This is a genomic window from Streptomyces sp. NPDC056738 (assembly GCF_042790435.1).
Classification (GTDB): Bacteria; Actinomycetota; Actinomycetes; order Streptomycetales; family Streptomycetaceae; genus Streptomyces.
In genome coordinates, this window is record NZ_JBHTZF010000020.1 from 86,583 (window position 1) to 130,251 (window position 43,669).

Genomic DNA, 43,669 nt, shown 5'->3' on the forward strand with positions numbered 1-43,669 from the left:
GGATCTCGCCGTACACCCCCCCCCCCCCCGCGCCGCGGGGCGAGGATCAGTCCTCGGGCAGCTCCACCGGCGCGATCTCGTCGTAGACGTCGCCGGGCCCGGGGTTGGTCGGGTCGGTCGTCCCGCCGAGCTGGTGCATGACGCCCCAGACCGCGTTCAGCGCGGTCTGGACGGCGCCCTCGGCCCAGCCGGCCGTCCAGGAGATGTCGTCGCCCGCGAGGAAGATGCCCCGCTTGTCCTCGGGCAGCGTGTCCTGCATGAAGTGCGTGAACAGGCGGCGCTGGTAGCGGTAGTGACCCGGCAGGTTGGCCTTGAACGCGCCCATGAAGTAGGGCTCGTTCTCCCAGGACACGGTCACCGGGTTGCCGATGATGTGCTTCCTGATGTCGACCTTCGGGTAGATCTCGCCGAGCGACTTCAGCATGACCTCCATGCGCTCGCTCGCGGACAGCGGCAGCCACTTGAGGCTGTCGTCGCACCACGTGTACGAGAGGCAGATGACGGCGGGCTTGTCCGGGCCGTCGTCGAGGAGGTAGGTGCCGCGCGTCATCCGGTCGGTGAGCGTCATCGACATGACGTCACGGCCGGTCTCCTCGTCCTTGTCCAGCCAGAACGGCCGGTCGACGGGCACGAAGAGCTTGCTCGACTCCATGTAGTGCGTGCGCTCGATCGCCGTCCAGTGGTCGATCGGGAAGAGCGAGTCGTCGCAGGCGACCTTGGAGAGCAGCATCCAGGACTGGGCGGTGAAGATGGCCGCCTTGTAGGTGCGGATGTCGCCGTTCGCGTCCGTCACGGTGATGCCGTTGCCCGCGGTGCGGTTCAGCCGGGTGACGGCCGGACGCGGGGCGCCGTCGTGCAGGGTCGACAGCGAGGTGCCGTACGCCCAGTGGACGATCTTCTCCGGCTCGCGCTCCCACAGACGCAGCGGGAGCTGCTGGGAGCCGCCGACGATGCCGCGGTGGTGGTCGTCGGCCTCGGTGTAGACGACCCGCAGGATCTCCAGGATGGAGTTCGGGAAGTCGGTGTCCCAGCCGCCGGTGCCGAAGCCGACCTGGCCGAAGATCTCGCGGTGCCGGAAGGACTTGAAGGACTCCGAGTCGCACAGGAAGCCGTAGAAGGTCTGGTTGTCGAGCTTCTCGACGAGCTTCGACCAGATCTCGCGGATGCGCGGGACGTCGCGCTCGCGCATGGCCTGGTTCATGTCGGAGAAGTCGGCGCCGTCCTCCAGGCACGCGTTCCAGGCGTTCATGACGTCGCGGTAGACCTGCGGGAGGTCGTCGACGGACGTCGCGTAGTGCGACTCGCCCTTGAGGTCGACGACCGTCGAGGGCGTCGACTCGGCGAGCGGGTTGGGGAACGGGGTGGTCCGGAGGCCGACCAGGTCGATGTAGTGCTGGAGGGCGGTGGAGGAGGGCGGGAAGCGCATCGCGCCCATCTCGGCGGTCAGCGAGGGGTCGCAGCCCTCGAAGCCGACCGTGCGCAGCCGGCCGCCGATCTCGTCGGCCTCGTACACGACGGGCTTGAGACCCATCTTCATCAGTTCGTACGCGGCCACGATGCCGGACAGTCCGCCGCCGATCACCGCGATCTCGGTGCCGTGCTCGGTCGCGGGTATCTGCCCGAGGCCCGCGGGGTGCGCGAGGAAGTCGTCGTAGGCGTAGGGGAAGTCCGGGCCGAACATGGTGATCGGCGGCTGCTGCACGTCGGCGTGCTGGACGGCGTTGGGCACGGTGGACGTCATGGGGTACGGACTCCTTGCGCGAAGGCTGGTGAGGGGAGGGCTTGTCGGACCGGCCGGGGGCGGGCCGGGGCGGAGGATCAGACGAGGGACCCGTAGAGGCCGGGGCGGCGGTCCTTCAGATACGGGTTCGTCTCGCGCGAGGCGGCCAGGAGGACCGGGTCGGCGTCGGCCACGACCAGTTCCTCGCCCCGGCCCGCGCGCACCCGGGCGATGCCGTCGGGGCCGGCCAGGGTGGACAGTCCGACGAACTCGAACTCCCCTTCCGGACCGGTGCGGTTGACGTAGGCGACGTACATCTGGTTCTCGAAGGCGCGCACCGGGACGACGGACTCGGCGACGAACTGGAACGGGTGCATCTGCGCCGTCGGCACGAGCAGCAGGTCGGTGCCGGCGAGGGCGTGCGCGCGGACGTTCTCCGGGAACTCGACGTCGTAGCAGATCATGAGGCCGACCCGCAGGCCGTCCAGGTCCGCCTGGACGACGGACTGCTCGCCGGGCGTGAAGTGCTCGTGCTCGAAGCAGCCGAAGAGGTGGGTCTTGCGGTAGTTGGCGAGCCGGGTGCCCTCCGCGGAGATGAGCTGCACGGAGTTGAAGACCGGCCCCCCGGCGTCGGTCCCGGGGGCCTCGCGCTCGGGGTAGCCGTAGGCCACGGCGACACCGTGCCGGGTGGCGATCTCGGCCACCGCGTCGGCGGAGTCGCCGTCGGCGGGCTCGGCGAGGCGCGCTATGTCGTCGCCGATGGCGTAGCCGGTCAGGAACATCTCCGACGTCACGATCAGCCCGGCGCCCGCGGCGGCGGCACGGCCCGCGGCCTCGTCGAGGACCTTGAGGTTCTCGACGACCGAGCCGGGGCGGCCGGAGCTCTGGAGCAGGGCTGTGCGCATGCGGGTTCTCCACCGGTACGAGGGGGTTCGGGGGGTCAGATAGACGGTACGGTCGGCCGGCTCGGGGGGACAAGAAGGACCTGTTGCGCGCCACCGAACGATTCGTTGCGTGCCCCCCGCCTCCGGCGGCGATTCGTTGCGCACCTCGACGCGCCCCCGAGGTCAAGGCCCCGAAGGTCCCGAGCGCCTGGAGACGCAGGTCACAGGCGGGATCGGTCCCGGCGCGCGCCGACGCGGCCCCCGCCGGGCCCGGCCTGGCCGCGGACTGCCCCGCTCCGGCCCGGGTCGGCGGCCCGGGGTCTCCCGTGGCCGGGGTCCCCGGCGGCGGACCGCGCGTCACAGGTCGCGCAGTCGCTCCACGATCTCGCGCAGCAGTTCCGGGTCGGCCGCGGGCGCTCCGTCCGGCGGACGGTAGGGCTCGTCGATGCTCAGCAGACCGGCCTCGGCCAGGTCGCCGAGCAGGACCCGTACGACGGTCAGCGGCAGGTCGGCGTCCGCGGCGAGCTCGACGACCGGCCGGGGGCCGCGGCGGGCCAGGTCGAGCAGCGCCGCCGCCGCGTGGTCGACCCCGGGCTGCCCGGCGCCCGTCTCCAGGACCGTGACCCGCGACATCAGATCGATGACGTGCCGGTCCGAGGGCCGGGTGCGGCCCCCGGTGACGGTGTAGGGCCGCACCATCGGCCCGGTCTCGTCCTCGTACCAGTGCTCGTCGGTCACGGCCGGGTCAGCGGCCCGCGGGGTCGGCCGCCGAACGAACGGCGGCGGCCATGTGGCGGCCGACGCGGCGGACGAGCAGTTCCATCTCGTGGGCGAGCTGACCGACGTCCGTCTGCACCTCGCTGAGCACGGCGAGCCGGCTCCCGTCACCCGCCGGGGTGATGAAGAGGTAGGCGTCGTCCAGCATCACCATGGTCTGGCGGACCCCGCCCGCGGCGAAGCGGTCGCCGACCGAGAGGGCGAGGCTGTGGAAGCCCGAGCAGACCGCGGCGAGGTGCTCGATGTCCCGTCTGCGCATGCCGTCCGAGCAGCTCAGCGGGAGGCCGTCGGCGGTGAGCAGCACGGCCTGGCGGACGTGGTCGGTCCGGGCCACGAGATCGTCGAGCAGCCATCCGAGATCGGTGCCGGGCCGTTCGTCGGCGTCCTCGGACCCGAGGTGGCCGACCGCCGGATCCTGGTGCCGGGCCGGAGCGGTCCGGGCGGGCTGCTCTGGGAGCTGGTCAGGGCGCATCGTCGGCGTCCGTCCCTTCCTCGGTGTCGGTTCTCTGGGCGGGGCCGGACGGCGCGGAGCCGGGCTCGCCGGTCCCCGGCCGGGTGGGCAGGCCCTTGCGGCCTCGGTCGAGGCCGCGCTGGAAGGCTCCGAAGACCGCGCGCATCTCCTCCGGCGTGATCTCGCGTTCCGGTGTCCCGTCGGCCGCCGGTGCCGCGGTGCGCAGCTCCGGGGCGAGGGCCCGCTGACGGACCCGGGTGGGCAGCCCGGGGGGTTCCGGAGCCGGTTCACCGGGCGGTACGGAGCCGTCCTCCCGCTCCTCGGACGCCGTGCGCTGCGCCGGGAGGACCGCGGTGGCGGTGCGCGTGGGAAGCGCCGCCGGCGCCGGGCCCGGCGCCGGACGATCGGTGTCCACGGGTGCGAGCACGCTCTCCGGGAGCAGCACCACGGCCGTCGTGCCGCCGTACGGGGAGCGGCACAGCGTGACCTTGATGCCGTGCCGTGCGGCGAGCCGGCCCACCACGTACAGCCCGAGCCTGTCGTGCCGGGTCGGGTCGAAGTCCTCCGGTGTGGTCAGGGTGCGGTGGGCCTCGTCGATCTGGTCGGGCGCGAGACCGAGACCCCGGTCGTCGATCTCCAGGACGAACCCGCTCTCGGCCCGCCCGGTGCGCAGGGTGACCTGGGTGCGGGGCGGTGAGAACACCGTGGCGTTCTCGACGAGTTCGGCGATCAGGTGCACGACGTCGGCGACGGCGTCCGCCGCGACACCCACCTCGGGCATCGGGGGGACCACGACGCGGGTGTAGTGCTCGATCTCGCTCACCGCGGAGGACACCACCTCGGCGACGGGCACCGGCCGTCGCCAACGGCGGCCCGGGGCGGAGCCGGAGAGGATGATGAGGCTTTCGGCGTGGCGCCGCATGCGGGTGGTGAGGTGGTCGATCCGGAACAGGTCGTCCAGGACGTCGGGGTCGTCCGTACGGCGTTCCAGCGTGTCGACGAGCTTGAGCTGGCGGTGGACGAGCGCCTGGTTGCGGCGGGCGATGTTCAGGAGGACCGCGAACAGCCCGCGGCGCAGGGTGGCCTGCTTGACGGCGGCCTCGACGGCGGCGAGCCGGGCGGTGTTGAAGGACCGGCCGACCTGGCCGATCTCGTCGGCCACCGCCTCGACGTCCGCGAGCGGGGGCGCCTCGGCCGCCGCGTCGACCTCCTCACCCGCGCTCAACCGTGCCATGACCTGCGGCAGTTGGCGATTGGTCAGCAGGTCGGCGGCGTCGCGCAGCGACTCCAGACGGCGTGAGATGCGCCGGGCTCCGCGCACCGCGAGCCAGAGGGACAGGGCGACGGCGGCCAGTCCCAGCACGCCGACGATCGCGGCCTTGGCGAACTCCCGGTAGGCGAAGGCCTTTCCGCGGGCCGCGGAGTTGATCGCGGACTGGGTGCACAGCCGCATGTACCGCTTGACGGCACGGTCGGTGGTGGTGCGCCAGGAGCCGGCCGCGACGGCCTCGCCGGCCCGGTGGGCGCCCGCGCGCAGCAGGGCGTCCTCGTCCCGGGTCAGCTCCTGGTGGAGGCCGTCGCGCTGGAAGGTCTCGAAGAGGGCACGCGAGTCGGCCGGCAGGTCGGGGACGTAGGTCTGCTCGAAGACCCGGCGGTCCTCGATGGTCGCGGTGAGGGTGTCGTACTGGCGGTCGGTGAGCGTTCCGGCGGCCCGTGCCCCGGCGACGAGCGCGTCCTCGCGCGAGACGAACTCCCGTACCCGCACCAGTTCGACGACGACCTGCGCCTCACGGGCGAGCTGTCCCGCCTGGAGCGCGGTGAGCGCGGACTCGACGTCGAAGCCCGGTTCGACCAGGGCGCTGTATTCGGCCACGGCCCGGTCCCAGGTGACGTGGTGCGCCAGTACCCGGCCGCGCAGTCCCTCCAGCCGGTCGACGGAGTCGAGCATGGTGTCGAGCGCGTGCCGCTGGCCGCCGGAGAGCAGGCCGCGGTCCCCGTCGCGGACCGCCGCGCGCAGGGCGGTCACGGCGCGGTCGGTGCGGCGTTCCTGGGCCAGCAGGTCGACGCCCGGCTGCGTCCCGTGCCGCGAGCCGAGGTACGCGGCGGCGAGGCGCCGTTCGATCTGGATCTGGCCGACCGCCGTGTCGACGGGGGTGCCGAAGCCTTCGTAGACGTCCTGGAGGCGGACGAGGGCGCGCAGTTCGCCGGTGACCGACACCATGGCGAAGCTCCACAGGGTCATCAGGGCGATCACGGGAGCGATCGAGAGCGCCACGATCCGCGAACGGACCGTGGGCGTACGGCCGATGGGCCAGCGCATGGTCTCCCCAGGGCGACAGGACGGTCGGATGGCCGGGTGACGTTTGGTAACCCATCGGCTGTTACTCGCTGGTAGCGATCGCGGCTCAAAGTAATGGATGGCCCGCCCGGACCGCAATGGCCCGGACTGACTCAACGTTCAACTAGTGACCCGCTCCGTCCCCGGTCCCGCGACCGTCCTCGCCGGGCAGGGCGAACACGGTGACGACCGCCGCGTGGTCGGAGGGCCAGTCGTTGCCCGCCACATCCGGCCAGGCCCGGGGGGTTCCGGCGACCAGCGTGCGGGAGTCGAGGACCGTCAGACCCCGGTGCAGGACGAAGTCGATCCGGTCCTGCGGCTCCGGGCGCCCGCTGCCGTCCTCGTGCTCGGTGTGGACGGGCGACCAGGTGTGTCCCGGGTCCCGGACCGGGTCGGGGTGCGCCTCCCGGTAGGAGTCGCGCAGGCCCGCCTCCTCGGTGGCCCGTGTCACCGGCCAGGCGACGTCCGGCCAGTCCAGGTGCGAGGGCACGTTGAAGTCGCCGGTCAGGACGACCGGCACGGACGCGTCGCCGGTGTCGGCGACGCGCCGCAGGATCTCCCGCATCCGGGCGAGCCGGCCGCTCTCGTGCGCGATCAGTGCGGCCGCGGGAAGGCCGTCGAAACGGGCCTCGTAGGGACCGTAGGGGTCGCAGTCGAGGTGGACGCTCCAGACGTCCACCCGCCGGCCGCCGGGCAGTTCGATCCGGACCCCGGCTCCCCCGTAGAAGCCGACGTCGGGGTCGCCGAGCGCGGCGGTGATCGGGTGGCGGCTGATGACGCCGAGGTTGTCGCCGGCCCGGTGGTGGTACCAGCCGAGGGCCTCGGCGAGTTCGCGCGCCGCGTCCCCGCACGTCTCCTGGAGGCCGACCACGTCCGCCCCGGTCTCCGTGATGACCTTGAGCTGCTTCTCGCGGTACCCGTCGACCCGGGTGCCGCCGAACCAGAGGTTCCAGCTCATCACCCGCAGCTCGCCCGGGGCGACCATGGCCCGCAGCCGGGCCGGGGAGACCTCCTCCAGGCTGCCGAGCACGGTGCGGCCGGCGGCGGGCGCGATCGGCGCGAGGGAGGGCACCGCGAGGACGGCGCAGCCCGCCGCCTCGGCCGAGGTGACGCCGGTCTGGGTGTCCTCGACGGCGACACAGGCGGCGGGGTCGACCCCCAGGGCGCGGCAGGCGGCGAGGTAGGGGTCGGGGGCGGGCTTGGTGCGCCCGGTGTCGTCGGCGGTGACGGAGACGGCGAAGCGTCCGGCGCCGAGCGCCTCCAGCACGGTGTCGGCGACCGCCCGCGGGGAGGCGGTCACCAGAGCCGTGGGCACACCCTCACGGGCGAGCGCGTCGAGCAGTTCCCTCGCTCCGGGGCGCGGCACGATGCCCGTACGGACCCGGTCGGCGAACTGCCGGTGCAGTTCGCTTGCGGTCTCCTCCCCCGCTGCGCCGGTGACCCCGGCCAGCCAGGCGGCGGTGTGCTCGACGGGCCGGCCGAGGACATGCGGCTGATCGGCCCCCGTCAGGACGTGCCCGAGCCCGCCGGCCACCTCCTCCACCGCCTCCCACCAGAGCCGCTCGGTGTCCACGAGCGTGCCGTCCATGTCGAACAGAACGGCTTGGAGGGAGGACCGGGCGGTGGTGCGATGGGTCACGGTGATCTCTTTCTCGGGTGGGGGGATCGAGCTTCCAGCCCCTCCGGCCACTTTCGCGGACGCAGGGCAGAGTTCAGCCCCTCGGGCTGCTTCCCCGGTGCGGGGCAGGATCCAGCCCCTCGGGCTGCTTCTCCGGTGCGGGGCAAGATCCAGCCCCTCCGGCGTTCGAGGAGCGGGGTCTGGGGCGGAGCCCCAGGAAGGGACGGGCAGGGGCGGAGGGGGCGATCGTCGCTTGTGGGGCCCGAGCGGGCACCCGCGGTTCGGGCGGCGCCGGACGCCTCGGTCCGGACGCGTCTCAGTCGCGACGCGCGGCGACCAGAACGGGCCGGTCCGGGAGGGTGACCGTCACGGCGGCGCCGGACGCGAGCGCCGCGGCCTCGTGCGTGGCCAGGTCGGCCTTGACCTCGGTGCCGTCGGCGAGCCGCACGGTCACCCGCGTGGCCGCCCCGAGGAACGCGGTGGCGACGACCCGGGCGTCCCCCGAGGCGTCGGCGCTCACCCGGACCGCCTCCGGCCGCACCAGCACGTCCACCGCCCCCGGGGCGGGCGCGTCCCCGTCCACCGGCAGCCGCCGGCCGAGGACGTCGACCCCGTCGCCGCGAAGAGTCCCGGGGATCCGGCTCATCGTGCCCACGAACTCGGCGACGAAGGCGGTGGCGGGACGCCCGTACAGCTCGGCGGGCGACGCGCACTGCTCCAGCCGCCCGGCCCGCATCACCGCGACCCGGTCCGCCATGGACAAGGCCTCTTCCTGGTCGTGGGTCACGAACAGGGTGGTGATGCCGAGTTCGAGCTGGAGCCGGCGGATCTCCTCGCGCAGCGACAGCCGCACCTTGGCGTCCAGCGCCGACAGCGGCTCGTCGAGCAGCAGGACGCGCGGCCGCAGCGCGAGCGCGCGGGCCAGCGCGACCCGCTGCTGCTGGCCGCCGGAGAGCTGGTGCGGGAACCGCTCTCCCTTGTCCCCGAGGCCCACGAGGTCGAGCAACTCGGCCGCACGGGAGCGGCGTTCGGCCGTGCGCACCTTGCGCATCCGCAGTCCGAAGGCCACGTTGTCCAGCGCGCTGAGATGCGGGAAGAGGCTGTACGACTGGAAGACCATCCCGGCGTCGCGGCGGTGCGCCGGGACCCGGGTGATGTCCTGGCCGTCGACCAGCACCTCGCCGGAGTCGGGGTGTTCGAAGCCGGCGAGCATCCGCAGCGCGGTGGTCTTGCCGCAGCCGGAGGGCCCGAGCAGGGCGAGCAGTTCACCGGGCCGGACGGTGAGGTCGAGGCCGTCGAGAGCGACGGTCGGACCGAACTCCCGCCTGAGTCCGCGGAATTCGACGGTGGCGGCCTTGTCGAGCGTGGCGACGGTCATGTTCATCCCCGGGAGGCGGAAGCGGTACGGGAGCGGCCGCCGAGGACGGCGAGCGCGAGAAGGAGTGCCCAGGTGAGGAACAGGCTGAGCACGGAGACGGCGACGGACATCTGGGCCTGCGAGCCGCCGACGCTGTAGATCCACACGGCGAACGGCTGGTAGCCGAGCAGGCTCGCGACCGTGAACTCACCTAGCACCAGGGCCAGGGTGAGGAAGGAGGCGTTGAGCAGCGCGCCGCGCAGATTGGGCAGCACCGCCCGCACGAGCGCCTGCGGCATGCTCGCGCCGCAGCTCCGGGCGGCCTCGACGAGGGTGCGCACGTCCATGGCGCGCAGTCCCGCGTCCAGGGCCCGGTACACGAACGGCAGCGCCATCACGACGTACGCGAGGACGAGGACGACGGGAAAGCCCGGGTCCTGGATCGCCACGAAGGTCTGGAACAGCGGGGTGCGCGAGAGGTGTTCGGGCCCCCACTTGAGGACGGTGGAGATGCCGGCGACGAACGCGATCGGCGGCACGACGAGGGGCAGGGAGCACACCACCTCCACCACGGGCCGCAGCCGGGGCGAGCCGAGCCGCAGCGCGACCATGGCGGGCACCATCAGGAGCAGCACGACGGCGATGGTCGCGGCGGCGAGTTCCAGCGAGAGCAGCAGGCTGGGGACGAAGCCGTCGGCGGACACGATCGAGGTGTAGGCGTCGAGGGTGACGCCCTGTCCCGGCACGTCGACCGTGAAGACCACGGAGGCGGCCAGGGGCACCAGGAAGTACAGCGCGGCGAGGGCGAGGACCACCCAGCGCCACGGGTTCAGGCGAGCCATCGCGCGCTCCGTCGTTGCAGGGGCAGGTACACGGCCATGACCAGACCCGCGATGAGGACCATGTCGAGGCTGAGGGCGAGTGCCACGTTCTCCTGGCCGACCAGCACGTTGCCGGAGATGGCGTCGGCGATCTGCAGGGTGACCAGCGGCACCGCGCTGCCCACCATGGCGGCGGCCGTGGCGTACGCGGCGAAGGCGCTGCCGAAGAGGAGCACGAGCCCGCCGAGGAGCGAGGGCGCGAGGACCGGCAGGGCCACGTGCCTCCAGTACTGCGCCGAGGTCGCGCCGTTGTTCCGTGCCGCCTCGCGCCACTGGGAGCGCAGGCCGTCGAGGGCGGGCGTGATGGTGAGGACCATGAGCGGGATCAGGAAGTACAGGTAGACGACGACCAGGCCCCAGAAGCTGTAGAGGTTCCAGCCATGTTCGGTGAGGTTCAGGCGGCTCGTGAGTACACCGGAGTTGCCGAGGGTGGCGACGAAGGCGAAGGCGAGCGGGACGCCGCCGAAGTTGGCGAGGACGCCGGAGGCGGTGAGCACGGCCTCGCGCAGCGCGCGGAAGCGAGAGGTCACCACGGCCTGCGCGAGCGGCAGTCCGAGCAGGGTCGCGAGTCCGGCGGAGACGGCGGACAGTTTGACGCTGCCCACGAGCGCGGTCAGGTAGGCGCCCTGGAACGAGCCGGTCAGGTTCGCCGTGGTGTACGAAGTGGCGCCGGTGGCCTGGTCCTTGACGGTGAAGGCGCCGTTCAGCATGGCGAGCGCGGGGACGCCGAAGGAGATCGCCACGAAGGCGAGCAGCGGGAGGACGGCGAGCGGGCCGGTGGCGCGGCGCCGCCGCTGCCCGGGGGCAGCGGCGGTCGTCACGTCGGCCGGGGCCTCGGTGAGAGCGGTGGTCATCCGGAGACGGCCTTGCCCCAGCCCTGGGCGAGCACGGTCTTGGCCTTGCTCTGCTGGTCCTCGGTCGGGAAGCTCGGGGTGCCCGAGACGGCGGGGAGCTTGGCGGCGGCGGTCTTGTCGAGCGTGCCGGCCTTGTCCATCGCGGTCATCAGGGCCGGGCGGGCGTATCCCTTGAGCCACAGGTTCTGGCCCTCGGCGCTGTAGAGGTACTCCTGCCACAGGCGGGCGGCCGCGGGGTGCGGGGCGTCCTTGTTGATGGCCTGGGAGTAGTACTGGGCGTACTGGCCGTCGGAGGGGATGGCGACCTTCCAGTCGAGGCCCTTGGCCTTGAACTCGTCGGCGTATCCGGCGTTGAGGTAGTCCCAGTCGATGCTGATGGGCGTCTCGCCCTTCTCGACGGTGGCCGGGGTCGACTCGACGGGCGTGTAGTTGCCGTTCTTCTTCAGCTCGGCGAAGAAGTCGAGGCCGGGCTGGATGTCGTCGAAGGAGCCGCCGTTCGCCAGCGCGGCCGCGTACACGCCGCCGAACGCCGAGCCGGACTTGGTGGGGTTGCCGTTGAGCGCGACCTGGCCCTTGTACTGCGGCTTGAGCAGGTCCTTGAAGGTCGTCGGGCACTCCTTGACCTTCTTGGCGTCGCAGCCGATCGAGATGTAGCCGCCGTAGTCGTTGAACCAGCGGCCCGCGGTGTCCTTCTGGCCCTCGGGGAGGTCACCGAAGGCGGCGACCTTGTACGGGGCGAGCAGGCCCTGCTGGGCCGCGCTCAGCGCGAAGGAGCTGCCGAGGTCGAGGACGTCGGGGGCGCGGTCCTGGCCCTTGCGCGAGGTGACGGCGTTGATCTCGTCCTGGCTGGAGCCGTCGGGGGTCTCGACCTGGATCTTGATGCCGTACTTCTTGGTGAAGCCGTCGATGAGCGCGCCGTAGTTGGCCCAGTCGCGGGGAAGGGCGATCGCGTGCAGCGTGCCCTCCTTCTTCGCGGCCTTGGTGAGGGCGTCGAGACCGCCGAAGTCCGCGGCGGAGGTCGCGGTGGCCGCGCTCTTGCCGTCGGCGGTGGTCGCCTTGTCGTCGGGAGCGGCGCCGCAGGCGCTCAGGGTGAGCGCAGCGGCGACGGCGAGGCCGCCGGTGAGGAGGGCGGTCCTCGGCAGGAACACGGTCACGGTCTCTCCAGGGTGACGCACGAGGGTGGGATGAGCGGAGAACTTGTCTGAACAAGTTGGCCTCAGTAGGCCCGCCGATGGTGTCCTGTTCGTGAACGTCGGTGAAACCGCGACCCCCTATTCCCTGCACAATTCCAGCCGGGGCGGATCACCGTCCGCTGTCGATTAGGCTGATCAGGCTGTGCACAGCGGTTGAACCAGAGGGGAAGAATGACGGCGCGACACGAGGAGATCGCCGAGGAGCTGCGGCGGGCGATCGACCGCGAGGAGTACACCGTGGGCAGTCTGCTGCCGGCGGAGACCGACCTCGCGGCCCACTACGGCGTCTCGCGCGGCACGGTCCGCCAGGCCGTCGCGGCCCTGACCGCCGAGGGGCTCATCGGGTCGCGCCAGGGCGCCCGGCGCGTGGTCCTCGCCGGCCGTCGCAGCCAGAGCTTCGCCGAATTGCGCAGCTTCGCCCAGTGGGCGCGGGCGATGGGGCGCGAGGCCACGGGCCACGTGGTGGCGCAGGAGTACCGCCCGGCGACCGCGGAGGACGCCGTGCGCCTCCAACTCCCCGAGAAGACAGCGGTGTTGCACGTGCTGCGGGTGCGCGGCCTGGACGGCGAACCGGTGCTCGTCGAACGCACGGTGTACGCGGACTGGATCTCCCCCGCCGTCGCGGCGATCGAACCGGACTGCCCCTCCGTCACCCAGCGGCTCCTGGAGGACACCGGTCTGGTCTTCGCGTACGGCGAGCACGTCATCGACGCCGTCGCGGCGAGCGCCCAGGACGCCGACCTCCTCGGCGTCCGCCGCACCAGCCCCCTGCTGCGTGTCCGCCGGGTCACCACCACCCGCGAGGGCCGCCCGGTGGAATGGTCCGACGACCGCTACCGCTCGGACGCGGTGAGCTTCAGCGTCCACAACTCGATCGGCAACAACGCCCTGGCGAGAAAGACGGCGGAATGACCAACGCCGGCCAGGGGAGCGCCCGTCAGGGCCACGGGGGGCGCCCGTAAGGGGCGCGGGGAACTGCGCGCCCGGCCACACACCGCCCGCGCCCACCGACGGCGAGAACCCCACCCCCGGCGGGCGTGAGAGCAGTTGTGGGGACGCCGACTACGTGGGTGACCCCGAGGAGAACCTCCGCAGCAGCGGCGAAAGCACCAGAACGGACTTCGTCCGTTCCACGAACGGCTCCCCCGCGATCCGTTCGAGCACCCGCTCGAAGTGCCGCATGTCGGAGGCGAACACCTGGACCACCGCGTCCGCCTCCCCGGTGACGGTGGAGGCGGCCACGACCTCCTGATACCGCTCCAGACCTCGCTGGATGGTCTCGGGAGAGGTGTTCCGGCGGCAGTAGATCTCGACGAACCCCTCGGTCTCCCAGCCGAGCGCCGCCGGGTCCACCCGTACGGTGAACCCGGTGATGGCCCCGGTGGCCCGCAGCCGGTCGACCCGCCGCTTCACGGCGGGCGCGGACAGGCCGACCAGTTGCCCGATGTCCGCGTAGGAGCGGCGGGCGTCCTCGGCGAGGGCGTGCACGATGCGTTCGTCGAGATCGTTCAGCACTGCGGGTGGTTCACTTTTCTGCGAGGGGTTCCTGAGACGGTTCCGCTACGGGTCCTACGGCTGCTCGGCGACGGCTTCCGCTGTCGCCATCCGGGACTTGCGGTAGCCGTAACTGAAGTAGAACACGAGCCCGACGGCCATCCAGACGCCGAAGACCACCCAGGTGACGGCCGAGAGACTGGCCATCATCCACACGCACAGCAGGAAGCCGATCGCGGGCAGCACCGGCGCGAGCGGAACCCGGAAAGTACGGCGCATGGCCGGGCGCGTCCGGCGCAGCACCACGACGGCGACGTTCACCAGCGCGAACGCGAACAGCGTGCCGATGCTGGTGGCGTCGGCGAGCTGGCCGAGCGGGATCGCGGCGGCGAGGACACCGCAGAACAGCGAGACGATGACCGTGTTCGCGCGGGGCGTGCCGGTCTTCGGGTGGACCCGGGCGAACACCTTGGGCACCAGACCGTCCCGGGCCATGGCGAACAGGATGCGCGTCTGGCCGTACAGCACGGTCAGCACGACACTGGCGATGGCGATGACGGCGCAGGCCGCCAGCAGGGTGCCCCAGAAGGTCTGCCCGGTGACGTCCTTCATGATCTCGGCGAGCGCGGCCTCCGAGTCGCCGAACTGCCGCCAGGGCTTCGCGCCGACGGCGACGGCGGCGACGAGGACGTACAGGGCGGTCACGATGACCAGCGAGAGCATGATCGCGCGCGGCAGGTCGCGCTGCGGGTCCTTGGCCTCCTCACCGGCGGTGGAGGCGGCGTCGAAGCCGATGTAGGAGAAGAACAGGGTGGCGCCGGCGGCGCTGACGCCCGCCATGCCGAGCGGCATGAAGTGCTCGTAGTTGCCGGAGCGCAGACCCTGGACGCCGATCGCGCAGAACAGCACCAGCGCGGCGATCTTCACGGCCACCATGATCGTGTTGGCGCGCGCCGACTCGCGGGCTCCGCCGAGCAGGAACGCCATCGCGAGCAGGACGACGATCAGCGCGGGCAGGTTGAAGATGCCGCCGTCGCCGGGCGGCGCGGAGAGGGCGTCCGGGATGGTGACGCCGATGGTGCCGTCGAGCAGCTCGTTCAGGTACTCGCCCCAGCCGACCGCGACGGCCGCGACCGAGACGCCGTACTCCAGGACCAGACACCAGCCGCAGATCCAGGCGATCAGCTCGCCCATCGTGGCGTACGTGTACGAGTACGAGGATCCGGCGACCGGGATCGTGCCGGCGAGCTCCGCGTAGGAGAGGGCGGAGAAGAGGGCCGTGAGACCCGCGATGACGAAGGACAGGGTGACCGCGGGTCCGGCCTTGGGGACGGCCTCGCCGAGGACCACGAAGATGCCGGTGCCGAGCGTGGCACCGATGCTGATCATGGTGAGCTGCCACATTCCGAGGGAGCGCCGCAGCGAGCCGCCCTCGCCGTGTCCGCCCTCCTGCACCAGGCGTTCCACCGGCTTGCGGCGCATGAGGCGCGCGCCGAGACCCGCGGCGGGCGGGGCGGACGTGGGTGGGGACTGCGGGGGTGCGCCTTGATCGAGCACGCGCTGGCTCCTTCATCGCTGCCGGTCGAAGAGGACGGGAACCGGCGGCACCCCTGACAGCCGGGACCCGCCGAGCGGGGTTCCCGCCACGCCTGTGTACAGCGCCCGACCCTATGAGTTCGGGCTTCCCGGGCGTAATGCAGCAACCTTGCGCATCTCCGCAAGATCGTTGCGTTCATCCCATCCCGGCGCGTGTTCGTTGCGCGGGCCTTTTCGATGGTTGCGCGAGGCGACTTCCGGCCGGGAACGGGGGCCCTCCCACGCGTACGGCCCCCGCTCCCGGCAGGGGAGCGGGGGCCGTACGGGAAGGGCGGTGGATCAGCTCCAGCTCGCGTGCAGCGGCTTGCCCTCGGCGTAGCCGGCGGCGCTCTGGATGCCCACGATCGCGTTCTGCGCGAACTCCTCCAGGGAGTTGGCGCCCGCGTAGGTGCAGGAGGAACGGACGCCCGCGATGATCGAGTCGATCAGGTCCTCGACGCCCGGACGGGACGGGTCGAGGAACATCCGCGAGGTGGAGATGCCCTCCTCGAACAGCGCCTTGCGGGCCCGGTCGTACGCGGACTCCTCGCTGGTGCGGTTCTTGACGGCCCGCGCGGACGCCATGCCGAACGACTCCTTGTACAGACGTCCGCTCGCGTCCTGGTGCAGGTCGCCCGGGGACTCGTACGTGCCCGCGAACCAGGAGCCGATCATGACGTTGGACGCGCCGGCGGCCAGCGCCATCGCGACGTCACGGGGGTGGCGGACACCGCCGTCGGCCCACACGTGCTTGCCGTACTTCTTGGCCTCGGCCGCGCACTCCATGACGGCGGAGAACTGCGGCCGGCCGACGCCGGTCATCATGCGGGTCGTGCACATGGCACCGGGGCCCACGCCGACCTTGATGATGTCGGCGCCCGCGTCGATCAGGTCCTTGACGCCCTCGGCGGCGACGATGTTGCCTGCGACGATCGGCACCCGCGGGTCCAGCGCGCGCACGGTCCTGACGGCGCTGATCATCGACTCCTGGTGGCCGTGCGCCGTGTCGATGACGAGCGTGTCGACGCCCGCGTCCAGCAGTTGCTTGGCCTTGCCCTCCACGTCGCCGTTGATGCCGACGGCGGCGGCGATGCGCAGCCGGCCGTTCGCGTCGGTGGCGGGCGAGTACAGCGTGGCGCGCAGGGCGCCCTTGCGGGTCAGGATGCCGGCCAGCTTGCCGTCCGCGTCCACGGCGGGGGCGTAGCGGCGGTTGGCGGCGTCGAGCCGGTTGAACGCCTCACGCGGCTCGATGTCCGCGTCGAGGAGCAGCAGGTCCTTGGACATGACCTCGGAGAGCTGGCTGAAGCGGTCCACGCCGGTGAGGTCGGTGTCGGTCACCACGCCGACGGGGCGGCCGTCCTCGTCGACGACGACGCCCGCGTTGTGCGCGCGCTTGGGCAGCAGCGACAGCGCGTCGGCGACGGTCTGGTGGGGCGCGAGGACGATCGGGGTGTCGAGCACCAGGTGGCGCCCCTTGACCCAGGAGACGACCTCGGTGATCACCTCGATCGGAATGTCCTGCGGAATGACGACAAGGCCACCGCGGCGGGCGACGGTCTCGGCCATCCGGCGGCCGGCGATCGCCGTCATGTTGGCGACGACGAGCGGGATCGTGGTGCCGGTGCCGTCCGGAGAGGTGAGGTCCACCGCCTGACGCGAGCCGACGGCCGAGCGGCTGGGCACCATGAAGACGTCGTCGTACGTCAGGTCGTACGGGGGCTGGATGTCGTTGAGGAAACGCACGTGCTGCACATCCCAGTCGATCAGAGGTGGCCCCCGGACAGGTCAGCCAGGGGGAAGAGCACGTACTTCATTGTCCCATGTCGGCCGGCACGAGGTCCCCAGGCGGATCATCCAGGCTGGTCAGGGGGCAATTGGTCGGATCCTCCAAGGGAGAGGACGACCGAGAGCGCCGCGTCGGCCTCCTGGTAGTAGCCGCTGGCCGTCGCCAGGACCGCCTGCACGGTCTCCCACTCGTCGGGCCGGGTCCGCGCGTAGGGGCGCCAGCCGGTCACCACGATGAGTCTGCCCGGAGTGGCCGGTCCCCAGTCGGGGTCGCCCAGGAGGTCGCCGAGCGCGTCCCAGTTCCGTCCGAACCACTCCGGCAGGTCGAGGGCGCGGACACAGCGCTCCATGAAGGCGCTCTTGTCGAGCACCCCGGTGAGGTCGAGTTCGGTGACCTGCCACCCGGCCGAACGGCACACCACCGCGAGCGGACCGTGCGTCATCTCAGAACCGCCTTGAAGGAGTTGTAGTGATCGTCGGTGTAGAAGATCTCCCCGCCCCGCCCGGTGACGATGCGCCGGGCCCCCCGGTCGCTCTCCCCCGGGGTCGGCACCGTGTACTCGTGGTAGTAGCCCCGGGCGTGCCCGGGCAGTTCGCGCTCGAAGTTGCCGAAGACGGTGCCGTCCTTGGCGTACGGGAAGGGACCGCCCCGGTCGATGCGGGCGAGGGTGGACCGTGCCTCGGCGGGCAGCGCGGCCACGGAGACGGCCGGCAGACCGCCGGCCCAGGACGGGGCCCGCCCGGAACGGCTCACGGCGGTGGCCGCCGAGTCGCCTGGACCGGCCCCGCCCGTCGCCGAGCAGCCCGTCAGCAGGACGGTCAGACAGACCAGCAGTCCCGCGAACAGGCGGACCGTGAACGCCCGAGGGGGCGACCGCAGCAGCATGACGTCGATGCTGCCACGGCCGCCCCCTCGGGGCGCGCTTCGCGTGGCGTCCTCAGGGCCCGTCCGGGTCCGCCCGGTTCAGCGCCGGACGCGGGGGCGGGCCCGCCGTCATCAGCGCGTCAGCGGCCGCGGTGTCCGTGACCAGGCTGGTGACCAGCCCGGACCGCAGCACCGCGTCGATGGCGGCCGCCTTGCGGTGTCCGCCCGCTATGGCGACGACCTCGGGGATACGGCGCAGCCGGTCGGCCTCGACCGTGATGCAGCGTTCGCCCAGGTCGCGCCCGACCCGGCGGCCCTCGGCGTCGAAGAGGTGCGCGGACATCTCGGCGGCGACACCGAGCGAGGCGTAGTGCGCGCGCTCCTCGTCGCTGAGCATGTCGTGCACCGTGGAGATGCCGGGCTCCCAGGAGCCGATGGAGACGCAGGCGACCGTGACCTTGTCGAAGTACTCGAAGGCGCGGGCGATCCCCGTCTGGTTGCGCAGCGCCGCCGCGGTGGCCGCGTCGGGCAGCAGCATCGGCGCGTAGATGGGGTGGGCGTCACCGCCCGACACCTGCGCGGCACGCCGTACGGCCTCGACGGAGCCGCGTTCGGCGGTCCCGGCGTCGTACACACCCGTCAGCTGCACGACGGTGCACGGCGGGAGCCGGTCCAGCGCGGCCGCCATGTGGATCGTGGAGCGGCCCCAGGCCAGACCCAGCACATCGCCCTCGTTGACGAGCTCGCCGAGCAGGTCGGCGGCCACCTCGCCGAGGTTCTCCGGGTCGGGCGACTCCTCGGCCTCGGCCGGGGACTCGACGACCACGGCGTGCCGCAGGCCGTAGCGGGCCCGCAGCGCGTCCGAGCGCTCCGCGTCGAGCTCGGCGGGGACGCGGATCTCGATCCTCACGAGATCCCGTTCGAGAGCGGTCTCCAGGACCCGGGCCACCTTGAAGCGGCTGACGCCGAACTCCTCGGCGATCTGGATCTTGGATTTGCCCTCGAGGTAGAAGCGGCGGGCCATGGCCGCCGCCTGGACCAGCTCAGCGGGTCCCATCCGCATGGCTGACCGGCCCGCCGACATACCCGACACGGCGATCTCCTCACTTCTGTTCACACTCTGGATTCGCCGTTCATCCTTGCAGATCCGGCGCACTTGATCCGCCCTGATGGGCGGCGTTCACGTTCCCTTGGCTCAGTGGTCGCACGCCCACGACGCACGGGTCGTCGCCTCCTCGGCCTGGGTGCGCAGTGCACGTACCGCCTGGGCGGGGTCCGCCGCCCCGTACACCGCCGAACCGGCGACGAACACGTCGGCGCCCGCCTCCGCGCAGCGCTCGATGGTCGAGGCCGAGACGCCGCCGTCGACCTGGAGCCACAGTTCCAGGCCGTGCTTGCTGATCAACTCGCGCGTGCGGCGGATCTTGGGGAGCATGATGTCAAGAAAGGCCTGGCCCCCGAATCCGGGCTCGACGGTCATGATCAGCAGCATGTCGAGCTCGGGCAGCAGATCCTCGTACGGCTCGATGGGGGTCGCCGGCTTGAGCGCCATGGAGGCGCGGGCCCCCTTGGCCCGGATCTCCCGGGCGAGCCGGACGGGCGCGGCGGCCGCCTCGACATGGAAGGTGACGGAGCCGGCACCGGCTTCCACGTACTGGGGCGCCCACCGATCGGCGTCCTCGATCATCAGATGGCAGTCCAGCGGAGTGTCCGTCGCACGGGCCAAAGACTCTACGACCGGCACCCCGAGGGTGAGGTTCGGTACGAAATGGTTGTCCATGACGTCGACATGGAGCCAGTCCGCGCCTTCCACCGCCCTTGCCTCCTCGGCAAGGCGGGCGAAGTCGGCGGACAGGATGCTGGGGTTGATCTGCGCGGCCATGCCCCAAGACTGCCATGCCCCGGGCCCGTTGCCCGCCCCGGTCCGGACCTGGATCGTCCCGCGACTGCCGTACGGCCCCCCGCCGTGCCATCCTGGACGGCCCAGCGGCGCTGCGTCCGGTCTCGGGGGTGGGCATGAAGCGGCTCGACGCCTGGAAGCAGGGAGCCATCGGAGTCGTGTGCGGCCGGCGGTCCAAGTGGCTGGTTCTCGCCCTGTGGCTGCTGGTGCTCCTCTTCGTGGCACCCCTCGGATCGAAGCTCAGCGACGCCCAGGACAACGACGCGCAGTCCTGGCTGCCGGGCTCCGCCGAATCCACCCAGGTCCTCGACATCTCGAACGGGTTCAGGCCCGAGCAGATCCCCGCGGTCGTCGTCTACGCGCGCCCCGACGGTCTGACGGTCCAGGACCGGCGCCAGATCTCCGAGGACGTACAGCAGCTCAAGACGCTGCGGGACCACGGCATCCGGGGCGCCGAGACCCGCGGTCCGGTCTTCGACCGGCAGGGCGACCCGCGCGCCGCGCAGATCTACGTCCCGATCACCATGGACGCGGCCGGCTGGCAGCGCATCGCCCCCGCCGTCGACTCCATCCGTGACCAGGTCGGCAAGGGCGGCGACGGGCTCTCGGTGCACATCACCGGGCCCGGCGGCACGGCGGCCGACTCCTCCAAGGCCTTCGAGGGCATCGACTCCACGCTCCTGTTCGCCGCGATGGCCGTCGTCATCGTGATGCTGCTGATCACCTTCCGCAGCCCGATCCTGCTGTTCGTCCCGCTGCTCGGCGTGGTCGTCGCCCTGTTCACGGCCCAGGCGCTGATCTATCTGCTGGCGAAGCACGCCGGTCTGACCGTCAACGGCCAGAGCGCGGGCATCCTCACCGTGCTCGTCTTCGGCGCGGGGACCGACTACGCCCTGCTGCTGGTCGCCCGCTACCGCGAGGAACTGCGCCGGCACGAGGACCGGCACGAGGCGATGAAGCTCGCGATGAACCGGGCCGGTCCCGCCATCCTCGCCTCGGGCGCGACGGTCGTGCTCAGCATGCTGGTGCTCCTGGTCGCCGAGATGAACTCGACGCGGGGCCTCGGTCCGGTCGCGGCCATCGGCGTGGCCGTCGCCCTGATCGCCATGCTCACGCTGTTCCCCGCGCTGCTGATCGTCTTCGGGCGCTGGATCTTCTGGCCCGCCGTCCCGCACCTCGGCTCGGCCGATCCGACCAGGAGCGGTGTCTGGGCGCGCATGGGCGGGCGGATCGCCCGCCGCCCCCGGACCTTCTGGGTCGCCACCGCGCTGGCGCTCGGGCTGCTGTCCCTCGGCCTCATCCAGCTCCGCGCCGCGGGCATCCCCAACGCCGACCAGTTCACCGGGAAACCGGACTCGATCGTCGGCCAGGAGGTGTCGGCGCGCTACTTCCCCGCGGGCGACGGTGATCCGCTGGTCATCGTGTCCAACACGGCCCAGGGCAGACAGGTCGGCGAGGCCGTGGCGGCGGACCCGGGCGTGGTCACGTCGAGCATCGGGGTGCCACCGGGCACCGCGCCCGTGCACGACGGCAAGGTGCTGTTCGAGGCGACCACCCGCGCCCCCGCCGACAGCACGGCGGCGAAGGACACCGTGGAGCGGGTCCGCGACGCGGTGCACGCCGTGCCGGACGCCGACGCGAAGGTGGGCGGCGGCTCGGCGGCCCTGCTGGACATGGAGAACGCCCAGACGCACGACAACTATCTCGTCATCCCGCTCGTCCTGGTCGTGGTCCTGCTGGTCCTGAGCGTCCTGCTGCGCGCGCTGATCGCCCCGCTCCTGCTGATCGGGACCGTGGTGCTGTCGCTGGCGACCGCGCTCGGCGTGAGCGCGCTGGCCTTCCGGCACGTCTTCGACTACGCGGGCGAGGACGTGGCCTTCCCGCTGTTCGTCTTCGTGTTCCTGGTGGCGCTCGGCATCGACTACAACATCTTCCTGACCACCCGCATCCGCGAGGAGGCGGTCCGGCACGGCACCCGGCAGGGCGTGGTGACGGGCCTGGCCACCACCGGGGCGGTGATCACCTCGGCAGGCCTGGTCCTCGCGGGCACGTTCGCGGCACTGGGCACCCTGCCGATCGTCGGGTTCGCGGAGATCGGCTTCGCGGTCGCGCTCGGCGTCCTCCTGGACACCTTCGTGGTGCGCTCGGTGCTGGTCACCGCGCTCTTCCTCGACGTAGGCCCGAAGGTGTGGTGGCCCGCACGGCTCGCGCACGAGGACGGCGGCTCCCGCGCCGCCGGGGCGCCGGAGCCGGCCGGGGCCGGAGAGCTCGCGGCCTCCCCCGGGCCCGCGGGAACCCCGGACGCGGAGGACGCGGGCGACACCACGGGACCGCCCCGGCCACCGGACTGACGGCGCGGGCCGGGAGCGCCGGGTCAGGCCGTCCGGCGGATCAGGGCCAGGTACATCGCGTCCGTCCCGTGCAGGTGCGGCCAGAGCTGGACGTCGGGGCCGTCCCCGAGCGCCGGTACGCCGGGCAGCAGCGGGCGGGCGTCGAGCAGTTCGGCGGAGCCCCCGTCGAAGTGCTTGAGGACGTCGTCGACGACCGCGCGGGTCTCGGCGAGGTGCGGCGAACAGGTCGCGTAGCCGACGACACCGCCGACCCGCACGGAGGCGAGCGCCGTGCGCAGCAGTCCCCGCTGGAGCGGCCCGAAGCCGTCGAGGTCCTCGGGGCGGCGCCGCCAGCGGGCCTCGGGACGGCGGCGCAGCGCGCCCAGGCCGGTGCAGGGCACGTCCATGAGCACCCGGTCGAACGTGCCGGGCCGCCACGGCGGGCGGGTGCCGTCGGCGGCGATGACCTGGTAGGGGCCCGGGTTCCCGGCGAGTGCCTTGGCGACGAGGCCCGCGCGGTGCGGCTGCTTCTCGGAGGCGAGCAGCGTCGCGCCCCGCTGGGCGGCGAGCCCGGCCAGCATCGCGGCCTTTCCGCCGGGTCCGGCGCAGCCGTCCAGCCAGGCCCGGTCGGGCCCGTCGAGCGGCGCGTTCGCCAGGGCGATCGCCACGAGCTGGCTGCCCTCGTCCTGGACGCCGGCGCGGCCCTCGCGCACGGCGTCCACGGCGCCGGGCTCACCGCCCTCGGTGAGCCGCACGGCGTACGGGGACCAGCGCCCGGGGAGCGCCGTGTCCTCGTCGAGGGCGTCGAGGAGTTCGTCGGCGGTGGAGCGGCCCGGCCGGGCGACGAGGGTCACCTCGGGCCGTTCGTTGTCGGCCTCCAGCAGGTCCTCGATGCCGGCCCGGCCGCCGCCCAGCGAGTCCCACAGCGCGGAGACGACCCAGCGCGGGTGCGAGTGCACGATGGCGAGGTGGTCCTCGGGGTCCTCGTCGTAGGGCGGCGCGACCTGCTCCAGCCAGGCGTCGAGGTCCTGCCGCGCGACCTTGCGCAGCACGGCGTTCACGAACTTGGCGCGCCCGTCGCCGAGCACCACCCGGGCCAGCTCGACCGAGGCGGAGACGGCCGCGTGCGTCGGGATGCGGGTGCCCAGGAGCTGGTGGACGCCGAGGCTGAGCACGTCGAGGACCGGCGGGTCGACCTCCCGCAGCGGCCGGTCGACGCACGCCGCGATGACGGCGTCGTACGTCCCCTGGCGGCGCAGCGTGCCGTACACCAGCTCGGTGGCGAGCGCGGCGTCCCGTGCGTCGAAGTCGCCCTTCTGCTTCGCCTTGCGCAGGAGCGGCGGCAGGACGAGGTTCGCGTACGCGTCCCGCTCGTCCACGGCCCGCAGCGCCTCGAAGGCGAGCATGCGGACCGGGTCCTTCTGGGGGCGGCGGTAGGGCTTGCCGGTCTTCTGCGGCCGACGGGGCTGCTCACTCACGAAAAAGGTGCTCCGGATCCAGGAAAAAGGTGCGTCTATCAGCGTACGCCGCGGGGCCTGCGCCGCACGCCGCCGGCCGTTCGGCGAAGATCCCGGCGCACGCACGCCCGGGGGCGGTCCGGCACCGGCGGCGCGTGTCGGGGGCGCCGCGCGGGAGGGCGCGCGCCGGGAGCACCGCCGGGCCCCGCGGTGCTCGCGGAAGGGCCCGTGGCGCTCGGCGCGGGGCGGTCAGACCCCGAGGTGCTCCCCGGAGGGGATCCGGACCCCGCGGGCCCAGTCCGCGGCACGCATCGGCTTCTTGCCCTGGGCCTGCACCCAGAGCAGCTCGACGGCGTACGAGCCGGTGCCCACGTACACGTTGTTCTTGGCGACGGACAGCTCTCCGGGGGCGAGGTCCGTACGGTCGGGCACCGTCGCGACCTGGATGAGCTTGAGGCGCTCGCCGCGGAAGACGGTCCAGGCACCGGGGGCGGGCGTGCACCCGCGCACCACGCGGTCGACGCGGAGCGCCGGGGCGGCCCAGTCGATGTGGGCGTCCTCGACGCTGATCTTCGACGCGGTGCTGACGCCGTCGGGGGGCTGCGGAACGGCCTTGAGGGTGCCGTCCTCGATCCCGTCCATCGTCGCGGCGAGCAGCCCGGACCCGGCGAAGGCGAGCCGCGTGAGCAGGTCCCCGCTGGTGTCGGTGGGCCGGATCTCCTCGGTGACGGTCCCGTACACCGGTCCGGAGTCGAGACCCTCCTCGATCAGGAAGGTGGAGGCGCCGGTGATCTCGTCACCGGCCATGATCGCGTGCTGGACGGGGGCGGCGCCGCGCCAGGCGGGCAGCAGCGAGAAGTGCAGGTTGACCCAGCCCTGGGCGGGGATGTCGAGGGCGACGCGGGGCAGCAGCGCCCCGTACGCGACGACGGGACAGCAGTCCGGGCCGATCTCCCGCAGCCGGGCCAGGAATTCCTCGTCCCGGGGCTTCGCGGGCTTGAGCACCTCGATCCCGGCCTGCTCCGCCCGCTCGGCGACCGGACTCGCGACGAGCCGTCGGCCCCGTCCGGCCGGCGCGTCCGGCCGGGTCACGACGGCGGCCACCTCGTGCCGCCCGGAGGCGATCAGGGCGTCCAGGGCGGGAACGGCGACCTCGGGGGTGCCTGCGAAGACGAGCTTCATGGGTGGCGGTTGGCCTCTCGGGCGGGAGCACTTCCATCCCCCGCGCGCGTACCGGTTCAGGCGAAGCACGGGGCAGCGCACCAGTCTATGCCGCCCGGGGCCCGGGGGCTCGGGGGTTGTCCAAGGGGCCCTTTCCCCCGGGCCCGCACGGAGGACCGGAGCGTCCGTCGGCCCCCGTGGCCGTGTCCGGCGGGCCGCGCCCGGGGCGCGTCCACGGCACGACGGGGGGCGTACTTCTCGGGACGCGCCCCGTTCATATGCTCTTGCGCCCTTGCACCCGTGACCACTCACCCGTCCACGCGTTGGTCAAGAAAGAGTTGACCACAGCGGGCCGCTCACCAGCGGTCCGATCCCTTTCAACGCCGGTTCGAGAGGCTTGTTCATGGCCGACCATGCAACCCACGACGCCCAGGCTCGGGCCAGCCTGCACTTGCTGGTGCGGGACATCGAGCGGGTCCGTCGGCAGGTGGACGCACTGCGCACGCTCACCGCCCAGTTGGGCAACGTCTACCGCCCGCGCCGCGCCGGCCCCTCCACGGGCTTCGTCGTCTACGGCCGCGCTCCCGCCCCGACCGTCCGTCTCGCCCAGGAGCTGCGGGACAGCGTCGAGACGCTGGTCACCGCCGCCGTGGACTTCGACCGCTCCCTCGGCTTCTCCTGGGACGCGGTGGGCTCGGCGCTCGGGGTCACCAAGCAGGCCGTGCACCGGCGTTACGGCGCCCGTCGCGCCGCCGCCCAGGCCGCGGCCGAGGCGGAGCGCGCCACGGACACGGTCGACACCCACGCGGTCAACGTCAACACCACCATCCCCGCGGTGCCGACCGTCCCCGCCGCCCGTTCCATGCCGACCCAGCCGACGGCCGGCAGTCCGACACTCCGTGACGAAGCCAGGCCGACGGCCTTCCCCGGCCCGCGCAACGGCTGACCGATCCCGTAGAAGACAACTGCCTCCCGGCGCCAGGCCCCGGGGGGCAGTCCCCATTTCCCGGTGCCGGGGTCCCGGGAGGGCGGCGCCCGGTGCGGGCGGCCGGTCGAGTCACCGCCCGGCCCTCGCCCCTGCCCCCCCGGCCCCACCGACTGTGCGGGGAACGGACCCTGACACCCCGTCACTCCCACGGATCGCGGGGCGCACCCGTGCGTCACGAACCGCACCGCGCGCCCCGCACCGGGCCGACCCGCACCGGGCCGCACCGCCCGCGGGTCATCCGATGTCGGGCGGATCGATCCGGATGCGTACGGGCTCACCGCCTCCGCGGGCCATGCGCGCCGCCTGCGCGCTCTTCAGCGCGGCGGCCAGCGCGGCGCCACTGCCCGGGGGCACCCGGACGAGCACCCGCTCCCCGGGCTCCGAGGAAGGCGGCCCACCGGGCCGCCGGGGCCGCCCCGCCTCGGCGGCCGGCAGCGGCACGGGCCCCAGCACCTCGGCGTCACGCGGGAGTTCGGCCGCGGCGAGGAAGCCGGCGAGCGCCTCCGGGGCCCCGGACACCGCCGCCATCCGGGACACGGGCGGAAAGCCCAGTTCGGCCCGCTCGGCGAGTTCACGCACCGCGTGCCCGACCGGATCCCACCGCACGAGCGCCTGGACGGGCCGCAAGGTCGGTTCCGCCACGACGACCACCGTGCCGCCCGCCCCCTGCGGGCGGACCAGCGAAGCGGCCGCCGTCCACCGGCGCAGCGCGTCCTCGCCGGCCCGCAGATCGGGCCGTCCGAGCATGGCCCAGCCGTCGAGCAGTAGGGCCGCCGCGTACCCGCCCTCGGCGACCGGTTCGGCCCCCGGCGTGCTGACCACCAGGGCGGGCGTCGCGGGCACCGTGTCCAGCACCTGCTCCCGCCCGGACGTGCGCACGGGAACGGCCGGGAAGGCCCGCCCCAGCTCCTCGGCGGTCCGCCGGGCGCCGACGACCTGCGCCCGCAGCCGGAACCCGCCGCACTCCTGGCAGTGCCACGCGGCCTCGTCCCGCCCGCACCAGCCGCAGCGCAGCGCTTGGGCGTCCTGCGCCTCCAGCGGTCCCGCGCAGTGCCGGCAGCGCGCGGGCTCCCGGCACCGCGCACAGGCCATCCGGGGCACATAGCCCCGCCGGGGCACCTGGACCAGCACGGGCCCCAGCTTCAGCCCCTCCCTGACGGCCTGCCAGGCGAGCGTCGGCAGCCGGGCCGCCCGGGCGGCCTCGTCGCGGGCGAGATCACCGTCCGAGACGGTCCGCACGAGCGGCGCGGTGGCGCGCACCTGGTCCCGGTCGGCGGCCAGCGGCAGCGCCCAGCCGCTCTCGACCAGTTGCGCGGCCTCCACCGTGCACGTCCAACTCCCCAGCAGGAAGCCGCACTTGTCGCGCGAGGCACGCAGCTCCAGCACTTCCCGGACGTGCGGGAAGGGAGCGTTGTCGTCGCTGTGCGCCTCGTCCCCGTCGTCCCAGACGGCGACGAGGCCCAGATTCCGTACGGGAGCGAACATGGCGGCCCGGGTGCCGACCACCGCGCGCACCGACCCGCGGCGTACGGCGAGCCAGTCGCGATAGCGCCGCTCCGGTCCGGCGTCGGCGGTCAGCACGGCGTGCTGCCCCTCCCCCAGGAGGGCCTTGAGAGCCGCGTCGACGCGGGAGGCGGGCCGGCCGGCCGGGACGACGACGAGCGCTCCGCGGCCGGAGGCGAGTGTCGCCTGCACCGCGCGGGCGATCTCCTCGGCCCACTCGGGGCCGGGCAGCGCCGTCCACACGGCGCGCGGGGCGCCGCCGGAGGCGAGCGAGGCGAGGAAGTCGGCCCCTCGTCCGTATCTCCGCCAGGTACCGGGCTCGGGTGCGGCGGGCGGCGGCGGGGGCGCGGGCGACTCCCGCGCCTCGGCGCGGGCGTGCCGGGGCGGCACGGCGAGCTGGAGCACGTCGGCCAGTGATCCCGCGTACCGGTCGGCGACGGCACGGGCCAGACCCAGCAGTTCGGGTCCGAGGACGGGTTCGGGCGAGACCACCTGGGCGAGGGCGGCCAGCGGCCCGGAGTAATCGGACTCGGCGACCCGCTCGACGAGGTAGCCGTCGATGAGACCGCCGCCCTCGCGCCGCCCCTCCCGGACGTTGCGTCCGCCGGCGCCGAAGCGGACCCGCACCCGCACGCCCGGCTGAGCGGCCTCGTCCAGGTCCTCGGGCACGGCGTAGTCGAAGTAGCGGTCGAGGTGCAGCACGCCCTTGTCGACGAGCACCCGCGCGACGGGAAGGTCCTTCGCCAGCGGGGCGCCCCGCCAGGTCCGCGGCTTGGCCTTCGGCGCCTTGGCCTGCCGCACGGCCTCCCGGATCAGCGCGAGCTGCTCGGGCGGTGCGCCGTCCGCGCCGCCCGCGCTGTCGTCGGATCGCCCGTTCGCGCTGCTCACAGCAGTATTCCTACCAGACGGCACCGACAGCGCCGCCCGGCCGGGATCAGGCCCGCCCCGCCTCGGATCGTGAACGCCTCGACGAGGCTTCGGCCCCGGCGGGGCGGCACGGAGTTCTCCCGAGATCAGGACGGCAGCGGTACGTGTTTCCAGATTCACCGCACGCCATGGGCGTACTCCACCGAAGTAACCGCGGCCTTCGCACCGGGAGATCATCAGCGTACGAACCGGGGCCCGGACGGGCCACCGCTTTTCCACGGCCTGCCCGGCACGACCGATGCTCTTCCAAGGCCTGCCCGGCACGGCCTAGCCGCTCCAGGGCCCGCCCGGACCGGCCACCGTCCTCCGGGCAGCCGTGAGGCCCGGCACCCCGAGGGGTACCGGGCCTCACGGCGGAGCCGAAGCCTTCGCGGACTACAGGCCGACGGCCTTGCGCAGCGCGTCCACCCGGTCCGTGCGCTCCCACGTGAAGTCGGGCAGCTCACGGCCGAAGTGGCCGTACGCGGCGGTCTGGGAGTAGATCGGGCGGAGCAGGTCGAGGTCGCGGATGATGGCCGCCGGGCGGAGGTCGAAGACGTCCGTGATGGCGGTCTCGATCTTCTCGGCGTCCACCTTGGCCGTACCGAAGGTCTCGACGAACAGACCCACCGGCTCGGCCTTGCCGATCGCGTACGCGACCTGGACCTCGCAGCGCGAGGCGAGGCCCGCGGCGACGACGTTCTTCGCGACCCAGCGCATCGCGTAGGCGGCGGAGCGGTCGACCTTGGACGGGTCCTTGCCGGAGAAGGCACCGCCGCCGTGGCGGGCCATGCCGCCGTACGTGTCGATGATGATCTTGCGGCCGGTGAGGCCGGCGTCGCCCATCGGGCCGCCGATCTCGAAGCGGCCGGTCGGGTTCACCAGCAGACGGTAGCCCTCGGTCTCCAGCTTGATGCCGTCGTCCAGGAGGGCCTTCAGCTCCGGCTCCACGACGAACTCGCGGATGTCGGGAGCGAGCAGGGAGTCCAGGTCGATGTCCGAGGCGTGCTGAGAGGACACGACGACGGTGTCCAGACGGACCGCCTTGTCGCCGTCGTACTCGATGGTGACCTGGGTCTTGCCGTCGGGGCGCAGGTACGGGATGGTCCCGTTCTTGCGGACGTCGGACAGCCGGCGCGAGAGCCGGTGCGCGAGGTGGATCGGGAGCGGCATCAGGTTCGGGGTCTCGTCGGTGGCGTACCCGAACATCAGGCCCTGGTCGCCCGCGCCCTGCCGGTCCAGCTCGTCCTCGTCGCCCTCGACACGGGACTCGTACGCCGTGTCGACACCCTGCGCGATGTCCGGGGACTGGGAGCCGATCGACACCGACACACCGCAGGACGCCCCGTCGAAGCCCTTCTTCGACGAGTCGTAGCCGATCTCCAGGATCTTGTCGCGGACGAGCTGGGCGATCGGCGCGTACGCCTTGGTCGTGACCTCTCCGGCCACGTGCACCAGGCCGGTGGTGATGAGCGTCTCCACGGCGACCCGGGACGTCGGGTCCTCGCGCAGGAGGGCATCGAGAATGGTGTCGCTGATCTGGTCAGCGATCTTGTCGGGGTGACCCTCGGTCACGGACTCCGAGGTGAACAGGCGACGGGACACAACGCTCCCTGTGGTTGCAGCGGCTGCTGGCTGATCATTGGTGGACGGCCGGGGGCTGCGCCCGGCGTCGTCCGAGAACAGTTTATCGGTCGCACTCGGCCGCGGGACCCCTGTCTCGCCTCTCGGAAGGCCTGTGACCTGCGGCACGGGCATTCTGCGCCATGGCCATGGGTCTCCGCCAGGGTCGCCACGCCCGATTTTGCGCTATTTGTGTGACAGGTGTGACGCGAGAGGATTCACACCAGTCGGCGTGTCACCAGATCCCACACCGTCTCGGCCAAGGCTTCCTTGGGTCCATGGGGCACCGGGGTCTCACTCCCGTCGGCTCCGAGCACGACCGCCTCGTTCTCCTCGGAACCGAAGGTCTTGCGCTCCCCCACCTCGTTCACCACCAGCAGATCGCAACCCTTGCGCTCCAGCTTGGTCCGTCCGTTGGACAGGACGTCGTCGGTCTCGGCGGCGAATCCCACCACGACCTGGCCGGGGCGGGCGCGGTCCGCGGAGATCTCCGCGAGGATGTCCGGATTACGGACCAGAACGATGGGTTCCGGTTCCGTGCCGTCCTTCTTCTTGATCTTTCCGGTCGCGTACGTACCGGGCCGGAAGTCCGCCACCGCGGCCGCCATGACCACGGCGTCGGCGTCCGGGGCCGCCTTCAGCACGGCTTCGCGCATCTGCACGGCGGTGCCGACCTGGACCACGTCGACTCCGGCCGGGTCCGGCAGGCCCGTGTTCGCGGCGATCAGGGTGACCCTGGCGCCGCGCGCGGCGGCGGTGCGGGCGAGCGCGTAGCCCTGCTTGCCGGAGGAGCGGTTGCCGAGGAAGCGGACCGGGTCGAGGGGCTCACGGGTGCCGCCGGCGCTGACGACGACGTGCCGTCCGGCGAGATCCGGCTCGGTGACCCCGCGGGCGAGGACACGGCGGCAGACCTCGAAGATCTCCCCCGGGTCGGGCAGCCGCCCCTTGCCGGTGTCGACGCCGGTCAGGCGGCCCACGGCGGGCTCGACGACGACGGCGCCGCGGCGCCGCAGGGTCGCCACGTTCTCCTGCGTCGCGGGGTGCTCCCACATCTCGGTGTGCATGGCGGGCGCGAAGACGACCGGGCAGCGGGCCGTGAGCAGGGTGTTGGTGAGGAGGTCGTCGGCCAGCCCGTGGGCGGCCTTGGCGAGCATGTCGGCCGTCGCGGGGGCGACCACGACCAGGTCGGCGTGCTGCCCGATGCGGACGTGCGGCACCTCGTGGACGTCCGACCAGACCTCGGTGGACACGGGGTGGCCCGAGAGCGCGGACCAGGTGGCGGCGCCGACGAAGTTCAGCGCGGAGGCGGTGGGCACGACCCGTACGTCGTGACCGGACTCGGTCAGTCGTCGCAGCAGCTCACAGGCCTTGTAGGCGGCGATGCCACCGCTGACCCCCAGAACGACCTTCGGCTTGGACACCGTCTCTCCCCGGGCTCGGAAACGTACGACTCCATGACACACCACAGGCCCGGCAGTCGCGCCGCCGGGCCTGGGATGAGCTTTGAAACGACTACTGAGCGGGGCCCTCGACGGCCTCGGAGGTCAGCAGACCCGCGTTGATCTCGCGCAGGGCGATCGACAGCGGCTTCTCGTGGACGTGGGTGTCGACGAGCGGACCGACGTACTCGAGGAGGCCCTCGCCGAGCTGCGAGTAGTACGCGTTGATCTGGCGGGCTCGCTTGGCCGCGTAGATCACGAGGCTGTACTTCGAGTCGGTGGCCTCGAGGAGCTCGTCGATCGGAGGGTTGATGATGCCCTCGGGAGCAGTGATGGAAGAGGACACGCTCTGCCTTCCGAAAGGTGGAAATTGACCTGAAAGATCAAACAACTTCCACCAAGGCTAGCAGCTCGCGCGCCACGTCCTCGACGGAGGTGTTGACCAGGGTGACGTCGAACTCCGGCTCGGCGGCCAGTTCGACCTTGGCCGCCTCCAGGCGGCGCTCGATCACCTCGGGCGGTTCGGTGCCCCGACCGGTGAGCCTGCGGACCAGCTCCTCCCAGGAGGGCGGGGCCAGGAACACGAGCAGCGCGTCCCGCATGGACTCGCGGACCTGCCGGGCCCCCTGGAGGTCGATCTCCAGGAGGACCGGCTTGCCCGACTCCAGGTGCTCCGCGACCGCGGCACGCGGGGTGCCGTAGCGGTTGCCGGCGAATTCGGCCCATTCCAGGAGCTCGCCGTTGGCGATCAGCTTGTCCATCTCGTCGTCGGAGACGAAGAAGTAGTGGACTCCGTGCTTCTCACCGGGACGCGGCCTGCGGGTCGTCGCCGACACCGAGAGCCAGAGTTCGGGGTGTGCCTTGCGCATATGAGCGACGACCGTGCTCTTGCCGACCCCCGAGGGGCCGGAGAGCACGGTCAGCCGCGGACGTGCGTCCGGGGGTACGGGGGACGTCCCCCGGGGTGTTACAGCCATGCAGCGATTATTCCAGCAATCCCGGTGTGTCCAGGACTCAGGCGCCGGAACCACCGAACTCGCGCTCCAAAGAGGCGATCTGGTTCGAGCCGAGACCGCGTACGCGGCGGCTCTCGGAGATCCCGAGTCGCTCCATGATCTGCTTGGCGCGGACCTTGCCCACGCCCGGCAGGGACTCCAGGAGAGCGGAGACCTTCATCTTGCCGATGACGTCGTTCTCCTGACCCTGCTTGATGACCTCGTGAAGAGAGGCGCCGGAGTGCTTGAGTCGATTCTTGACCTCGGCCCGCTCCCGGCGAGCCGCGGCGGCCTTTTCGAGCGCGGCTGCGCGCTGTTCAGGGGTAAGGGGCGGAAGAGCCACGCCTACGTCACCTCGGATGTCGAACTGTCGGATACGGACCGGTGAGGAACCTAGTCGCCCCACACCTGGGGAGCCCCGGGCAACATGCTCGCCCGTTCTCCCTGCTGCCTTGACGGCCAGGGAGGTGCTCCCACTCGACGGAGACTAGCGGGCAAGTGCGCCGGAGTCAGCGAGAACAGAGGAAAAGTCCTGGTCAGCCTCCCTGGAGCCCGACATTTACGACATACCTCCCCGGATTTGAGGGTGTATCCAGACTCGGAGTCCTCCGAAGGCACCCCTCGGAGGACTCTCGAACGGCTGTCGGAAGGCTCAGGCGGCCGCGACGGCCGCCCTGATCTCCTCCGCGAACCCCTCGGCCGACTCCCGCAGGGCCATGACGTCGGGGCCGTGACGCAGGACACCCCGGCTCACGTTCGGGACGACGTTGCGCACCGCGGACCCGAACACGCCCGCCAGATCGGCCGCGGTCGCTCCCTGGGCGCCGATGCCGGGCGCGAGGAGCGGGCCGTTGATCTCCAGGTCGTACGAGGAGAGATCGCCCAGGGTCGCGCCGACGACCGCCCCGAAGGATCCGAGCGGCCTCTCGTCGGCGTTCTCGGCGGCCAGATGCCCGAGCATCGTCGCTCCGACGTTCCGCCCGTCCGCGCGCACGGCGTGCTGCACCTCGCCGCCCTCCGGGTTGGAGGTGAGCGCGAGCACGAAGAGCCCGGCCCCGCTCTCGCGCGCCAGCTCGACCGCCGGCTTCAGCGAGCCGTAGCCGAGGTAGGGCGACACCGTCAGCGCGTCCGAGAAGAGCGGCGCGTCCTTGCGCAGGAAGGTCTCGGCGTACGCGGCCATGGTCGAGCCGATGTCGCCGCGCTTGGCGTCCATCACGACGAGCGCGCCGGCCGCCCGCGCCTGTTCGACGGACTTTTCCAGGACGGCGATCCCGCGCGAGCCGAACCGCTCGAAGAACGCGCTCTGCGGCTTGAGGACGGCGACGCGCTCGGAGAGCGCCTCGACGACCGTGCGGCTGAAGCGCTCCAGGCCCGCGATGTCGTCGCCGAGCCCCCAGTCGGCGAGCAGGGAGGCGTGCGGGTCGATGCCCACGCACAGGGGACCGCGCTCGTCCATGGCACGGCGAAGGCGCGCGCCGAAGGGTTCCAGGCTCATACGGGCTTCCTCACGTCGGCGCCGACCGCGTCGGCGAGGGTGGCGTACGGGCTCGTCCGCAGGCGGGCGGCGAGACCCTTGTGGATGGCACGGCCCCAGAAGGGACCCTCGTAGACGAAGGCGCTGTAGCCCTGGACCAGCGTGGCGCCGGCCAGGATGCGCTGCCAGGCGTCCTCGGCGTTCTCGACGCCGCCGACGCCCACCAGGGTGATCCGGTCGCCCACGCGCGCGTAGAGGCGCCTGAGGACCTCCAGGGAGCGTGCCTTGAGCGGCGCGCCGGAGAGACCGCCGGTCTCCTTCACCACGGAGGGGTCGGAGGTCAGCCCGAGTCCCTCGCGGGCGATGGTGGTGTTCGTGGCGATGATCCCGTCCAGGCCGAGTTCGACGGCGAGGTCGGCGACCGCGTCGACGTCCTCGTCCGCGAGATCGGGGGCGATCTTGACGAGCAGCGGGACGCGCCGGCCGGTGACGGAGCGGTCGGCGGCCTCGCGCACGGCGCTGAGCAGGGGCCGCAGCGCCTCGGTGGCCTGGAGGTTGCGCAGGCCGGGGGTGTTCGGGGACGACACGTTCACGACGAGGTAGTCGGCGTGCCGGGCGAGGCGCTCGGTCGACTTCACGTAGTCGCCGACGGCCTCTTCCTCGGGGACGGCCTTGGTCTTGCCGATGTTGACGCCCACGACGGTCCTGAACACGGGCGTACGGGCCGCCAGACGCTCGGAGACGGCCGCGGAGCCCTCGTTGTTGAAGCCCATGCGGTTGATCAGCGCGCGGTCCGGCACGAGGCGGAAGAGACGCTTCCTGGGGTTGCCGGGCTGGGCCTCCCCGGTGACGGTGCCGATCTCGACGTGGTCGAAGCCGAGCATCGACATCCCGTCGATGGCCACCGCGTTCTTGTCGAAGCCCGCCGCGAGGCCGAAGGGCCCGTGCATGCGCAGGCCGAACGCCTCGGTGCGCAGCTCCTTGTGGCGGGGCGCGAGCACGGCGGCGACGAAGGTGCGCAGGACGGGGACGCGGGCGACGAGCCGGATCCAGCGGAAGGCGAGGTGGTGGGCCTGCTCCGGGTCCATCCGCTTGAAGACGAGGTCGAAGAACAGCTTGTACATGATCGTGTCCTCTGAAGAGCCCGGTGAGGGCACCTCTGGAAGGGGCGGGGGGCTCATGAAGAGGGGGACACCGTTTCCGGTGTCCCCCTCGGGGCCGCTAGTCGCGCGCCGCGGTCAGATGCTCGGCGTGTTCCTGGAGCGAGCGCACGCCCACGTCGCCGTGGTTGAGCGCGTCGATGCCCTGGACGGCCGCGGCGAGCGCCTGCACCGTCGTCAGGCACGGGACCGAGCGGGCCACGGCCGCCGTGCGGATCTCGTAGCCGTCGAGGCGGCCGCCGGTGCCGTACGGGGTGTTGACGATGAGGTCGACCTCTCCGTCGTGGATGAGCTGGACGATGGTCTTCTCGCCGTTCGGGCCCTCGCCCTCGCTCTGCTTGCGCACGATCGTGGCGTGGATGCCGTTGCGCTTGAGCACCTCGGCCGTGCCGGAGGTGGCCATCAGCTCGAAGCCGTGGGCGACGAGTTCACGCGCCGGGAAGATCATCGAGCGCTTGTCGCGGTTGGCGACCGAGATGAACGCGCGGCCCTTGGTGGGCAGCGGGCCGTACGCGCCGGCCTGCGACTTGGCGTACGCCGTGCCGAAGACGGAGTCGATGCCCATGACCTCGCCGGTGGAGCGCATCTCCGGGCCGAGCACCGTGTCGACGCCGCGGCCGTGGATGTCGCGGAAGCGCGACCACGGCATGACGGCCTCCTTGACGGAGATCGGCGCGTCGAGCGGCAGGGTGCCGCCGTCGCCGTTCGCAGGGAGCAGGCCCTCGGCGCGCAGCTCGGCGACGGTCGCGCCCAGCGAGATGCGGGCGGCGGCCTTGGCGAGCGGCACCGCGGTCGCCTTCGAGGTGAAGGGGACGGTGCGCGAGGCGCGCGGGTTGGCCTCGAGGACGTAGAGGATGTCCCCGGCCATCGCGAACTGGATGTTGATCAGGCCGCGGACGCCGACGCCCTTGGCGATGGCCTCCGTCGAGGCGCGCAGCCGCTTGATGTCGAAGCCGCCGAGCGTGATCGGGGGCAGGGCGCACGCCGAGTCGCCGGAGTGGATGCCGGCCTCCTCGATGTGCTCCATGACGCCGCCGAGGTAGAGCTCCTCGCCGTCGTACAGCGCGTCGACGTCGATCTCGATCGCGTCGTCGAGGAAGCGGTCGACGAGGACCGGCCGGGAGGGGCTGATCTCGGTCGACTCGGCGATGTAGGAGGACAGCCGGGTCTCGTCGTAGACGATCTCCATGCCGCGTCCGCCGAGGACGTACGAGGGGCGGACCAGGACGGGGTAGCCGATCTCGTCGGCGATGGCCTTGGCCTCGGAGAAGGTGGTGGCGGTGCCGTGCTTGGGGGCCGGCAGGCCGGCCTCGGCGAGGACCCGTCCGAAGGCGCCGCGGTCCTCGGCGGCGTGGATCGCCTCGGGCGAGGTGCCCACGATCGGCACGCCGTTGTCCTTGAGCGCCTGCGACAGGCCGAGCGGGGTCTGGCCGCCGAGCTGGACGACGACACCGGCGACCGGTCCCGCCTGCTGCTCCGCGTGGACGATCTCCAGCACGTCTTCCAGCGTCAGCGGCTCGAAGTACAGGCGGTCGGAGGTGTCGTAGTCCGTGGAGACGGTCTCGGGGTTGCAGTTGACCATCACGGTCTCGTAGCCGGCGTCGCTGAGCGCGAAGGAGGCGTGGACGCAGGAGTAGTCGAACTCGATGCCCTGGCCGATGCGGTTGGGGCCGGAGCCCAGGATGATCACCGCGGGCTTCTCGCGGGACGCGACCTCGGTCTCCTCGTCGTAGGAGGAGTAGAAGTACGGGGTCTTCGCGGCGAACTCGGCGGCGCAGGTGTCGACCGTCTTGTAGACCGGGCGCACGCCCAGCGCGTGCCGCACCTCGCGGACGACGTCCTCGCGCAGGCCGCGGATCTCGGCGATCTGGACGTCGGAGAAGCCGTGCCGCTTGGCCTCGGCGAGCAGCTCCGGGTAGAGCTTGTCGGCGGCGGCCAGCTCGTCCGCGGTCTCCTTGATCAGGAAGAGCTGGTCGACGAACCACGGGTCGATCTTCGTGGACTCGAAGACCTCCTCGGGCGTGGCGCCCGCGCGGATGGCCTGCATGACGGAGTTGATGCGGCCGTCGGTGGGGCGGACGGCCTCGCGCAGCAGCTCGGCCTTGTCGCCGGGGTCCCCCACGAAGGTGAACTGGCTGCCCTTCTTCTCCAGCGAGCGCAGCGCCTTCTGGAGTGCCTCGGTGAAGTTGCGGCCGATCGCCATGGCCTCGCCGACCGACTTCATGGTGGTCGTGAGGGTGGAGTCGGCGGAGGGGAACTTCTCGAAGGCGAAGCGCGGGGCCTTCACGACGACGTAGTCGAGGGTCGGCTCGAAGGAGGCCGGGGTCTTCTCGGTGATGTCGTTCGGGATCTCGTCGAGCGTGTAGCCGACGGCGAGCTTGGCCGCGATCTTGGCGATCGGGAAGCCGGTCGCCTTGGAGGCGAGGGCCGAGGACCGCGAGACGCGCGGGTTCATCTCGATGACGATGATGCGGCCGTCTTCGGGGTTGACCGCGAACTGGATGTTGCAGCCGCCGGTGTCGACGCCGACCTCGCGGATGATCGCGATGCCGATGTCGCGCAGCCGCTGGTACTCGCGGTCGGTGAGCGTCATGGCCGGGGCGACGGTGATGGAGTCGCCGGTGTGGACGCCCATCGGGTCGAAGTTCTCGATGGAGCAGACGACCACGACGTTGTCGTTCTTGTCGCGCATCAGCTCCAGCTCGTACTCCTTCCAGCCGAGGATGGACTCCTCCAGGAGCACCTCGGTGGTCGGGGAGAGCGTGAGGCCCTGGCCGGCGATGCGGCGCAGCTCGTCCTCGTCGTGGGCGAAGCCGGAGCCGGCGCCGCCCATGGTGAAGGAGGGGCGCACGACGACGGGGTAGCCGCCGAGCGTGTCGACGCCCTTGAGGACGTCGTCCATGGAGTGGCAGATGACCGAGCGGGCGGACTCGCCGTGGCCGATCTTCTGGCGCACGGCCTCGACGACACCCTTGAAGAGGTCGCGGTCCTCGCCCTTGTTGATGGCCTCGACGTTGGCGCCGATGAGCTCGACGCCGTACTTGGCCAGCACACCCTGCTCGTGCATGGAGATCGCGGTGTTGAGGGCCGTCTGGCCGCCGAGCGTCGGCAGCAGGACGTCGGGGCGCTCCTTGGCGATGATCTTCTCGACGAACTCGGGGGTGATCGGCTCGACGTAGGTGGCGTCGGCGATCTCCGGGTCGGTCATGATCGTCGCCGGGTTGGAGTTGACGAGGATGACCCGCAGGCCCTCGGCCCGCAGGACGCGGCACGCCTGGGTGCCGGAGTAGTCGAACTCGGCGGCCTGGCCGATGACGATCGGGCCGGAGCCGATGACCAGGACGGACTGGATATCGGTGCGCTTAGGCACGCTGGCCCTCCATCAGGGAAACGAAGCGGTCGAACAGGTAGGCGGCGTCGTGCGGTCCTGCCGCCGCTTCGGGGTGGTACTGGACGCTGAAGGCCGGCTGGTCGAGCAGGTGGAGGCCCTCCACCACGTTGTCGTTGAGGCAGACGTGGGAGACCTCGGCGCGGCCGAAGGGGGTCTGGGAGACCTCGTCGAGCGGTGCGTCGACGGCGAAGCCGTGGTTGTGCGCGGTGACCTCGACCTTGCCGGTCGTACGGTCCTGCACGGGCTGGTTGATGCCGCGGTGGCCGTACTTCAGCTTGTACGTGCCGAAGCCGAGGGCGCGGCCGAGGATCTGGTTGCCGAAGCAGATGCCGAAGAGCGGGGTCTTGCGGGCGAGGACTTCCTTCATGACGGCGACGGGACCGTCGGCGGTCGCCGGGTCGCCGGGGCCGTTGGAGAAGAACACGCCGTCGGGGTTCACGGCGTAGACGTCCTCGGCGGTGGCCGTCGCGGGCAGGACGTGCACCTCGATGCCGCGTTCGGCCATCCGGTGCGGGGTCATGCCCTTGATGCCGAGGTCGACGGCGGCGACGGTGAACTTCTTCGTGCCGATGGCGGGGACGACGTACGTCTCCTTGGTGGCGACCTCGGCGGCGAGGTCCGCTCCCTGCATCTCGGGCGCCTGGCGCACCTGGGCGAGCATGGTGCCCGCGTCGGGCAGCGCGTTGCCGGAGAAGATGCCGACGCGCATGGCGCCGCGCTCGCGCAGGTGGCGGGTCAGGGCGCGGGTGTCGATGCCGCTGATGCCGACGACGCCCTGGTTGCGCAGTTCCTCGTCGAGCGAGCGGCGCGCGCGCCAGTTGGAGGACACGCGCGCGGGGTCGCGGACGACGTATCCGGCGACCCAGATCCGCTTCGACTCGGGGTCCTCGTCGTTGACGCCGGTGTTGCCGACGTGCGGGGCGGTCATGACGACGACCTGTCGGTGGTACGACGGGTCGGTGAGGGTCTCCTGGTAGCCGGTCATGCCGGTGGAGAAGACCGCTTCGCCGAAGGTCTCCCCCACGGCCCCGTAGGAACGGCCGCGGAAGACCCGGCCGTCCTCCAGGACGAGTACGGCGGGAAGCGCCTTTTCCTTCTGTGAGGCGTTCCCCTGAGTGGAGGTCGTCATCGTGCGCCTTCCGTTTCCGTCTTGTTGATCATGTCGTTCAGGGTGTCGGCCCATTCGTTGTGCTCGGCCGCGCGGTCCGAGCGGAATCCGGAGTCGAGGAGCCGGTCGCCGTGCGCCCAGGTCACGATCAGGAGGCCGCCCTCGGTGAGGACCTTGCCCGCGATGCCCTTGTCGAGCCGGGCTTCGCGGAGCTGCGCGGCCGGGATGAAGAAGTCGTCCGCTCCGGGGCGTACGACGTCCAGTCCCGCGTCCGTCAGGGTGAGCTCGGCCCGGCTGCGGGTGCCCAGGCCGTGCGCCACGATGCGGTCGAGCCACTGCCCGGCGGTGGTGGAGCCGTGGTAGCGGCCGCTCATGCTCAGTCTGGCCGGGCCGGTGTCTTCCGGCGCGGTGGGAAGCTCGGGCAGGTCGCCCTGGAGGGTGCCGCGCCACTTCCAGCCCTCGCGCATCAGCCAGTAGACGAGCGCGACGAAGAGGGCGAGGCCGACGAGCCAGCCGATCCGGGCGGACCAGTCGGTCACTTCCGCGGACTTCTGGGCGGCGGCGATGGAGAGGTGAGGTGTCACGCGAGCTTCCCGTCGACGAGGGTGGCCTTGCCCCGCAGCCAGGTGTGGGTGACCAGGCCCGGCAGCTCACGGCCCTCGTAGGGGGTGTTGCGGCTGCGCGAGGCGAAGCCGGCGGGGTCCACGGTCCCACGGTATGCCGTGTCGACGAGCGTGAGGTTGGCGGGCTCACCTGCCGAGACGGGACGTCCGTGGCCGGTGGCGCGGCCGATCGCGGCGGGCTTCACGGACATGCGGTCGGCGACGCCTGCCCAGTCGAGCAGTCCGGTCTCGACCATCGTCTGCTGGACGACGGACAGCGCGGTCTCCAGGCCGACCATGCCCATGGCCGCGGCCGCCCACTCGCAGTCCTTGTCCTCGTGCGGGTGCGGCGCGTGGTCGGTGGCGACGATGTCGATCGTGCCGTCGGCGAGCGCCTCGCGCAGCGCCATGACGTCCCGCTCGGTGCGCAGCGGCGGGTTGACCTTGTAGACCGGGTTGTACGAGCGCACCAGCTCGTCGGTGAGGAGCAGGTGGTGCGGGGTGACCTCGGCGGTGACGTCGATGCCGCGGGACTTGGCCCAGCGGACGATCTCGACGGAGCCGGCGGTCGACAGGTGGCAGATGTGAACGCGGGAGCCGACGTGCTCGGCGAGCAGGACGTCCCGGGCGATGATCGACTCCTCGGCCACCGCGGGCCAGCCGCCGAGACCCAGCTCGGCGGAGACGACGCCCTCGTTCATCTGGGCGCCCTCGGTGAGGCGGGGTTCCTGGGCGTGCTGGGCGACGACGCCGCCGAACGCCTTCACGTACTCCAGCGCGCGGCGCATGATCACCGCGTCGTCGACGCACTTGCCGTCGTCGGAGAAGACGGTGACGCCGGCGGCGGACTCGTGCATGGCGCCGAGCTCGGCGAGCTTCTTGCCCTCCAGGCCGACGGTGACGGCGCCGATGGGCTGCACGTCGCAGTAGCCGTGCTCCTGGCCCAGCCGGTAGACCTGCTCGACCACACCGGCGGTGTCGGCGACCGGGAAGGTGTTGGCCATGGCGAACACGGCCGTGAAGCCGCCGCTCGCCGCCGCGCGGGTGCCGGTCAGCACGGTCTCGGAGTCCTCGCGGCCCGGCTCGCGCAGATGCGTGTGCAGGTCGACCAGGCCCGGCAGCAGCACCTTGCCGTCGGCCTCCACAATGGTCACGTCCTGCGCGCCTCCGGCACGACCGGCGCCCTCGGCGGACAGACCGGTGCCGACGGCCTCGATGACCTCGCCGTCGATCAGGACGTCCTGCGGCTCGCCGCCGAGCACCCGCGCACCACGGATAAGGATCTTGCTCATGGTCTTACTTCTCCTCGGTACGGGTGTGGGTGACGGCGGGCTCGTTGCCGCCCAGGAGCAGGTACAGGACGGCCATGCGGATGGAGACACCGTTGGCGACCTGCTCGACGACGGTGCAGCGCTCGGAGTCGGCGACCTCGGCGGTGATCTCCATGCCGCGGACCATCGGGCCGGGGTGCATCACGATGGCGTGCTCCGGCATTCTCGCCATGCGGTCGCCGTCGAGCCCGTAGCGACGCGAGTACTCGCGCTCGGTCGGGAAGAACGCCGCGTTCATCCGCTCGCGCTGCACGCGCAGCATCATCACGGCGTCGGACTTGGAGAGGGTGCTGTCGAGGTCGTAAGAGATCTCGCAGGGCCAGTTCTCGACGCCGACGGGCACCAGGGTGGGCGGCGCGACGAGGGTGACCTCGGCCCCGAGGGTGTGCAGCAGGTCGACGTTGGAGCGGGCGACGCGGCTGTGCAGGACGTCGCCGACGATCGTGATGCGCTTGCCCGACAGGTCCTGGCCGAGCCCGGCGTCCCGGCCGACGAGCCGGCGGCGCATGGTGAAGGCGTCGAGCAGGGCCTGCGTGGGGTGCTGGTGGGTGCCGTCGCCCGCGTTGATGACGGCGGCGTCGATCCAGCCGGAGGTGGCGAGCCGGTAGGGGGCTCCGGAGGCGCCGTGCCGGATGACGACGGCGTCGACGCCCATCGCCTCCAGGGTCTGGGCGGTGTCCTTGAGGGACTCGCCCTTGGAGACGCTCGACCCCTTGGCGGTGAAGTTGATGACGTCCGCGGACAGCCGCTTCTCGGCGGCCTCGAAGGAGATCCGGGTGCGGGTCGAGTCCTCGAAGAAGAGGTTGACGACGGTGCGGCCGCGCAGGGTCGGCAGTTTCTTGATCGGCCGGTCGGCGACCCGGGCCATCTCCTCGGCGGTGTCGAGGATCAGGACGGCGTCGTCGCGGGTGAGGTCGGCGGCCGAGATGAGATGACGCTGCATCTGTCAGGCTCCGTAAGGAAGTTCAGGGAGGATTCGGGCATGCGGGCGCGGGGGCGCACATCGCGGCGTGGGCCGGAGTGCTACTGGCGCTCGCCCGGGGAGGTCCGCTTGGCACCGAGCAGCACGGTGTCGCGACCGTCCTCCTCGGCGAGCTGGACCTTGACCGTCTCCCGCAACGACGTGGGGAGGTTCTTGCCGACGTAGTCGGCGCGGATGGGCAGTTCGCGGTGGCCGCGGTCGACGAGGACGGCGAGCTGCACGGCGCGCGGGCGTCCGATGTCGTTCAGCGCGTCGAGGGCGGCGCGGATGGTGCGGCCGGAGAAGAGCACGTCGTCGACGAGGACGACGAGGCGGCCGTCGATGCCGTCACCGGGGATCTCGGTGCGGGCCAGCGCGCGCGGCGGGTGCATGCGCAGGTCGTCGCGGTACATCGTGATGTCGAGGGATCCGACCGGGATCTTGCGGTCGGTGATCTCCTGGAGCTTGTCGGCGAGCCTGCGGGCGAGGAAGACGCCGCGCGTCGGGATGCCGAGGAGCACCACGTCGTCGGCGCCCTTGGCGCGTTCGACGATCTCGTGGGCGATGCGGGTCAGTACCCGCGCGATGTCGGGCGCCTCGAGAACGGGCCGCGCATCGGTTTCGTCGTGCTGCTGGTCGTGCTGGGTGTCCATGGGAAACGGACCTCCTTCTCCGCCTCACGGGACGGATCATTAAAGGACGTCGGATTTGCGCCATCAACGGTACCAGCCCGGCAACGCGGCTGATCACATCGGTTTGAGCCACCCCCGGTGACGCCCGCCGGGGAGCGGTCGAAAATCCTTCGGCTTGACGGGGGAGAGTAACGCTGCGTAACCTCACAGTGAGTCACCAGCCGCGCGGCGGAGCCGCACGTTGATACAGCGTCCGGGGAGCTATATGTCCAGCGAATACGCCAAACAGCTCGGGGCCAAGCTCCGCGCGATCCGCACCCAGCAGGGCCTTTCCCTCCATGGCGTGGAGGAGAAGTCGCAGGGCCGCTGGAAGGCGGTCGTGGTCGGTTCGTACGAGCGCGGCGACCGCGCCGTCACCGTGCAGCGTCTTGCCGAGCTGGCGGACTTCTACGGGGTTCCGGTCCAGGAGCTGCTGCCGGGCACCACTCCGGGCGGGGCCGCCGAGCCGCCGCCGAAGCTGGTCCTCGACCTTGAGCGGCTCGCGCACGTGCCGGCCGAGAAGGCGGGCCCGCTGCAGCGCTACGCGGCGACGATCCAGTCGCAGCGCGGCGACTACAACGGCAAGGTGCTGTCGATCCGCCAGGACGACCTGCGCACCCTCGCCGTGATCTACGACCAGTCCCCCTCGGTCCTGACCGAGCAGCTCATCAGCTGGGGCGTCCTGGACGCGGACGCGCGCCGCGCCGTCGCCCACGACGAGGGCTGAATCCCCTAGGGACAGCTCAGCAGAAACGTGCCGCCGGGTCTGGCCGAGCAGCAGGATCATCGAGACCGAGGTGAGGCCGACGGCGGCGCCGAAGCTGATCAGGCCGGCCCAGAACGGGTGGCCGACCGACTTGAACGCGTCGGCCAGGGG

At 72.0% G+C, this 43,669-nt stretch carries 37 protein-coding genes; 4 read left to right on the forward strand and 33 right to left on the reverse strand.

Annotated features, from left to right (window positions below):
• Positions 1-46: 46 nt before the first annotated feature.
• From ACFRIC_RS37010 to ACFRIC_RS37055, 10 genes are all read right to left on the reverse strand, one after another.
• Positions 47-1,741: a flavin monoamine oxidase family protein gene (locus tag ACFRIC_RS37010; protein ID WP_382795616.1), complete on the reverse strand. Its 1,695-nt coding sequence runs from the start codon at positions 1,739-1,741 to the stop codon at positions 47-49.
• 77 nt (positions 1,742-1,818) lie between these two features.
• Positions 1,819-2,625, reverse strand: a complete 807-nt coding sequence (locus tag ACFRIC_RS37015) for a carbon-nitrogen hydrolase family protein (protein WP_382795619.1) — start codon at positions 2,623-2,625, stop codon at positions 1,819-1,821.
• A 336-nt stretch (positions 2,626-2,961) separates the two neighbouring features.
• Positions 2,962-3,342, reverse strand: a complete 381-nt coding sequence (locus tag ACFRIC_RS37020) for a DUF742 domain-containing protein (protein ID WP_382795621.1) — start codon at positions 3,340-3,342, stop codon at positions 2,962-2,964.
• A gap of 7 nt (positions 3,343-3,349) precedes the next feature.
• A complete protein-coding gene (locus ACFRIC_RS37025) occupies positions 3,350-3,853 on the reverse strand; it encodes a roadblock/LC7 domain-containing protein (protein ID WP_382795624.1) in 504 nt (167 codons plus the stop codon).
• Complete coding sequence (locus tag ACFRIC_RS37030) at positions 3,843-6,152, reverse strand: nitrate- and nitrite sensing domain-containing protein (RefSeq protein WP_382795627.1); 2,310 nt, start codon at positions 6,150-6,152, stop codon at positions 3,843-3,845. Before ACFRIC_RS37030 ends, ACFRIC_RS37025 begins: the two co-directional genes overlap by 11 nt.
• Before the next feature lie 142 nt (positions 6,153-6,294).
• Positions 6,295-7,815, reverse strand: coding sequence for an HAD-IA family hydrolase (locus tag ACFRIC_RS37035; RefSeq protein ID WP_382795713.1), 1,521 nt, complete (start codon positions 7,813-7,815; stop codon positions 6,295-6,297).
• 289 nt (positions 7,816-8,104) lie between these two features.
• Positions 8,105-9,166 carry an ABC transporter ATP-binding protein gene (locus ACFRIC_RS37040; RefSeq protein WP_382795630.1) on the reverse strand — a complete coding sequence of 354 codons (1,062 nt, stop codon included), beginning with the start codon at positions 9,164-9,166 and terminating at the stop codon, positions 8,105-8,107.
• A gap of 2 nt (positions 9,167-9,168) precedes the next feature.
• Positions 9,169-9,987 (reverse strand): ABC transporter permease, encoded by an 819-nt coding sequence (locus tag ACFRIC_RS37045; RefSeq protein ID WP_382795633.1) that lies wholly within the window; start codon positions 9,985-9,987, stop codon positions 9,169-9,171.
• Positions 9,975-10,880 (reverse strand): ABC transporter permease, encoded by a 906-nt coding sequence (locus ACFRIC_RS37050; RefSeq protein WP_382795636.1) that lies wholly within the window; start codon positions 10,878-10,880, stop codon positions 9,975-9,977. Before ACFRIC_RS37050 ends, ACFRIC_RS37045 begins: the two co-directional genes overlap by 13 nt.
• The gene (locus ACFRIC_RS37055; protein ID WP_382795639.1) at positions 10,877-12,034 is read right to left on the reverse strand and encodes an ABC transporter substrate-binding protein; all 1,158 of its coding nucleotides are present in this window, start codon (positions 12,032-12,034) and stop codon (positions 10,877-10,879) included. Before ACFRIC_RS37055 ends, ACFRIC_RS37050 begins: the two co-directional genes overlap by 4 nt.
• A gap of 210 nt (positions 12,035-12,244) precedes the next feature.
• On the opposite strand from ACFRIC_RS37055, the gene ACFRIC_RS37060 reads away from it, so the two are divergent.
• Entirely contained in the window at positions 12,245-12,985 is a 741-nt protein-coding gene (locus ACFRIC_RS37060; protein ID WP_382795642.1) for a GntR family transcriptional regulator, read from the forward strand.
• 150 nt (positions 12,986-13,135) lie between these two features.
• On the opposite strand, the gene ACFRIC_RS37065 is transcribed toward ACFRIC_RS37060, so the two are convergent.
• The 7 genes from ACFRIC_RS37065 to rpe form a co-directional block, all read right to left on the reverse strand.
• Positions 13,136-13,588: an Lrp/AsnC family transcriptional regulator gene (locus tag ACFRIC_RS37065; protein ID WP_015661832.1), complete on the reverse strand. Its 453-nt coding sequence runs from the start codon at positions 13,586-13,588 to the stop codon at positions 13,136-13,138.
• 54 nt (positions 13,589-13,642) lie between these two features.
• Positions 13,643-15,124, reverse strand: coding sequence for an amino acid permease (locus ACFRIC_RS37070; protein ID WP_382795646.1), 1,482 nt, complete (start codon positions 15,122-15,124; stop codon positions 13,643-13,645).
• Positions 15,125-15,442: 318 nt separating this feature from the next.
• Complete coding sequence (locus ACFRIC_RS37075) at positions 15,443-16,885, reverse strand: GuaB1 family IMP dehydrogenase-related protein (protein WP_382795716.1); 1,443 nt, start codon at positions 16,883-16,885, stop codon at positions 15,443-15,445.
• 107 nt (positions 16,886-16,992) lie between these two features.
• Positions 16,993-17,370 carry a barstar family protein gene (locus ACFRIC_RS37080; RefSeq protein WP_382795649.1) on the reverse strand — a complete coding sequence of 126 codons (378 nt, stop codon included), beginning with the start codon at positions 17,368-17,370 and terminating at the stop codon, positions 16,993-16,995.
• Positions 17,367-17,813, reverse strand: a complete 447-nt coding sequence (locus tag ACFRIC_RS37085) for a ribonuclease domain-containing protein (protein WP_382795652.1) — start codon at positions 17,811-17,813, stop codon at positions 17,367-17,369. The genes ACFRIC_RS37080 and ACFRIC_RS37085 overlap by 4 nt, the downstream gene beginning before the upstream one ends.
• A 52-nt stretch (positions 17,814-17,865) precedes the next feature.
• The gene (locus ACFRIC_RS37090) at positions 17,866-18,909 is read right to left on the reverse strand and encodes a sugar-binding transcriptional regulator (RefSeq protein WP_382795654.1); all 1,044 of its coding nucleotides are present in this window, start codon (positions 18,907-18,909) and stop codon (positions 17,866-17,868) included.
• A gap of 78 nt (positions 18,910-18,987) precedes the next feature.
• Positions 18,988-19,674, reverse strand: coding sequence for a ribulose-phosphate 3-epimerase (gene rpe, locus ACFRIC_RS37095; protein ID WP_382795657.1), 687 nt, complete (start codon positions 19,672-19,674; stop codon positions 18,988-18,990).
• A 134-nt stretch (positions 19,675-19,808) separates the two neighbouring features.
• Between rpe and ACFRIC_RS37100 the strand changes: the two genes are divergently transcribed.
• Positions 19,809-22,043, forward strand: a complete 2,235-nt coding sequence (locus tag ACFRIC_RS37100; RefSeq protein ID WP_382795659.1) for an MMPL family transporter — start codon at positions 19,809-19,811, stop codon at positions 22,041-22,043.
• Positions 22,044-22,066: 23 nt separating this feature from the next.
• On the opposite strand, the gene ACFRIC_RS37105 is transcribed toward ACFRIC_RS37100, so the two are convergent.
• Both ACFRIC_RS37105 and fmt read right to left on the reverse strand, forming a co-directional pair.
• A complete protein-coding gene (locus tag ACFRIC_RS37105; RefSeq protein WP_382795662.1) occupies positions 22,067-23,500 on the reverse strand; it encodes an RsmB/NOP family class I SAM-dependent RNA methyltransferase in 1,434 nt (477 codons plus the stop codon).
• Between the two features lie 228 nt (positions 23,501-23,728).
• Positions 23,729-24,661: a methionyl-tRNA formyltransferase gene (fmt, locus tag ACFRIC_RS37110; protein WP_382795665.1), complete on the reverse strand. Its 933-nt coding sequence runs from the start codon at positions 24,659-24,661 to the stop codon at positions 23,729-23,731.
• A 382-nt stretch (positions 24,662-25,043) separates the two neighbouring features.
• On the opposite strand from fmt, the gene ACFRIC_RS37115 reads away from it, so the two are divergent.
• On the forward strand, positions 25,044-25,586 hold the full coding sequence (locus ACFRIC_RS37115) for a hypothetical protein (RefSeq protein ID WP_382795668.1): 543 nt from the start codon (positions 25,044-25,046) through the stop codon (positions 25,584-25,586).
• Between the two features lie 276 nt (positions 25,587-25,862).
• Here the strand turns inward: ACFRIC_RS37115 and ACFRIC_RS37120 are convergent, their stop codons facing one another.
• The 14 genes from ACFRIC_RS37120 to pyrR all read right to left on the reverse strand — a co-directional run bounded on the left by ACFRIC_RS37120 (position 25,863) and on the right by pyrR (position 42,774).
• Positions 25,863-28,019 carry a primosomal protein N' gene (locus ACFRIC_RS37120; protein WP_382795671.1) on the reverse strand — a complete coding sequence of 719 codons (2,157 nt, stop codon included), beginning with the start codon at positions 28,017-28,019 and terminating at the stop codon, positions 25,863-25,865.
• Positions 28,020-28,433: 414 nt separating this feature from the next.
• Complete coding sequence (gene metK, locus ACFRIC_RS37125; protein WP_382795674.1) at positions 28,434-29,642, reverse strand: methionine adenosyltransferase; 1,209 nt, start codon at positions 29,640-29,642, stop codon at positions 28,434-28,436.
• Between the two features lie 236 nt (positions 29,643-29,878).
• A complete protein-coding gene (gene coaBC / locus ACFRIC_RS37130; protein WP_382795676.1) occupies positions 29,879-31,081 on the reverse strand; it encodes a bifunctional phosphopantothenoylcysteine decarboxylase/phosphopantothenate--cysteine ligase CoaBC in 1,203 nt (400 codons plus the stop codon).
• A 91-nt stretch (positions 31,082-31,172) separates the two neighbouring features.
• Positions 31,173-31,445: a DNA-directed RNA polymerase subunit omega gene (gene rpoZ / locus ACFRIC_RS37135; protein WP_003982715.1), complete on the reverse strand. Its 273-nt coding sequence runs from the start codon at positions 31,443-31,445 to the stop codon at positions 31,173-31,175.
• Positions 31,446-31,482: 37 nt separating this feature from the next.
• Positions 31,483-32,076 carry a guanylate kinase gene (gene gmk / locus ACFRIC_RS37140; RefSeq protein WP_382795679.1) on the reverse strand — a complete coding sequence of 198 codons (594 nt, stop codon included), beginning with the start codon at positions 32,074-32,076 and terminating at the stop codon, positions 31,483-31,485.
• Positions 32,077-32,113: 37 nt separating this feature from the next.
• Positions 32,114-32,437: an integration host factor gene (locus ACFRIC_RS37145; RefSeq protein ID WP_016638838.1), complete on the reverse strand. Its 324-nt coding sequence runs from the start codon at positions 32,435-32,437 to the stop codon at positions 32,114-32,116.
• Between the two features lie 309 nt (positions 32,438-32,746).
• Positions 32,747-33,589, reverse strand: a complete 843-nt coding sequence (pyrF, locus tag ACFRIC_RS37150) for an orotidine-5'-phosphate decarboxylase (protein ID WP_382795682.1) — start codon at positions 33,587-33,589, stop codon at positions 32,747-32,749.
• Positions 33,586-34,692, reverse strand: coding sequence for a quinone-dependent dihydroorotate dehydrogenase (locus tag ACFRIC_RS37155; RefSeq protein WP_382795685.1), 1,107 nt, complete (start codon positions 34,690-34,692; stop codon positions 33,586-33,588). The genes pyrF and ACFRIC_RS37155 overlap by 4 nt, the downstream gene beginning before the upstream one ends.
• Before the next feature lie 97 nt (positions 34,693-34,789).
• Positions 34,790-38,098, reverse strand: a complete 3,309-nt coding sequence (carB, locus tag ACFRIC_RS37160; protein WP_382795688.1) for a carbamoyl-phosphate synthase large subunit — start codon at positions 38,096-38,098, stop codon at positions 34,790-34,792.
• Positions 38,091-39,248 carry a glutamine-hydrolyzing carbamoyl-phosphate synthase small subunit gene (gene carA / locus ACFRIC_RS37165; RefSeq protein WP_382795690.1) on the reverse strand — a complete coding sequence of 386 codons (1,158 nt, stop codon included), beginning with the start codon at positions 39,246-39,248 and terminating at the stop codon, positions 38,091-38,093. The genes carB and carA overlap by 8 nt, the downstream gene beginning before the upstream one ends.
• The gene (locus tag ACFRIC_RS37170; protein WP_382795693.1) at positions 39,245-39,811 is read right to left on the reverse strand and encodes a hypothetical protein; all 567 of its coding nucleotides are present in this window, start codon (positions 39,809-39,811) and stop codon (positions 39,245-39,247) included. The genes carA and ACFRIC_RS37170 overlap by 4 nt, the downstream gene beginning before the upstream one ends.
• Positions 39,808-41,121: a dihydroorotase gene (locus ACFRIC_RS37175; RefSeq protein ID WP_382795696.1), complete on the reverse strand. Its 1,314-nt coding sequence runs from the start codon at positions 41,119-41,121 to the stop codon at positions 39,808-39,810. Before ACFRIC_RS37175 ends, ACFRIC_RS37170 begins: the two co-directional genes overlap by 4 nt.
• 4 nt (positions 41,122-41,125) lie before the next feature.
• Positions 41,126-42,103 carry an aspartate carbamoyltransferase catalytic subunit gene (locus tag ACFRIC_RS37180; protein WP_382795698.1) on the reverse strand — a complete coding sequence of 326 codons (978 nt, stop codon included), beginning with the start codon at positions 42,101-42,103 and terminating at the stop codon, positions 41,126-41,128.
• 80 nt (positions 42,104-42,183) lie between these two features.
• The gene (gene pyrR, locus ACFRIC_RS37185; protein ID WP_382795700.1) at positions 42,184-42,774 is read right to left on the reverse strand and encodes a bifunctional pyr operon transcriptional regulator/uracil phosphoribosyltransferase PyrR; all 591 of its coding nucleotides are present in this window, start codon (positions 42,772-42,774) and stop codon (positions 42,184-42,186) included.
• Positions 42,775-43,018: 244 nt separating this feature from the next.
• Here pyrR and bldD point away from each other — a divergent pair, with 244 nt between their 5' ends.
• Positions 43,019-43,519: a transcriptional regulator BldD gene (bldD, locus tag ACFRIC_RS37190; RefSeq protein ID WP_037621142.1), complete on the forward strand. Its 501-nt coding sequence runs from the start codon at positions 43,019-43,021 to the stop codon at positions 43,517-43,519.
• Positions 43,520-43,669: the final 150 nt, after the last annotated feature.

Bases quoted from the DNA above. Each gene is read 5' to 3' on its own strand.
- ACFRIC_RS37010 (WP_382795616.1), bottom strand. From the start codon at position 1,741: ATGACGTCCACCGTGCCCAACGCCGTCCAGCACGCCGACGTGCAGCAG.
- ACFRIC_RS37015 (WP_382795619.1), bottom strand. From the start codon at position 2,625: ATGCGCACAGCCCTGCTCCAGAGCTCCGGCCGCCCCGGCTCGGTCGTC.
- ACFRIC_RS37025 (WP_382795624.1), bottom strand. From the start codon at position 3,853: ATGCGCCCTGACCAGCTCCCAGAGCAGCCCGCCCGGACCGCTCCGGCC.
- ACFRIC_RS37030 (WP_382795627.1), bottom strand. From the start codon at position 6,152: ATGCGCTGGCCCATCGGCCGTACGCCCACGGTCCGTTCGCGGATCGTG.
- ACFRIC_RS37040 (WP_382795630.1), bottom strand. From the start codon at position 9,166: ATGACCGTCGCCACGCTCGACAAGGCCGCCACCGTCGAATTCCGCGGA.
- ACFRIC_RS37045 (WP_382795633.1), bottom strand. From the start codon at position 9,987: ATGGCTCGCCTGAACCCGTGGCGCTGGGTGGTCCTCGCCCTCGCCGCG.
- ACFRIC_RS37050 (WP_382795636.1), bottom strand. From the start codon at position 10,880: ATGACCACCGCTCTCACCGAGGCCCCGGCCGACGTGACGACCGCCGCT.
- ACFRIC_RS37060 (WP_382795642.1), top strand. From the start codon at position 12,245: ATGACGGCGCGACACGAGGAGATCGCCGAGGAGCTGCGGCGGGCGATC.
- ACFRIC_RS37080 (WP_382795649.1), bottom strand. From the start codon at position 17,370: ATGACGCACGGTCCGCTCGCGGTGGTGTGCCGTTCGGCCGGGTGGCAG.
- ACFRIC_RS37085 (WP_382795652.1), bottom strand. From the start codon at position 17,813: ATGCTGCTGCGGTCGCCCCCTCGGGCGTTCACGGTCCGCCTGTTCGCG.
- rpe (WP_382795657.1), bottom strand. From the start codon at position 19,674: ATGGCCGCGCAGATCAACCCCAGCATCCTGTCCGCCGACTTCGCCCGC.
- ACFRIC_RS37100 (WP_382795659.1), top strand. From the start codon at position 19,809: ATGAAGCGGCTCGACGCCTGGAAGCAGGGAGCCATCGGAGTCGTGTGC.
- fmt (WP_382795665.1), bottom strand. From the start codon at position 24,661: ATGAAGCTCGTCTTCGCAGGCACCCCCGAGGTCGCCGTTCCCGCCCTG.
- ACFRIC_RS37115 (WP_382795668.1), top strand. From the start codon at position 25,044: ATGGCCGACCATGCAACCCACGACGCCCAGGCTCGGGCCAGCCTGCAC.
- gmk (WP_382795679.1), bottom strand. From the start codon at position 32,076: ATGGCTGTAACACCCCGGGGGACGTCCCCCGTACCCCCGGACGCACGT.
- pyrF (WP_382795682.1), bottom strand. From the start codon at position 33,589: ATGAGCCTGGAACCCTTCGGCGCGCGCCTTCGCCGTGCCATGGACGAG.
- ACFRIC_RS37155 (WP_382795685.1), bottom strand. From the start codon at position 34,692: ATGTACAAGCTGTTCTTCGACCTCGTCTTCAAGCGGATGGACCCGGAG.
- carA (WP_382795690.1), bottom strand. From the start codon at position 39,248: ATGACGACCTCCACTCAGGGGAACGCCTCACAGAAGGAAAAGGCGCTT.
- ACFRIC_RS37175 (WP_382795696.1), bottom strand. From the start codon at position 41,121: ATGAGCAAGATCCTTATCCGTGGTGCGCGGGTGCTCGGCGGCGAGCCG.
- ACFRIC_RS37180 (WP_382795698.1), bottom strand. From the start codon at position 42,103: ATGCAGCGTCATCTCATCTCGGCCGCCGACCTCACCCGCGACGACGCC.
- pyrR (WP_382795700.1), bottom strand. From the start codon at position 42,774: ATGGACACCCAGCACGACCAGCAGCACGACGAAACCGATGCGCGGCCC.
- bldD (WP_037621142.1), top strand. From the start codon at position 43,019: ATGTCCAGCGAATACGCCAAACAGCTCGGGGCCAAGCTCCGCGCGATC.